This window comes from Aeromonas sp. MTB, assembly GCF_056632455.1.
This window is the reverse complement of record NZ_CP147026.1, coordinates 122,672-180,342: the sequence shown is the minus strand read 5'-3', so window position 1 is coordinate 180,342 and position 57,671 is coordinate 122,672. Positions and strand designations below refer to the sequence as shown.

The 57,671-nt window shown below is 60.2% G+C and carries 50 protein-coding genes and 1 tRNA gene (2 of these 51 running past the window's edge); 21 read left to right on the top strand and 30 right to left on the bottom strand.

All coding sequences use genetic code 11. The annotated features are described in order from the left end of the window. The 3 genes from WBR25_RS00810 to WBR25_RS00800 form a co-directional block, all read right to left on the bottom strand. On the bottom strand, positions 1–650 hold the 5' portion of the coding sequence (locus tag WBR25_RS00810; RefSeq protein WP_042054235.1) for a malic enzyme-like NAD(P)-binding protein. The gene continues 592 nt to the left of window position 1, outside the view; 650 of the gene's 1,242 nt are visible here — the first part of the coding sequence; the start codon lies at positions 648–650; its stop codon lies beyond the left edge, outside the window. A 254-nt stretch (positions 651–904) separates the two neighbouring features. Then, entirely contained in the window at positions 905–2,131 is a 1,227-nt protein-coding gene (locus tag WBR25_RS00805) for an aromatic amino acid transporter (RefSeq protein ID WP_005355439.1), read from the bottom strand. A 169-nt stretch (positions 2,132–2,300) separates the two neighbouring features. Beyond that, positions 2,301–3,734 (bottom strand): DUF2867 domain-containing protein, encoded by a 1,434-nt coding sequence (locus WBR25_RS00800; protein WP_199427781.1) that lies wholly within the window; start codon positions 3,732–3,734, stop codon positions 2,301–2,303. Positions 3,735–4,020: 286 nt separating this feature from the next. Between WBR25_RS00800 and WBR25_RS00795 the strand changes: the two genes are divergently transcribed. Next, complete coding sequence (locus WBR25_RS00795; protein WP_479749266.1) at positions 4,021–5,112, top strand: hypothetical protein; 1,092 nt, start codon at positions 4,021–4,023, stop codon at positions 5,110–5,112. 67 nt (positions 5,113–5,179) lie between these two features. Here the strand turns inward: WBR25_RS00795 and priA are convergent, their stop codons facing one another. After that, a complete protein-coding gene (gene priA / locus WBR25_RS00790) occupies positions 5,180–7,387 on the bottom strand; it encodes a primosomal protein N' (protein WP_479749265.1) in 2,208 nt (735 codons plus the stop codon). Positions 7,388–7,534: 147 nt separating this feature from the next. Here priA and rpmE point away from each other — a divergent pair, with 147 nt between their 5' ends. Beyond that, complete coding sequence (rpmE, locus tag WBR25_RS00785; protein ID WP_005340673.1) at positions 7,535–7,750, top strand: 50S ribosomal protein L31; 216 nt, start codon at positions 7,535–7,537, stop codon at positions 7,748–7,750. Positions 7,751–7,850: 100 nt separating this feature from the next. Here rpmE and WBR25_RS00780 read toward each other — a convergent pair whose 3' ends face one another. Both WBR25_RS00780 and WBR25_RS00775 read right to left on the bottom strand, forming a co-directional pair. Beyond that, a complete protein-coding gene (locus tag WBR25_RS00780) occupies positions 7,851–8,501 on the bottom strand; it encodes a chromophore lyase CpcT/CpeT (protein ID WP_069527634.1) in 651 nt (216 codons plus the stop codon). 122 nt (positions 8,502–8,623) lie between these two features. Continuing rightward, a complete protein-coding gene (locus WBR25_RS00775) occupies positions 8,624–10,477 on the bottom strand; it encodes a methyl-accepting chemotaxis protein (protein WP_479749264.1) in 1,854 nt (617 codons plus the stop codon). A 146-nt stretch (positions 10,478–10,623) separates the two neighbouring features. On the opposite strand from WBR25_RS00775, the gene rraA reads away from it, so the two are divergent. Then, positions 10,624–11,109: a ribonuclease E activity regulator RraA gene (gene rraA, locus WBR25_RS00770; protein ID WP_005340678.1), complete on the top strand. Its 486-nt coding sequence runs from the start codon at positions 10,624–10,626 to the stop codon at positions 11,107–11,109. Between the two features lie 270 nt (positions 11,110–11,379). On the opposite strand, the gene WBR25_RS00765 is transcribed toward rraA, so the two are convergent. The 3 genes from WBR25_RS00765 to WBR25_RS00755 form a co-directional block, all read right to left on the bottom strand. Continuing rightward, entirely contained in the window at positions 11,380–12,054 is a 675-nt protein-coding gene (locus WBR25_RS00765; RefSeq protein ID WP_115521501.1) for a 7-cyano-7-deazaguanine/7-aminomethyl-7-deazaguanine transporter, read from the bottom strand. A 159-nt stretch (positions 12,055–12,213) separates the two neighbouring features. Next, a complete protein-coding gene (locus WBR25_RS00760) occupies positions 12,214–12,501 on the bottom strand; it encodes a DUF3630 family protein (RefSeq protein ID WP_479749263.1) in 288 nt (95 codons plus the stop codon). Between the two features lie 10 nt (positions 12,502–12,511). After that, positions 12,512–13,939: a protein adenylyltransferase SelO gene (locus WBR25_RS00755; RefSeq protein WP_479749262.1), complete on the bottom strand. Its 1,428-nt coding sequence runs from the start codon at positions 13,937–13,939 to the stop codon at positions 12,512–12,514. A gap of 105 nt (positions 13,940–14,044) precedes the next feature. Between WBR25_RS00755 and WBR25_RS00750 the strand changes: the two genes are divergently transcribed. Further along, on the top strand, positions 14,045–14,347 hold the full coding sequence (locus tag WBR25_RS00750) for a c-type cytochrome (RefSeq protein WP_005340687.1): 303 nt from the start codon (positions 14,045–14,047) through the stop codon (positions 14,345–14,347). Positions 14,348–14,414: 67 nt separating this feature from the next. Here WBR25_RS00750 and recQ read toward each other — a convergent pair whose 3' ends face one another. After that, entirely contained in the window at positions 14,415–16,250 is a 1,836-nt protein-coding gene (recQ, locus tag WBR25_RS00745; protein ID WP_149151905.1) for an ATP-dependent DNA helicase RecQ, read from the bottom strand. A 133-nt stretch (positions 16,251–16,383) separates the two neighbouring features. Here recQ and WBR25_RS00740 point away from each other — a divergent pair, with 133 nt between their 5' ends. Together WBR25_RS00740 and WBR25_RS00735 are read left to right on the top strand one after the other, a co-directional pair. Beyond that, on the top strand, positions 16,384–16,848 hold the full coding sequence (locus WBR25_RS00740) for a thioesterase family protein (protein ID WP_042054246.1): 465 nt from the start codon (positions 16,384–16,386) through the stop codon (positions 16,846–16,848). Positions 16,849–16,972: 124 nt separating this feature from the next. Continuing rightward, complete coding sequence (locus WBR25_RS00735) at positions 16,973–17,500, top strand: AbiTii domain-containing protein (RefSeq protein ID WP_005356927.1); 528 nt, start codon at positions 16,973–16,975, stop codon at positions 17,498–17,500. Between the two features lie 210 nt (positions 17,501–17,710). On the opposite strand, the gene WBR25_RS00730 is transcribed toward WBR25_RS00735, so the two are convergent. The 10 genes from WBR25_RS00730 to WBR25_RS00685 all read right to left on the bottom strand — a co-directional run bounded on the left by WBR25_RS00730 (position 17,711) and on the right by WBR25_RS00685 (position 29,307). Then, on the bottom strand, positions 17,711–19,864 hold the full coding sequence (locus WBR25_RS00730; RefSeq protein WP_479749261.1) for a nuclease-related domain-containing protein: 2,154 nt from the start codon (positions 19,862–19,864) through the stop codon (positions 17,711–17,713). A 262-nt stretch (positions 19,865–20,126) separates the two neighbouring features. Then, positions 20,127–20,203: transfer RNA gene (locus tag WBR25_RS00725), tRNA-Pro, on the bottom strand. A gap of 155 nt (positions 20,204–20,358) precedes the next feature. Beyond that, positions 20,359–21,063, bottom strand: coding sequence for an MOSC domain-containing protein (locus tag WBR25_RS00720; protein WP_103250827.1), 705 nt, complete (start codon positions 21,061–21,063; stop codon positions 20,359–20,361). Between the two features lie 45 nt (positions 21,064–21,108). Then, the gene (locus WBR25_RS00715; RefSeq protein WP_005355472.1) at positions 21,109–21,954 is read right to left on the bottom strand and encodes an ABC transporter permease subunit; all 846 of its coding nucleotides are present in this window, start codon (positions 21,952–21,954) and stop codon (positions 21,109–21,111) included. Then, entirely contained in the window at positions 21,951–22,856 is a 906-nt protein-coding gene (locus tag WBR25_RS00710) for an ABC transporter permease subunit (protein ID WP_005340703.1), read from the bottom strand. Before WBR25_RS00710 ends, WBR25_RS00715 begins: the two co-directional genes overlap by 4 nt. Continuing rightward, complete coding sequence (gene potA, locus WBR25_RS00705) at positions 22,853–24,007, bottom strand: polyamine ABC transporter ATP-binding protein (protein ID WP_005340704.1); 1,155 nt, start codon at positions 24,005–24,007, stop codon at positions 22,853–22,855. The genes WBR25_RS00710 and potA overlap by 4 nt, the downstream gene beginning before the upstream one ends. Positions 24,008–24,085: 78 nt before the next feature. Next, a complete protein-coding gene (locus WBR25_RS00700) occupies positions 24,086–25,171 on the bottom strand; it encodes a polyamine ABC transporter substrate-binding protein (protein ID WP_005355476.1) in 1,086 nt (361 codons plus the stop codon). A gap of 118 nt (positions 25,172–25,289) precedes the next feature. Next, complete coding sequence (locus tag WBR25_RS00695) at positions 25,290–26,387, bottom strand: extracellular solute-binding protein (RefSeq protein WP_005340709.1); 1,098 nt, start codon at positions 26,385–26,387, stop codon at positions 25,290–25,292. Positions 26,388–26,440: 53 nt separating this feature from the next. Beyond that, positions 26,441–27,802, bottom strand: coding sequence for an aspartate aminotransferase family protein (locus tag WBR25_RS00690; protein WP_005355478.1), 1,362 nt, complete (start codon positions 27,800–27,802; stop codon positions 26,441–26,443). 173 nt (positions 27,803–27,975) lie between these two features. Then, on the bottom strand, positions 27,976–29,307 hold the full coding sequence (locus WBR25_RS00685) for a glutamine synthetase family protein (RefSeq protein ID WP_479749260.1): 1,332 nt from the start codon (positions 29,305–29,307) through the stop codon (positions 27,976–27,978). Positions 29,308–29,787: 480 nt separating this feature from the next. Here WBR25_RS00685 and WBR25_RS00680 point away from each other — a divergent pair, with 480 nt between their 5' ends. From WBR25_RS00680 to malZ, 9 genes are all read left to right on the top strand, one after another. Then, positions 29,788–30,174, top strand: coding sequence for a TraR/DksA family transcriptional regulator (locus tag WBR25_RS00680; RefSeq protein ID WP_005356952.1), 387 nt, complete (start codon positions 29,788–29,790; stop codon positions 30,172–30,174). A 147-nt stretch (positions 30,175–30,321) separates the two neighbouring features. Further along, positions 30,322–31,179: a type 2 periplasmic-binding domain-containing protein gene (locus tag WBR25_RS00675; protein WP_042081792.1), complete on the top strand. Its 858-nt coding sequence runs from the start codon at positions 30,322–30,324 to the stop codon at positions 31,177–31,179. 62 nt (positions 31,180–31,241) lie between these two features. After that, positions 31,242–31,688 carry an Mpo1 family 2-hydroxy fatty acid dioxygenase gene (locus WBR25_RS00670; RefSeq protein ID WP_479749259.1) on the top strand — a complete coding sequence of 149 codons (447 nt, stop codon included), beginning with the start codon at positions 31,242–31,244 and terminating at the stop codon, positions 31,686–31,688. A gap of 26 nt (positions 31,689–31,714) precedes the next feature. Then, positions 31,715–32,209, top strand: coding sequence for a CreA family protein (locus WBR25_RS00665; protein WP_042054253.1), 495 nt, complete (start codon positions 31,715–31,717; stop codon positions 32,207–32,209). 74 nt (positions 32,210–32,283) lie between these two features. Next, positions 32,284–33,273 (top strand): 2-hydroxyacid dehydrogenase, encoded by a 990-nt coding sequence (locus tag WBR25_RS00660; protein WP_005340720.1) that lies wholly within the window; start codon positions 32,284–32,286, stop codon positions 33,271–33,273. A gap of 92 nt (positions 33,274–33,365) precedes the next feature. Next, on the top strand, positions 33,366–34,727 hold the full coding sequence (yegD, locus tag WBR25_RS00655; protein ID WP_064339148.1) for a molecular chaperone: 1,362 nt from the start codon (positions 33,366–33,368) through the stop codon (positions 34,725–34,727). Between the two features lie 165 nt (positions 34,728–34,892). Then, a complete protein-coding gene (locus WBR25_RS00650; RefSeq protein ID WP_201990881.1) occupies positions 34,893–35,309 on the top strand; it encodes an META domain-containing protein in 417 nt (138 codons plus the stop codon). 88 nt (positions 35,310–35,397) lie between these two features. Then, positions 35,398–36,228, top strand: a complete 831-nt coding sequence (locus tag WBR25_RS00645) for an HDOD domain-containing protein (protein WP_075116200.1) — start codon at positions 35,398–35,400, stop codon at positions 36,226–36,228. 5 nt (positions 36,229–36,233) lie between these two features. Beyond that, a complete protein-coding gene (gene malZ / locus WBR25_RS00640) occupies positions 36,234–38,063 on the top strand; it encodes a maltodextrin glucosidase (protein ID WP_144715689.1) in 1,830 nt (609 codons plus the stop codon). A gap of 99 nt (positions 38,064–38,162) precedes the next feature. On the opposite strand, the gene WBR25_RS00635 is transcribed toward malZ, so the two are convergent. Next, positions 38,163–38,696, bottom strand: coding sequence for an ATP--cob(I)alamin adenosyltransferase (locus WBR25_RS00635; protein WP_479749258.1), 534 nt, complete (start codon positions 38,694–38,696; stop codon positions 38,163–38,165). An 89-nt stretch (positions 38,697–38,785) separates the two neighbouring features. Beyond that, on the bottom strand, positions 38,786–39,928 hold the full coding sequence (locus WBR25_RS00630) for a DUF5610 domain-containing protein (RefSeq protein ID WP_479749257.1): 1,143 nt from the start codon (positions 39,926–39,928) through the stop codon (positions 38,786–38,788). A 170-nt stretch (positions 39,929–40,098) separates the two neighbouring features. Here WBR25_RS00630 and trmA point away from each other — a divergent pair, with 170 nt between their 5' ends. Next, a complete protein-coding gene (trmA, locus tag WBR25_RS00625) occupies positions 40,099–41,232 on the top strand; it encodes a tRNA (uridine(54)-C5)-methyltransferase TrmA (RefSeq protein WP_479749256.1) in 1,134 nt (377 codons plus the stop codon). A 67-nt stretch (positions 41,233–41,299) separates the two neighbouring features. Here the strand turns inward: trmA and WBR25_RS00620 are convergent, their stop codons facing one another. From WBR25_RS00620 to WBR25_RS00595, 6 genes are all read right to left on the bottom strand, one after another. Next, positions 41,300–43,033, bottom strand: a complete 1,734-nt coding sequence (locus tag WBR25_RS00620) for a methyl-accepting chemotaxis protein (RefSeq protein WP_479749255.1) — start codon at positions 43,031–43,033, stop codon at positions 41,300–41,302. Between the two features lie 51 nt (positions 43,034–43,084). Further along, a complete protein-coding gene (gene mglC / locus WBR25_RS00615; protein WP_005342585.1) occupies positions 43,085–44,095 on the bottom strand; it encodes a galactose/methyl galactoside ABC transporter permease MglC in 1,011 nt (336 codons plus the stop codon). A gap of 16 nt (positions 44,096–44,111) precedes the next feature. Continuing rightward, on the bottom strand, positions 44,112–45,632 hold the full coding sequence (gene mglA / locus WBR25_RS00610; RefSeq protein WP_245132753.1) for a galactose/methyl galactoside ABC transporter ATP-binding protein MglA: 1,521 nt from the start codon (positions 45,630–45,632) through the stop codon (positions 44,112–44,114). Positions 45,633–45,685: 53 nt separating this feature from the next. Then, the gene (gene mglB / locus WBR25_RS00605; protein WP_005340747.1) at positions 45,686–46,672 is read right to left on the bottom strand and encodes a galactose/glucose ABC transporter substrate-binding protein MglB; all 987 of its coding nucleotides are present in this window, start codon (positions 46,670–46,672) and stop codon (positions 45,686–45,688) included. Between the two features lie 276 nt (positions 46,673–46,948). Continuing rightward, entirely contained in the window at positions 46,949–50,008 is a 3,060-nt protein-coding gene (locus WBR25_RS00600; protein ID WP_479749254.1) for a beta-galactosidase, read from the bottom strand. A gap of 189 nt (positions 50,009–50,197) precedes the next feature. After that, positions 50,198–51,205 (bottom strand): substrate-binding domain-containing protein, encoded by a 1,008-nt coding sequence (locus WBR25_RS00595; RefSeq protein ID WP_005356970.1) that lies wholly within the window; start codon positions 51,203–51,205, stop codon positions 50,198–50,200. A 201-nt stretch (positions 51,206–51,406) separates the two neighbouring features. On the opposite strand from WBR25_RS00595, the gene galE reads away from it, so the two are divergent. The 5 genes from galE (at position 51,407) to bacA (ending at position 56,601) form a co-directional block, all read left to right on the top strand. Continuing rightward, positions 51,407–52,420 carry a UDP-glucose 4-epimerase GalE gene (gene galE / locus WBR25_RS00590; RefSeq protein ID WP_479749253.1) on the top strand — a complete coding sequence of 338 codons (1,014 nt, stop codon included), beginning with the start codon at positions 51,407–51,409 and terminating at the stop codon, positions 52,418–52,420. 60 nt (positions 52,421–52,480) lie between these two features. Next, the gene (locus WBR25_RS00585) at positions 52,481–53,539 is read left to right on the top strand and encodes a UDP-glucose--hexose-1-phosphate uridylyltransferase (RefSeq protein ID WP_479749839.1); all 1,059 of its coding nucleotides are present in this window, start codon (positions 52,481–52,483) and stop codon (positions 53,537–53,539) included. Further along, positions 53,536–54,684 (top strand): galactokinase, encoded by a 1,149-nt coding sequence (galK, locus tag WBR25_RS00580; protein WP_479749252.1) that lies wholly within the window; start codon positions 53,536–53,538, stop codon positions 54,682–54,684. Before WBR25_RS00585 ends, galK begins: the two co-directional genes overlap by 4 nt. Continuing rightward, positions 54,681–55,670, top strand: coding sequence for a galactose-1-epimerase (gene galM, locus WBR25_RS00575; RefSeq protein WP_479749251.1), 990 nt, complete (start codon positions 54,681–54,683; stop codon positions 55,668–55,670). Before galK ends, galM begins: the two co-directional genes overlap by 4 nt. Positions 55,671–55,785: 115 nt before the next feature. Beyond that, positions 55,786–56,601 carry an undecaprenyl-diphosphate phosphatase gene (bacA, locus tag WBR25_RS00570; protein WP_479749250.1) on the top strand — a complete coding sequence of 272 codons (816 nt, stop codon included), beginning with the start codon at positions 55,786–55,788 and terminating at the stop codon, positions 56,599–56,601. Positions 56,602–56,667: 66 nt separating this feature from the next. Here bacA and WBR25_RS00565 read toward each other — a convergent pair whose 3' ends face one another. Then, complete coding sequence (locus WBR25_RS00565; RefSeq protein WP_479749249.1) at positions 56,668–57,369, bottom strand: ChrR family anti-sigma-E factor; 702 nt, start codon at positions 57,367–57,369, stop codon at positions 56,668–56,670. Further along, positions 57,362–57,671 carry the 3' portion of a sigma-70 family RNA polymerase sigma factor gene (locus WBR25_RS00560; RefSeq protein ID WP_005355542.1) on the bottom strand. The gene runs 260 nt beyond the window's last position, so 310 of the gene's 570 nt are visible here — the last part of the coding sequence; the start codon falls outside the window, past its right edge; the stop codon is at positions 57,362–57,364. The genes WBR25_RS00565 and WBR25_RS00560 overlap by 8 nt, the downstream gene beginning before the upstream one ends.

Genomic DNA, 57,671 nt, shown 5'->3' with positions numbered 1-57,671 from the left:
ATGAAGATGTTGTGCGCTCTGGCGCCACACTTGATCAGCAGATCCATGCAGGCGGTCGCGGCAGCCCCCGCCCCCATGCAGACGATGCGGCTGTCACTGATCTGCTTGCCCTGCACTTCCAGCGCGTTGAGCAGACCGGCTGCGGTGACGATGGCGGTACCGTGCTGGTCATCGTGGAACACCGGAATGTCGCAGCGCGCGATCAGCGCCTCTTCAATCTCGAAACACTCAGGCGCCTTGATATCTTCCAGATTGATGCCACCGAAGGTATCGGCGATGGCCGCCACCGTGTCGATGAACTGCTGGCTGGTCTCGTGCTTCACCTCGATGTCGATGGCGTCGATGCCGGCGAAGCGCTTGAACAGCAGAGCCTTGCCCTCCATCACCGGCTTGGAGGCGAGCGGCCCCAGATTGCCCAGACCCAGAATGGCGGTGCCGTTGGAGATGACGGCCACCAGATTGCCCTTGCCGGTATAGCGATAGGCATCGGCCGGGTTGGCAGCGATCTCGCGCACCGGCTCGGCAACACCCGGGCTGTAAGCCAGCGCCAGATCACGGGCGGTTTCGGCAGGCTTGGTCAGGGCGATGGCAATTTTGCCCGGTACAGGCAGGGCGTGGTAATCGAGTGCTTCTTGACGCAGATCGGACATGGGGGACCCCGATGTGGTTGGTGCAAATGAGGTGCCGACAGGGGGCACACAGAAGGGCGGGGATCATAAAAGAAAGCGGTGGGCATGCCCAGCAGATCATGCTACCGCCAGCCAGATCAGACCAGTTATTTCAGCGCCTTACCCCACCCACACATACCACTTTAGTTATAGATCCTGCTGTATGGGGTAAAAATGGTGCAAAAAGGGCGGCAAGTTGGCCTTGCCGCCCTTTCTGTCAGAGCTGTAGACCTGACTCAGTTGCCCAGATAGACCGGCAACAGATTTGCCATCGACAGGAAGTGGAACAGCGCGGTCGCCAATCCGAACAGGATCAGCAGCCAGGCCATCAGCTTGCCGCCGGGGGTGACGAAATGGGGGGTCACTTCGCCCCGCTCGGCCCGCGCCCGGGTGCGCAGCACCAGCAATGCCGGGATGATGCAGGTCCAGATGGTGGCGGCGGCACCGGCATAGCCGATGGCCAGCAGGAAGCCGAACGGGAAGAGCAGGGAGAGCACCAACGGCGGCAGGAAGGTGACCGCCCAGGTCTTGCAGCGACCGGCGCGGCTGTTGTCGAACTTGAACAGATCAGCCAGATAGTCGAACACCCCGAGCCCCACCCCGATAAAGGAGGAGAGAATGGCCGCCATGGAGAAGCCGTTGATGGCGCTGGCCACCTTCTCCGATTCGATCACCCCTGAAAGCGCGGAGAGCAGCACACTCACGTCACCCCCCTTGGCAATCACGGGAGCAAAATCCTGACGGGGCAGGTTGCCGAAGATCCCCAACAGCCAGAGTACGTAGAGCGCCAGCGCGATCAGGGTTCCCCCCAGAATGGCCCATCTGGCCTGCTGCTCGTTCTGGTAGTAGGCACGCAGGGAGGCAACAGAGTGGTGATAACCAAACGAGGTGAGCGCCACCGGCAGCATCGCCATGGCATAGGGGGCGTAGCGACTCTCGCTGCCCGCCAGATCGAGCAGGGTCGGCAGCTTGATACTGCCGAGCAGCCCGGCCACCCCGAGGGCGAAACTGAGGATCATGAAGGCGATCAGTACCACCGAAATACGGTCAACAGCGCGAGTCGAGTGCCACACCACCGCAGAGAAGAGCGCCACGAACAGCACGGACGCGAGCTTGCTGTCGATCCCCAGAATGCCCTGCAGGATGGCACCGGAGGAGGTGATATAGGCGTAGAGCAGAATGCCGCCAACAAAGTAGACCGAGAGGTTGTTGAGGAGATTGAGCTTCTCCCCCAGCAGCTCGCGAGTCACGGTATTGAAGGAGACCCGCATGTCGTGGTGCTGGAAGGATTCCAGCAGCATCCAGCCGGAGAGGGTCATCATCACCATGGTGACGGTCAGCGCCAGCACCGACCAGAGGGTCCAGGCCCCCGCCCCCGAACTCGGCAGACCGAGCATGCCAGCTCCCACGCAGACGCTGGCAATGATGCAGGCGCCCCCCAAAATTGACGGTTTTTTCTTCATAATCCCTTCTTTTTCTGACTGATTATCTATCCGCGGTAAACAAGACCGCGGCATGATGCCAGCCTTTGCCATGAGACGCCTACCACTATCTGCCATAACCGGGCATGGCCGCCGCATAAAAAGTGCCCCGAACGGGGCACTCTATCAGCGGGGATGGTGTGAAGAGGGGTTAATCCATCACCGGGATACCTGCCCTCGCCTCAGCCTGACGGGCGATGGCCTCGGTCATCCCCTGAAAAATGAAGAGGTGGAACGGCAACATGGCGAGCCAGTAGGCCAACCCCCAGGCGCCCTGCGGGTGCCAGTGAGCTGTGACCCGGATGCGGGTCAGGCCAGATTCCTCCGGCAGGATGTTGAACTCCAGCCGCCCGACGCCCGGGGCCTTCATGTTGAACAAGAGATCGAGCCTGCGCCCCTCATCCACCCCGAGGATCTGCCAAGAGTCGAGCATGTCACCCTTCACGAAGCGATCCGGATTGGTGCGACCACGAGTGCGGGCCGGGCCGCCGATCAGATGATCCATCCATTCGCGCACCACCCACAGCTGGTTCATGTAGAAGTAGCGCTGCTCACCCCCCAGCTGCTGCAACACCTGCCACACCACCTCGGGCGAGGCGAGGCAGATGGCATCGCCGCTGGCGGTGCGGTCGTAGAAACCATATTCGGGATGGCGCCAGCGCAGGCCGAGCGGCGTCTCCTGCCCCTGCTGCTCGGCACCCAGCTTCTGCTCCAGCGCCAGACTCTCCGCCAGCGCCTCGTCGAAGCTGAGCAAGGTCTGTGGCAGCAGGGCACGCAGCGGGCCGTCATCGGCCGGAATATCGTGCTTGAGACCGCCCACCAGCGCCTTGGCCACCGGCTGCGGCACCGAGGTGACAAACTGCAGCCACCAGGCGGAGAGACGCGGACTCAAAAACGGGATGGGAATGATAGGGCAACGCTTGCCGATATGGGCGGCGAACTTCTGCAACTGCTGTTGATAGCTGAGCAGTTCTGGGCCGACCGCATTGAAGATGCGGCCATCCACCTCGTCGGCTTCCACCAGCCCACCCAGATAGTGCAGCAAGTTGGAAAGCGCAATCGGCGGCGTACGCGAGCGCACCCATTTGGGTGTCACCATCAGCGGCAGGTTGAACACCAGATCCCGCATCACCTCGAACGCCGCCGAGCCGGGCCCGACAATGATGCCGGCACGCAGCTCCACCGTAGGCACACCGGATTCGCGAAACAGCTCGCCACAGTGGCGGCGGGAGTTGAGATGGCGACTGTTGCAATGCTCCGGCTGGATTGCCCCGAGATAGATGATGCGGCGCACCCCGGCGGCGCGGGCGGCGGCAGCAAAGTTCTTCACCCCCTGCTGCTCCAGCCGGTGAAAATCGGCCCCCGCCCCCATGGCATGCACCAGATAGAAAACGGTATCTATGCCCGCCAGCGCAGGCAGCAAAGTGATGGGCTTGAGGCTGTCGGCGAGGCGAAACTCGACTCCCTCAGGCAAGCGGCAGGGACGGCGCGCCCCGGCAATCACCTTGTAGCCCAGGGTTTGCAGGTGGGGCACCAGATAGGAGCCTATATAGCCCGCCGCTCCCATCACCAGACAATTACGCATGAGTGAAGCCCTCAACATCATTGATGCAAGGGGCGCCAGACAGGAATCCACCATAGCCCGCCACGTCCATCACCAGACAATTTCTCATGTAATTCTCCCTATCCTCACCGATGCCGCTTGTCAGCCAGAGTGCGCCGCGTTACCTGAAAATGTTCAACTACAGCGCCACCATCCAGTCTCTTGCCATCCTGCCACGCCACCACCTTGCAACCTAGTACTAACCACCTCCCTGATTAGTCCGATTTGGTGTTAAGCCCTGCTCACTAACCGGTCGATAACTGACCAGATGTATAGCGCCGAGGGCGAATGTATGCGCATCGATCACTACGACCTCCAGGGGGAGGTGCAATACCGGCAACAACAGGCCCAGAGCCGCAAGGTGCGCAACCTCGGGCCAGTGCCACCCGCCGTCAATCCACCGGAGGGCAACAACACGGCAGTGGCCGGCGAACGCAGCAGCACCCTGACCATCACCAGCGCCCTGACGCTGCAAACCGCAAGGCAATCCGCCGCCAGTCAGCAAGCAGCAACACCTCCCGCCCCGCCCGCAGCGGACGTCGGCAAAGAGCAGGATGGTATTCCCGACGATGGACTGGATAACCGCCAGCGGCTGATCAAGCTGATGATCGAGGCGATGCTGGGCCACGAAATCGAGCTGCCCAAGCCGATCAAACCCTCCGAAGAAGGAGGCGATGGAGTGACCCAAGGAGACGCCGCTGCTCAAACCGCCGAGCCGGATCAACTGGTGGAGGTGACTGACACCCTGCTGCAACAGGAGCAGCTCAACGTGGTGGCATCGGCCAGCGTAGCGACTCGGGATGGTCAGACTATTCAGCTCGATCTCGGCTTTGTGCTCGACTGGCGCCAGCTGGAGGTGAGCCAGCGGCGCACCACCCTCAATGCCCTCAAAGATCCGCTGGTGCTCAGTCTGGATGGCAAGATTGCCGATCTGACCGAGGCACGGGTCACTTTCGATATTGATCAGGATGGCAAAGAGGATAGCCTGCCGGGCTTGAGTGAAGGGAGCGGCTTTGTGGCGCTGGATCGCAATGGCAACGGCACCATAGACGATGGGGGCGAGCTGTTTGGTGCTCGCTCCGGCAATGGCTTCGGCGAGTTGGCCACCCTGGATGAGGATGGCAACGGGGTGCTGGATGAGGGGGATAGCCAGTTTTCAGCCCTGCAGTTCTGGCATCCGGAGCACGCACCTATCGCGCTGGTCGAACTGGGGATCGGCGCCATCCTGCTGCGCCCCCTCGACACCCCCTTCACCCATCTGGGGGAGAGCGGCAATCAGGGGGTGCTGCGCCAATCCGGCCTCTATCTCACCGAACAGGGTAAAGGAGGCTGGGTGCAGCAGATCGATCTGCGGGTCTGAGCCTTTAAACGGAATCAGCAGCCCGGTCGCTGACGATAACTGCCAGCGACCGGCGCCGGTGCCACCATCAACTCAGCTCGGTGGGGTCGATATCCAGACTCCAGCGCACCCTTTTGGTCTCGGGCCAGCCTTCCAGCTCCTTCACCGCCCAATCCAGCAGTTGGGCCAGCGGTGCCCGGTTCGGCCCCTGCACCAGCAACTGCATCCGGAACTTGCCCGCCTTGCGCTCCATGAAGCCGCTGATGGGCCCCAGCACCTGAACATGGGGATAGCGGGCGCTGCGCAGGGTATCGGCGAGGCGGGAGAGGAACAGCTGCACCTCGTCACGGCCGTTGGCCTCGGCGCGGAACAGCCCCTGATAGCTGAAGGGCGGCAGCCCCAACAGGCGGCGCTCTTTCAACGCCGTATCGGCGAAGTGGCCGTAACCATTCTGGGTCAGATCCTGCAGCAGGGCGTGCTCCGGATGATGGCTCTGCAGCACTACCAGCCCGGGCTTGCTGGCACGACCGGCACGGCCCGCCACCTGGGTGTAGAGCTGGGCCAGCTTCTCGGCGGCGCGAAAATCGGCGCTGAACAGGGCACCATCCACATCCAGCAGACCCACTAGCGTCACGTCCGGAAAGTGGTGGCCCTTGGCCAGCATCTGGGTGCCGATCAGGATCTTGTACTTGCCCTCCTTGATGTCGCCGAGATGGGTCTCCAGCTCCCCCTTGCGGCGGGTGTTGTCCCGATCGATGCGCACCACCGGATATTGAGGGAAAACCGTGGTGAGCAGCTGTTCCAGCTGTTCGGTGCCCACTCCCGATCCGATCAGCTCGTTGCTGCCACACTCGGGGCAGTGGTGGGGCAAGGGGCGCACGCTGTCGCAATGATGGCAGTGCAGCCGTCGTCCGGCCTGATGCCAGGTGTACCAGGCATCGCAACGCTCACAGGCGGCGCTCCAGCCGCACTGGTGGCAAATCAGAGCCGGGGCATAGCCACGGCGGTTGAGAAACAGCATCACCTGGTTGCCCGCCGCCAGATGCTCCGCCATCAACTGCTCCAGCTGGGGGGAGAGCCCCGCCTGCAGCCGCACGTTCTTGATATCCAGAATCACCTGCCGGGCGGTCTGGGCATTGCCGGCACGGCGAGTCAGGGTAAGGTGGTGATACTTGCCGGTGCGGGCGTTGTGCAGCGTCTCCAGCGACGGGGTAGCCGAGCCAAGCAGGATGGGGATACCGGCACGATGAGCCCGCATCACCGCCAGATCCCGCGCGTGGTAGCGAAAACCGTCCTGCTGCTTGAAGGAGCCGTCGTGCTCCTCGTCGATGATGATGATGCCGAGGTTGTGAAACGGGGTGAACACCGCAGAGCGGGTGCCGATCAGGATGGCGGCGCCGCCGTCGCGACAGGCGAGCCAGGCATCGAGCCGCTCCCGATCGTTCATGGCCGAGTTCATCGCCACCACCGGCACATTGAAGCGGCGCCGGAAGCGGTTGATGGTCTGCGGGGTGAGACCGATCTCCGGTACCATCACCAGCGCCTGCTTGCCCGCCTTGAGCAGCGGCTCGAGGATGCTCAGGTAAACCTCGGTCTTGCCGGAGCCGGTGATGCCGTCCAGCAGGAAGGCACCGAACTTGTCGCTCTGGCTGGTAACGGCAGAAACGGCCAGCGCCTGCTCGCCGTTGAGGCGCAGCCCCTCCCCCGGTTCAAAACGGGTAGCCCAATCGCCGTCGTGGCTCGGCTCCAGCGAACGCTTCTCCAGCAGCCCCTTCTTCTCCAGCGCGGTGAGAGCGGCGCTCTGGATCTCCTCCTGTTTGAGGGCGGAAGGGGTCTGCGGCCCCTTGCGCAGCAAGGCGAGCGCTTGCTGCTGCTTGGCAGCCCGCTTGAGCTCGTTAAGGTCGATGGCCATGCCAGCCTCGGTGGCAAACCAGAATTCCAGTTCACGATAGGCGGCAGGCTCCCCCTTGCGCACCAGCACTGGCAGGGCGTGAGGCAGCACTTCCCCCAGCGGATGCTGGTAGTAGCTGGCGCTCCAGTTCATCAGCGCCAGAATATCCGGCCCCAGCACCGGTGCCGTGTCCAATACCCGTTTGATGGGCTTAAGCTTGTTGCGGGGCACCTGGCTGTCGGCCGGATGATCCACCACCAGCCCGACCAGGGTCTGGGGACCGAAAGGGATCTCGACCCGGCAACCGGGGGCAGGTAACGGCAGGGGAGAGAGATAGTCGAAGTGACGGCGTAACGGTACCGGGACAGCGACACGAACCAGATCCAGCGTTTGGGAAGAATTCACCAGGGGTTGCCTATTTTTTCTGCGAAGCCACTTGCCTGATCTCAGGCATTTCCTATATTATTCGCAGCCTTTGAAACTGTGTTCAACAATCGTGTGGTGTCCGACAAGAGATCGGATGGCGACACGGCCTATTAATTGAGGTTGTCCATGAAAGCTGGTATCCATCCTGACTACGTAGCCATCACCGCCAAGTGCTCTTGCGGTAACGTCATCAACACTTTCTCTACCATCGGTAAAGATCTGAACCTGGACGTGTGCTCCGAGTGCCACCCGTTCTACACCGGCAAGCAGAAAGAAGTTTCTAGCGGCGGCCGCGTAGACAAGTTCAACAAGCGTTTCGGTGCGATGACCACCAAGAAGTAATTTTACTTCTGAAGAATTCTGAAAAAGGCGCCCAATGGGCGCCTTTTTTACGATCCCTGTTTTTCATCCTTCATGTTCCCGCAGCCAGACGCACTCTCCCCTACTGGCCAAATCCTTTGGAACGACGCAAATAGACATACCCCTCACCAGGGCTGCCCCAGCGCGGGCTCCCTGCGTTGTCATAGGCGCGATCCAGCAATCTGACGCTATCGGGGCCAATCCAGATATGCTGCACCAGCGTCGTGGCACCACCAAAATCGGTGGAGCAATGGCCCACCCGGGTATGACCGGCATATTCGCCGGAGGGGGTGCGTGTCAGCCAGATCTCGCAACCGTGGCGCAAGGAGAGCTGCTGCGGGGTCAGACTGTCGAGCAGGGCGGGATCATGCCAGGCACCGGCAAAATCAGTGGCACGGGGCATGGTCAGCTCTGCCATCAGGATCCGCCCGTCAGGGGCGGGTGAGAAGCGATAGATGCGCTGGCGGAAAGGACGGATGGAGCGCATGCTCAGATACTGCTCAGCATAGACCCAGCGATAGCCCTGATAGCCGGGCCAGATCTCCATCAGGCGCAGCTCGGCACTGGTAAAGCGGCTGTCGTAACTGGCCTGCTCCCGGCTCGTAAAGGCCCCGTTGAACCAGCTGAGCAGCGGCTCCATACCGGGCTTGAGTGGGGTAGCCTGGGGCGCCGACCCTGCCAACACCAGACAGGAACAGAGCAGCCCGAATACGGCCACCAGCAACTTTGCCATCGAATCCTTCCGAATCATCATAGTGGCGGCGATTATATGAGCGAATTACCCCAATAACAGCCATTACGATCAAATCATTGCCACTCTGGTGCAAAAACCTCACAAGGATGCCAGTCCGCTCACTAAACCCGATATTTTGCCACCGCCTTGTTGAGCAGCTGGGCCTGCTCGTTGAGGCCCTCGCTGGATCTCGCATTTTCCTCCGCCATGATGCTCGACTCCTGGGCGATGTCGCGGATGTTGTTGACGTTGCGGTTCACCTCGTTGGCCACCAGACTCTGCTGTTCGATGGCGGCGGCAATCTGGGTGCTCATGTCCATGATGTTGGTAACATCCTGAGTGATCTGTCCCAGCAACTCCCCTGCGGTACTTGCCTGATCCGAGCTGCGGTTGCCCTGCTCGCGGCAGGTTGCCATCACCTCGACGATGCTGCCGGTCTGTTTCTGCAGCGAGCTGATGATGCCGGCGATCTCCTGGGTTGATTTCTGGGTACGGATGGCCAGATTGCGCACCTCATCGGCAACCACCGCAAAACCACGTCCCTGATCCCCTGCCCGAGCTGCTTCGATGGCTGCGTTGAGGGCCAGCAGGTTGGTCTGCTCGGCAATGCCGCGGATCACGTCGAGCACGGAGCCGATGGTCTCGCTCTCTTTTTGCAGCTGGCTTACCTCGCGGGATGAACTCTCCAGATTGCCCGCCAGCGAGCGGATCTGCTCGACAGTATTCTCGACCGCAGTCCGCCCCTCCATCGCCTTGTTGTTGGTCGCCTGCGCATTGTTGGCCGCCTGCTCGGTGTTGCGGGCGATCTCTTCGATGGTGGAGCCCATCTCGGTGGACGCGGTCGCCACCATATCAGTCTCCTGCAGCTGGCGCGCCGCCCCTTCACTGGTGCGCTTGACGTTGGCCGAGAGGTGATCCGCCGCTTCGGTCAGGGTGTGCACGCTCTGCTTCACATCGCCGATCAGATCGCGAAACCCGCCCAGCATTACGTCGAGATTGCCTGCCAGCTGGGCCATTTCATCTGCCCCGCGCAGTTCTATCTTCAAGCGCAGGTCATTATCCTGACGAATGCGGTTGACGGTGTCATTCACCTGAGTAATGGGACGGTCGATGCTGCGCCCCAGCAGCACGCTCATGATGCCGATCAGCACCACAATCACCCCGCCACAGACCAGCATCAGGCTGTTGAGGCGAGTGCTCTGCCGCTCCAGCTCAGCGACAATGTGTTGATCGACGGCGGCAAACCCCTGTTCGGTCTGATGCACCAGATCCCGCATCTGGTTGCGCAGCCCCTCATCCTCTTTCAGCCCCAGTACCTGCATCCCCTGCACCAGCGCCACAAAGTCCTGCCGGTACTGCTTGCTGGCCTGCTCCAGCTTGCCGCGACCCGCCTCCGGCAAGGTGGCAAGGCTATCCTGAAAACTCTTGTGCAAGGTTTCAAAACGCTCCAGATACTGGATATCGGAGCGAAGCATGAAGTCTTTCTCCGCCCGTCTCAGCTGCAACATGGTGATGAGCAACCCCTGCTGATCCAGCTGCTTGAGCCCATTCTCCACCTCATGCACCGCCGTTCGCAGCTTGCCATAGAGCCCCTCCTCCGGCCCCAGACCAATCTTCTGCTGCTGGGCCACCAGATCGTTGAAGGCTTTGCCATAGCCGCTGATCTGCTGATCCAGTCTGGTCAGCTCCCCCTCGACAGCCGCCAGATTGTCATCGGTCGCCAGCTCCCGGTTGTGCTGGTGAAAGTCAGACAGCCCCTGATTGAAGCGCTCGACGAAGGTCATATCCTTGCGGATCAGAAAATCCTTCTCGGCCCGCCGCAGGTTGAGCATGGCGATCTCCAGCTGGTCGATATTACGCTGAGCTTCGGTCAGGTGACGGTGCACCTGGCTGGAGTAGATAAACAGGCCGCTCAGTACCAGCATGGCAACGGCAACCAGCACGGTATTCAGGATCAACTTATGACGGATAAGCACGATGAACCTCTCGCAAACAGACAGTGAACTGCATTGAGCTTATGCAGAAAAGCGGCGACAGGTGATCTGTGCAAGGAATATTCATTGAAATGCCACACCCACTCCTTATACTGGTTGCACCTGTTTCCAGCCGTGGATTTGACACTATGGAATACAATACTTCTGAACTGTGCGACATCTATCAGGACATGGTGGATGTGCTTGAACCCATGCTCTGCTCCTTCGGCGGCCGCGCCTCTTTCGGCGGCGTCATCACCACCGTCAAATGCTTCGAATCGAATGGTCTTATCCGTGAACTCGTCAAAGAGAACGGACTGGGACGCGTCTTACTGATCGATGGCGGTGGCTCCATGCGCCGTGCCCTGATCGACAGCGACATCGCCACCACGGCGGCCGAGAATGATTGGGAAGGGATTGTCTGCTACGGCTGCGTCCGCGAAGTCGATATTCTGGAAGATCTGGATATCGGCATTCAGGCACTGGCAGCCATTCCGGTCGGTGCCGACAGCAAGGATGTAGGGGAGACCGATCTGCCGGTCAACTTCGGTGGCGTGACCTTCCTGCCTGATGACCACCTCTACGCCGATACCACAGGGGTGATCCTCTCCCCCGAGGCACTCGATATCGAGTAAGCCACAGATAGCGTGACGACGGGAGCCTTGGCTCCCGTTTTTTATGCCTGCAACTTGCTGAAAAATGACAAAAAAAGAGGGCCAGATAAACTGGCCCTTAACTGGAAGCAATGTGAGCAATGTCGTGCCTTCACAAGAAGTCCATCACGTTGGAACGAATGAAGTCTTTCCCGGAAAACAAGTTAACAATAATCATTCTCATTTAACTAGGCAAGCGCTATTTGCAGAAAGTGCAAAAAAATTGACCACCGCGAAGGGTGGTCAATCTGGTCAGGCTTGCCGGGTGGCCGTGTGCAGGCTGGATAATCCGGCCTCGCCCACCAGCTTACGGCTGAGGTAGCGCAACAAGACACCGTAGAGTGGCACGAATAAACCAAGGCTTATCAGCAACTTGAATACGTAATCAACGGTTGCGATCTCGACCCAGTGCTCTGCCATGAAAGGATCTGTGGTGCGCCAGAAGGCCACACTGAAGAAAGCGATGGTATCAACCAGATTACCGAACAGGGTGGAGGCCGCAGGTGCAATCCACCACTGCTTGAGCAGACGCAGGCGGTTGAACACCACCACATCCATGAACTGCCCTACCAGATAGGCCATAAAGCTGGCCAGCGCGATACGCGCCACGAACAGGTTGAACTCGGCCAGATGACCAACGCCCTGGAAGCTCCCTTCGAAGAAGAGCACGGAGAGCGCATAGGAGACCGCCAGCGCAGGCAGCATCACGGTCTGGATTATCTTGCGCGCCAGACCGGCACCGAAGATCCGCACCGTCAGGTCAGTGGCGAGGAAGATAAACGGGAAGCTGAACGCACCCCAGGTGGTGTGGAAGCCAAACACGGTGATCGGCAGCTGCACCAGATAGTTGCTGCTGGCAATGATCAGGATGTGGAACAACGACAGGCGAACGAGCGCCGTTTGGTACTGCGCAGGGGTCAGATTCATCTTGTGACCTTTTTGGTTAATGGGGTTAGGGAACCCATATCGCCACCATTGGCGATAATCGAGGGGCGAGATTATACGCCCCCAAACCGATAGTTCAATCTTTATGCGATTATGCTTGTCCAGATTGGCCAGCCGCAGAGCAGGCTTTGTGGGCGATAGTCACGCCTTGTGCTGTCTGGCGAGCCAGAGCAGTGCCTCCCGATCCACCGGGCGCACCGCCTCCAGCCAGCAGCCGCTGTAGTGTTCGTACTCCAGCCGAAACTGGCTCCCTTCAAACTCCAGCAACCAGCTATGGCGGTCGGCCCCCGCATCCTGATCGAGCGGCTGCAGCTCCCACTCTCGCAGCAAGGCCTGCGCCAACAGCGGAAAAGTGTCCCAGTCGAGTGCCGGACAATCCAGCGTCACCACGCCAGCTTCGCTATCTACCTGTTTGATTTGCCAACTCATTCCCTGTCTCTCAGCTACTGCAGGAGAGCTCACCACCGCAATACCATGCCGGAGTCGGGGTGGCGAGATCCTCATATTCGGGTTGTTCATCAAAGGGGCGCTGCAAGGCGGCGAACAGCCGCTCGAACGGCTGCATATCCCCTGCGTCGGCGGCGTCGATCACCTGCTGGGCCAGCGCATTGCGCAGCACATACTTGGGATTGATGGCATCCATCTGCGCCTTGCGCACGACATCCTCGCTGCCTTCGCGCATTAGCCGCGCCCGATAGCGCTCCAGCCACGCCTGCCAAACACCTGGTCCAGACAACAGAGCCAGCAGAGACGCAGGCCACACCCCCTCTTGCATCACCTCACCGAGACGGCGCAGGAACAGGTGGTAATCCACTTTGTTAGCCGCCAGCAACCGGAACAACTCACGGAACAACGCCGGGTCATCCTCCTCCCACACCGCCAGTCCGAGTTTGGCCCGCATCAGTTCGGAGTAGTGCAGCATCAGTTGCTGCTCGTACTGGGCCAACGCTGCAGCCAGCGCATCACCGTCTACATGGCCAGCCAGCGCCTGCGCCAGTTTTTGCAGATTCCAGTAACCGACCGCAGGCTGCTGATCCAGCGCGTAGCGGCCCGCCGGATCCGAGTGGTTGCAGACAAAGTCCGGCACGTAGGCATCGATAAAGCCGTAGGGGCCGTAATCCAGCGTTAGGCCGAGCAGCGACATGTTGTCGGTGTTCATCACCCCGTGACAGAAGCCCGCCGCCTGCCATTTGGCAATCAGCCGCGCGGTGCGGCGCACCACTTCGGCAAACAGTTCGGCACCACTCTCCTGTTCGGGGAAGTGGTGGCGCAGCAGATAGTCGATGAGTGGCGGGATCTTCTCCCCCTGCCCGCTCCAGGCGAAATACTCGATATGACCGAAGCGCAGATGGCTGGGGGCGGTGCGCAGTACGGTCGCCCCGGTCTCCACCTGCTCGCGATAAACGGGCTCCTGACTCCCCACCAATACCAGCGCCCGCGTGGTCGGGATGCCGAGGGCATGGAGCGCCTCGGAGGCGAGATACTCGCGAATGCTGGAGCGCAGCACGGCGCGACCGTCACCAAAACGGGAGAACGGCGTCTTCCCTGCCCCCTTCAGGTGGAGATCCCAGCGCTGGCCATCAGGTGCCAGCTGCTCACCCAGCAGCAGCGCGCGACCATCCCCAAGCCGCGGGCTATAACCCCCGAACTGATGGCCTGCATAGACCTGAGCTACCGGCTGCATACCGGGCAGCACTTTTCCCTCGCCACAACAGGCGATCCAGTCAGCCTCGCTGACGCCTCCCAATCCCAGCTCATCCAGCAAAGTCCGGTTGAGATGAAGCAACCGGGGTTGCTGCAGCGTCTGGGGGACCACGGGTTCACAGGCCCAGGGCAGCTCGGTCGCAAAAGTGTTGATCAACTTCATGGTTGTGCCATTCGTCCCTGCGTATGCTCGTGTCACTCTTTATACTGCCGTCAGCCATGCTTGCGCTAACTGGCGACCATCATTTTTCAATTCAAGGAGAAGAAGATGCAAAAATGGGTATATGCCCTGCCCTTGCTGGCACTGGCGTGGGGTCATCAGGCCAAGGCTGCAGATATCGAGGCAGGCAAAGCCAAGGCGGCGGTCTGTGCTGCCTGTCACGGGGTGGAAGGCAAGGCGATGATCCCCAACTATCCCCATCTGGCGGGTCAGAATGCCGCCTATCTGGTGAAACAGTTGAAAGCGTTCAAGGATGGCACTCGCAAAGAGCCCTTGATGGACCCCTTCATGGCACCGCTGACCGATGCGGATATCGACAATCTGGCCGCCTTCTACGCCAGCCTGAAATAACCTCGCGTCTGACCCCAGGTTCTTCCGAACCGCGCTTACCGTGGTCGATTAGGCTGCCTAATCGACCCTAACGACGACAGTAGTCGATGATCAGATCCATAAAGGCTTCGCCAAAGCGCTCCAGCTTGCGGTGCCCGACACCGTTGATAGCCAGCATCTCGTCTTCGGTCATCGGCATCAGCTGAGCCATCTCCACCAGGGTCGCATCGTTGAACACCACGTAGGGCGGCACCTCTTCATCCTCGGCAATCTGCTTGCGCAGGCCGCGCAGCTCCTTGAACAACCGTTTGTCGTAGTTGGCGTTGTCGAGCAGGCCATTGCGCTTCTCCTTGCGGCTGGAGATAGGCTGCAAGCGGGGTACCGCCAGTTCCAGCGTCACCTCGCCACGCAGTACCGGACGGGCCGCTTCGGTCAACTGCAGCACCAGATTGCGAGTGATGTTCTGGGTCAGCAGCCCCTTGTGGATCAGCTGGCGGATCACGCTCATCCAGTATTCGTGGCTCTGATCCTTGCCGATGCCATAGGTCGACAGCTTGTCATGGCCGTGATCCTTGATGCGCTGGTTGAGGGAACCGCGCAGCACCTCCACCACATAACCCACCCCGAAATTCTGCCCCACCCGCCAGACGCAGGAGAGCGCCTTCTGGGCATCTTCGGTGCCGTCATAACTTTTGGGCGGATCGAGGCAGATATCGCAGTTGCCGCACGGCTTGTCGTTGTACTCGCCGAAGTAGTTGAGCAGCACCTGGCGACGGCAGGTCTGCGCTTCGGCAAACGCGGCCATCACGTTGAGCTTGTACTGCTCCACCTGCAGCTGCTGCGGGTTCTCGATGTTGTCGAGCAGGCGGCGCACCCGGCCGATATCGGCGGGATCGTAGAGCAGCAGCGCCTCGGCGGGGGTGCCATCGCGACCGGCGCGGCCGGTCTCCTGATAGTAGGATTCGATGTTCTTCGGAATGTCGTAGTGCACCACGAAGCGCACGTTGGGCTTGTCGATGCCCATACCGAACGCCACCGTTGCCACCACTATCTCGATATCATCCTTGAGGAAAGCATCCTGGGTCTGCTGACGCTGCTCGAGCGGCAGCCCCGCATGATAGGGCGCGGCCTTGCAGCCGTGGCGGGATAACCGCTCGGCCACCTCCTCCACCCGGTTGCGACTGGAGCAGTAGACGATGCCGCAGTTGCCCTTCTGGCTCTGCACGTAACGCAGCAGCTGCTCGGCCGCCTTGAACTTCTCCACCAGGCTGTAGCGGATATTGGGGCGATCGAAGCTGGCAGTGTGAATAAAGGGATCGTTGAGCTCCAAACGGTGCAGCATGTCGCTGCGGGTCGCCTCGTCGGCAGTGGCGGTCAGTGCTACCACCGGCACCTGCGGGAACCACTGCTTGAGTCGCCCCAGCGCCGCATACTCAGGCCGGAAATCGTGGCCCCACTGGGAGACACAGTGCGCCTCGTCGATGGCGAACAGCCCGAGCGGCAGCTCGGCCAGCCGATCCATAAACTCGTGCTGCAACAGTCGTTCGGGGGAGACATAGACCAGCTTGATCTCGCCGCGGCGCATGGCGGCGAAGTTCTGGATCATCTCCTCCCGACTGAGGGCCGAGTTGATGTAGACCGCCGCTACACCGTTGGCGCGCAGGCTGTCGACCTGATCCTTCATCAGCGAAATAAGGGGAGAGACCACCACACCGAGCCCGGGCCGCAGCAGTGCCGGGATCTGATAGCAGAGCGACTTGCCGCCGCCAGTGGGCTTGAGCACCAGTGCATCGCGCCCCGCGACGATCTGCTCGATGATTTCGAGCTGACCCGGCCGAAACTGCTGATAGCCGAAGACCGCCTGCAGCAGGGCAAGCGGACTCTCTGGCTGAGGATCTGGCAGGGTTTCGGCAATCGCGGTCATGGGCTCTCCTTTGGGGTCGCCATTCTAAAGCAGCCGCCGCCCACAATAAACCTGCCATTGCGACTGTTAAGGAACTGTTGCAGACTGGCTGGAGTTTTTACTCGGCTTTGATGACAAGGATTGGGATCAGAGAATGAAACAGATGCTCAAGAAGATGGCGCTCAGTGGCATTGCCAACCTGTTTGCCGAGAAGATGCCTTTCAACAAGCTGATCGGCATGCAGGTGACCCACTACGACTTCGACAAGGTGGAACTGCGCATCAAGATGGACGACAAGCTGATCGGCAACCCCTTCCACAACATCCTGCACGGCGGTGTCACCGCCACGCTGCTGGATGTGGCGGGCGGCATGATCGTCGCCGCCTCCTGCATCGACGAGCTGGAGGAGTTCTCCCCCAGTTATCTCAAGGAGCGCTTCGCCCGCCTCGGCACTATCGATCTGCGGGTGGACTACCTGCGCCCGGGGCGCGGCAACGAGTTTATCGCCACCGCCCACATCATCCGGGCGGGCAGCAAGGTGGCCGTCGCCCGGATGGAGCTGCACAACGAAGAGGGCACCCACATCGCCTTCGGCACTGGTACCTATCTGGTGGGTTGAACCAAGTTAGTGCATAAAAACCACGCGGCTAATCCACTTTTAATCATTAGATTCCTTACCCCCTCTGGCCGAACAAGGTCCATACTGATAGTCGGGATTGTGTGCAGAGGGAGGATTGCAGGCGATGAGTGCGAAACTGGCCATCAAACCATCCAGAGCCTTGTTGACACAGCTCGAGTCCATGCTTGACGAGGTGCAGACACCCGAGTGTCGCCACTGGTTGGAACAGGAGCTTGAGGGGTATTCTCTCTCCTCACCCTTGCCTTGGTATCGCATCGTTCCCTGTCGGCAACGCGGTCACTTTCTGGATCTGAAAACGGGAAAATATTTGACCTGTCACATCAACAGTCAAACGCTATGCCAACGCGATCTGGCCCAAATTCAGTTCATTTATGCCCGTGAACCCGCCGCCCACTATTTGCTGCAACGCAATTCCGGTATTGAACCCTGGCCAGAACAGCTGCTGGAAGATTATCAGGAGCAGTTGATCCCCGGCCATCTATGCCTGCAAGCCTGGCATGAGCCCGTGATTTCATTACGTGCACAACTGATGGAGGGAATAGAACATTTCATTAGTGAGTACCCCAAGCACGCGGCCTTGCTGCCTCAACACAGTTTCAAGGCTTTGCGGCATCAGCACTGGCATATCTGAGTAAGCGCCTGGCGCGCAAGGAGGGCACCATAGACAAGACCCATAGCGAGATTGCCACAATCTAGAGTGCCGGAGTCAGGATCAGACTCCACCGATGGGCCACCGAGCGGTGGCCCTTTTAATGCACACGGCTACTGCTTTATTGCCAAGCAGATAGCCAAAATGTGGCGCCCCACACCTTATGAATTCCGCAAACCTACTTGTCACGTTCTACAGCACATCACTCCAGACCCCATCGGACTCGATCAACCTAACAAGAGCTTGCGCACTGAATCCGTCGGCATACAGAGTCTCTACCTCATTCCCAGCCTCAGCCTCATCCATCTCTTCAAACTCCCGCAGATAATGCGGTTCATCGCGCAAAGCGATCTCCATGATCTCGCGGGAGACGACGTGGAACCCATCGACAACCTCACCATCAAATTCAATCGACGTATCCACAACCCAGGCATGCAGGGCTGGCAGAGGATTAACATCACTCAGCAATAGAGCTGAACGCAACCCTTGGTCATTTTGCAGTGCTTGAAGCACAACCGGTTGCTTGCGCTTTAACTGCCTCGCCGCCTTGCGCAGGGTATTGGTTCGATGCAGCCAGACTTCATGGCGAGTTGAACGAATGAAGCCAGACTTGACCTCCAGCAGCAACGCAACCCCATCCAAGTGACAGATCAGGTCCACTTCACCAGCATCGCGCTCATCACTCAGTGGCGGTTGGTAGCCCACCACGACGTGGAATCCCCTCTGCCTTAGCGCTTCGGCAAGGGTATGTTCAATACGCTCCGTTTCGCTGCGCAAAGCTGGCCTGCGTTGTTCAACACGACGCAGGTTATTCACCGCAGCGGTCAGATTGTTCTGTTGACCGGCAACCCAGGGGAACTGAAAACTGTAGCGGCCAATCTTGTAGAACGGCCGCTCGTACAGTCGTGGTGACGGTATGCTTGGCGCTTGCCTTATCTGCGCGGATAGAGCCTGCAGATCACTGGTCCAGAACTTCAGGATGGCTTCGGCCGCCTCGGGGTCGCCCTTGGGATGCTCAGGGCTGACGGTCCAACCACAAATACGACGGATCTTATCTTTCGGTTCCGACCAGGTGATGGGAAAGCGGTTCTCACCATGCACAAGTCCTTCAAAAGCCAATTGACCCAGAGCCTTCACTGCTACACCTGAGTCATCCATATAGCGCAGAAAAGGCTGAAGAAATGCCTGCTCGAAGAACACGGTTGTCAGCTCACTGGCTAATATCGCGTGGTGCAGGGCTACCTCAGCTCCATCGTTCGGTCTGACCCGCTCACCCAACCCGAAAATGGTCTGCAGGTAGAGCTGACTGCGAATGGCTTTTATGTAAGCAAGCTGATTCGCTTCGTGGTTTTCCGGCCTCCCTATGATTGCGCCAGCCATATCGGACGCTGCGAATTGCTCAATCGCGCGGTACATCCAGTAGTGCCAAAGCAACCTGCTTTTTCTCTCAGTACGCTGCCAGCGCTGTGAGCCCAAATCAGTTTTATTGAAGATGACCGGTTGTCCCGGCTTGAGCTGGTAAGCGCAATCACTGTCAAAACAGAACCAATTGATGGAATTCTCGTAATCGATTCGCTCGCGCATAGCGGCAATAAGCAGGGCAACCGATTCGAGGTAGGCAACACACTCTCGCCCCACACCTGACTGTGGAAAAAGGAGTGGCGACAAATGACGCTTGAGAGATCGGCCGAGAACCTCCTCTGTCAGTTGAAAATCACGCTCGGAACAATTCAACAGTTTGCGCGCGATAATCCGATCATAGACATCCCAATCTTCCGCCCTGCTGTCTCTATCCTTAGCGGCACCAAGTTGCCCATAAGCTGTCACGCTCAAATAGGAAAGTAGCTCTAATAGCGTAAGCGACTTCAGGTGGGACTCAGCCAGTGCGATGGCTTTATCGAATGGTTCGAGTTGCTCAAGCAAGCGATCACAGACGCCGAAAAATACGCACCAATCCTTGCTGACGAGATTGTCCCGAAGATGCTGCCAGAGCGGTGAATCGCTGCGTGTAAACAGCTTCGAGTAACGAATCGCCCAACGCAATACATCTGGATGACGAGCGGACAGATGATCCAGCAGCGCAGTGCTAATAGCATCCTCAAAATGCAAAATACGTCCCAGTGCCAAGCTTGCCAGTTGAGCACTTTCAAGATTGACTGGCTCCCACCAAAAGGATGCGGCAGCCAGTCCGGCAGCACGATTGCGAGTTGTGTATTTGCCGCTCGGACGTTGATCCAGAAAGTCGTGAAGGCACTCATCAAGTGCGGCGAATGGGGCAAGCTGCTGTGCATATCCAGCAAAACGAGTCTGGTAAAACTCCTGGCATTGCCGTTCCTGGCCTTGCATATCTGGTCATCCTTTTCCTGCCGTCGAACCTTGATATTCAAAGAGATTGAAATCAGCAGCTCATTTGAGGCCCGCAACGAGTCGGACAATCTGTATGGAAGGAAATAGTTAACACGTTTCCAAGAAGGGGGAAACAACGGATGAGGAGTCAATAGGTATCGATTGCAGATGTGGTAAACAGGACAGAAAATCAAAATGCCCCACAGAACTGGAGGGCCGGAAATGCACAAGGGCCTAGCCGAAGCTAAGCCCTTATTGAATTTGGTCGGTGTGAGAGGATTCGAACCTCCGACCCCTTCGTCCCGAACGAAGTGCGCTACCAAGCTGCGCTACACACCGATGTCTGCGGGACGGGAATTTACCGAAAGCCCCGACCCGACACAAGCCTTTTTTGCGTTTGACAGGAAAAAAAGTGCCGTTCGCTCAACTATTCAGCACTCTTTTCACCCATTTACCGGGCTGCAGCCAGCTGGTGACATTCCGGCAACCAGCCGTCAGGCCAGGCGCAGGGATGCGGGCCCCAGCAGACGGCGCTGCCAGTCAGCCACAGTGCCATGCTCCAGCCAGTCGGCTGCATGCTGGCGCCAGTTGGGTGAGAGGGCCGGATTCTCCAGCAACAGCAGCAGGTCAGTCTCGTTGCGCACCTGATTGAAGAGAATGTCCGCCGTGCGCTTCACCGTCAGTTCGGGATAGGGTCTGTCTGCCAGCTCCATGGCCGACTCCGGCGACACCATCCCCTCCTCCAGCACCCGCAGCAGCCAGCCACAACGGCCATTTAGCTGCATCACCTGGGACATCTGGCCATAGCCAAAGCGCTGGTTGAGCTTGAAGCAGGGGGATCTTGGCTGACTTATCTGGATCAGCGCGTCGCCGAGTCGATAGACATCGCCAATGCAGGCTTGCGCCTCGGTCAGCCCGAGACCGGAGAGGTTCTCGCCAAAGGCGGCAGGTTGCCAGGCTGTACGTGGCGCAGGCAAGCTCAGCGCGGTTTGCCAAGTCTGCCACCAGAGATAGTGATCGGCCGGATAGTAGTGGAGCGCCCGATCCGGGCCACCGTGGTGGCGCAGGTCACACTGCTCATCCCCTTCCAGACCGGCAAAGGTACAGCGAACTGGTGCAGAGATCGGTTGCTTGTGAATGGCACTGGTGAGGCCGGGCACCAGCTCGGTGCCACGACCGCTAAAAAGGGAGATCCGCATACTCATCCTCCAGATTGACGAGAGTAGGCGGATCTTATCATGGCGTCAGACCACGGCCTGCATCTGGGTGGTCATGGCTATCTCGGCGCGACGGCGCTTCTCCGCCCTGGCCATCAGATACCAGCTGCCGAAGGTAAAGAGCGATACCGACAGCAGGATCAGGCTGGCTACAGCGTTGATCTCGGGTTTCACCCCGAGCCGTACCGCCGAGAAGACCTCCATCGGCAAGGTAGTGGAGCCCGGGCCGGAGACGAAGCTTGCCAGCACCAGATCATCCAGCGACAGGGCAAACGACATCATGCCGCCTGCCGCCAGCGAGGGGGCAATCATCGGGATGGTGATCAGGAAGAACACCTTCCACGGCTTGGCGCCAAGATCCATCGCCGCCTCCTCGATGGAGAGATCCAGCTCCCGCAACCGCGCCGACACCACGATCGCCACGTAGGCGGTACAGAAGGTGGTGTGCGCGATCCAGATGGTCAGCATGCCCCGCTCGGCGGGCCAGCCCACCAGCTGGGCCATCGCCACGAACAGCAGCAGCAGCGAGAGACCGGTGATCACCTCGGGCATCACCAGCGGCGCCGTCACCATGCCGCCGAACAGGGTGCGACCACGGAAGTGGGGAATTCGGGTCAGCACGAAGGCTGCCACCGTCCCCAGCGCCACCGCGGCGATCGCGGTGTAGAAGGCGATCTCCAGCGAACGGAACACAGACCCGATCAGCTGCTTGTTGTCGAGCAGGCCGAAGTACCACTTGAGCGACCACCCGCCCCACACCGTCACCAGCTTGGAGGCGTTGAAGGAGTAGATCACCATGATGATCATGGGCAGGTAGATAAACAGCAGCCCCAGCCAGAGCATCAGTTTGGCAAAACCGAAACGCTTCATCATGCCTTGCCCTCCAGCTCTTTGGCCTGGTTACGGTTGAAGAGGATGATCGGAATAATCAGCACCGCCAGCATCACTACCGCCAGCGCAGAGGCAACCGGCCAGTCGCGGTTGTTGAAGAACTCCTGCCACAGCACCTTGCCGATCATCAGGGTCTCCGGGCCGCCCAGCATTTCCGGAATAACGAACTCCCCCACCACCGGAATAAACACCAGCATGCAGCCGGCGATAATGCCGTTTTTGGAGAGCGGCACCGTGATCTGCCAGAACCGGGTCAGGTTGCGCGCCCCCAAGTCGGAGGCCGCCTCCAGCAGGCTCTGGTCATGCTTGACCAGATTGGCGTAGAGCGGCAGCACCATGAAGGGCAGGTAGGAGTAAACGATGCCGATATAGACCGCCAGGTTGGTGTTGAGGATCTGCAGCGGCTCGTCGATCACCCCGATCCCCAGCAAAACGCTGTTGAGCAGACCATTGTTACTGAGGATCCCCATCCATGCGTAGACCCGGATCAGAATGGCGGTCCAGGTCGGCATCATGATCAGCAGCAGCAAAACGGTCTGGGTCTCCTTGTTGGCCCGGGCGATGGAGTAGGCCATCGGATAGCCAATCAGCAGGCAGAGCAAAGTGCTGACGAAGGCCATCTTGAGGGAGCCCAGATAGGCCGCGATATAGAGCTCATCCTCCTGCAGCAGCAGGTAGTTGCCCATGTTGAGCAGTATGGTGAGCTGATTGTCGGCCCAGCTCACCACGTCGGTGTAGGGCGGGATCGCCACATCCGCTTCCGCAAAACTGATCTTCACCACGATGACGAAGGGCAGCAGGAAGAAGAGGAACAGCCAGAAGAAGGGGATGCCGATCACCAGTCGGCGCCCCCCGACCCGCTTCAGTCGTTGCAAGAACTTCATGATTGCAGCACCACGCCGCTGTCATCTTCCCAGTAGAGGAACACCTGGTCATCCCAGGTTGGCCGCTTGCCGTGGCGTTCGGCATTGGCGATGAAAGCCTGAACGATTTTGCCCGAGGGCAGCTGGATGTGATAAACCGAGTGACCGCCCAGATAGGCGATGTCATAGACCTCACCCTTGGTCCAGTTGAAGTCCGGGTGCTCGATCTCCTCCGGTTTTTGCAGACTCATCAGCAGTTTTTCCGGCCGCAGGGCATAGGTCACCTTCTTGTTCTCGGCGCGGGAGCTGATGCCGTGGCCCACATAGATGGGCTGTTCCAAGTCGGCGCAAGCGATGGTGGCGTGGTCCTGCTCATCCTCCACCAGCAGGCCGTCAAACAGGTTGACGTTGCCGATGAACTCGCACACCAGCCGACTGGCCGGAGTCTCGTAGATATCCATCGGGCTGCCGATCTGCTCGATGCAGCCGAGGTGCATGATGGCGATCCGCTCCGCCATGGTCATGGCCTCTTCCTGATCGTGGGTCACCATGACGCAGGTAACCCCGACCCGCTCGATGATCTCCACCAGCTCCAGCTGCATCTTGGAACGCAGCTTCTTGTCGAGCGCCCCCATGGGTTCATCCAGCAGCAACAGTTTGGGACGCTTGGCCAGCGAGCGAGCCAACGCCACCCGCTGACGCTGGCCACCGGAGAGCTGATGCGGTTTGCGACGGGCATACTGGGTCATCTGTACCAGCTTGAGCATCTCCTCCACCCGGGCATCGATCTCGGCCTTGGGCAGGCCATCCTGCTTGAGGCCAAAGGCGATGTTCTGGGCCACCGTCATATGGGGGAACAGGGCGTAGGACTGGAACATCATGTTGATGGGGCGTTCATAGGGGGGCATGTCGGTGATGTCGACCCCGTCGAGGAACAGCCGACCCTCGGTCGGGCGCTCGAAACCGGCCAGCATCCGCAGCAGGGTCGATTTGCCGGAACCGGACCCGCCGAGCAGGGCGAAAATCTCCCCCTTGTGAATATTGAGAGATACGTTATCGACCGCCAGCGTTTCGTCGAACTGCTTGCTTACCCGATCAATTTTCACCAGCACTTCTTTGCGCTGCTGACTGCCCTCGAGGGCTTTCTTGTAGGCACTGGAGGCTATCGCCATTACCAAACTCCCCAACGTGATACCGGCCTTGCGGCCGATCCATAAAAGCGATTTGGCGCCCCCGAACGGGCACCAAGGTTAGGTACCGGACTTGATCTTGGTCCAACTCCGGGTGATTAAACGCTGTACCGAGCGGGGATGTGCTTCCTGCACATAGAGTCGCTCCAGCACGGCCTGAGGGGGATAAACCTCCTCATTGTTGCGCACCGCCTCATCCATAAACTCGCCCGCCCTTGAGTTGGGATTCGCGTAGCCCACATAGTCGCTGACCTTGGCGATCACTTCGGGCTGCAGGACGTAGTTGATGAGAGCGTGCGCCTCTTTGACATTGGTGGCATCGGACGGGATCGCCATCATGTCGAACCAGAGATTGCCCCCCTCTTTCGGAATGCTGTAGGCAATTTTCACCCCCTTGCCAGCTTCATCGGCGCGGGCAGCGGCTTGCAGGATGTCGCCGGAAAAACCGGCCGCCACGCAGATGTCGCCATTGGCGAGATCGCCGATGTATTTGGAGGAGTGGAAGTAGGCCACATAGGGCCGCACCTTGAGCAGCAGCGCCTCGGCCTGCTTGATATCCCCCGTCGCATGACTGTTGGGATCGAGCCCGAGGTAGTTGAGGGCAGCAGGGATCATCTCGTCGGCAGAGTCGAGGAAAGCGACGCCGCAGCGAGAGAGTTTCGCCATGTTTTCCGGTTCGAAGATAGTGGCCCAGGAGTCAATCTTGTCGACCCCCAGCACCGCCTTGATTTTGTCGACGTTGTAGCCGATGCCGTTGGTCCCCCACAGATAGGGCACCGCGTACTGATGACCCGGATCTACCTTGTCGAGCTGCTTGAGCAGCACGGGATCCAGGTTGGCCAGATTGGGCAGCAGGGATTTATCCAGTTTCTGGAAGGCTCCCGCCTTGATCTGCTTGGCCAGGAAATTATTGGAGGGCACCACCAAATCGTAACCGGTCCGCCCCGTCAGCAACTTGCCTTCCAGGGTCTCGTTGGAGTCAAACACGTCATAGACGGTCTTGATCCCGGTCGCCTGCTGGAAATCGCTGAGGGTGGTCTCACCGATATAGTCAGACCAGTTGTAGAAGTGCAGCACAGGGGCAGCCTGGGCCACATTCGCCAATCCCATGGTCAGCGCTATGGTTAGCAATCTGGTTGTATTCACGGTGTCAGTTCTCCTGTTCAGTGGTTGACCGTCTGCGCATCCATTCGCGCGGCCCATCCGGATGGATGGCATCACTACCCTCCCGGCCGAACTGCGGACCGGGAGGGGCATTCGTTACTTACTTGCCGGACTTGATCTTGGTCCAGCTGCGGGTCATCAGACGCTGCACCTTGGCCGGCAGATCCGGGAAGGTGTAAATCTTCTGCAGGGTCGCCGCATCGGGGTAGATACCCGGATCGGTGCGGATCGCCTCATCCACCAGCGGGGTCGCCGCCTTGTTGCCGTTCGGGAACTGCACCACGTTGGTGATGTTGGCGATCACCTCGGGCTTCATCAGGTAGTTGATGAAGGTGTGGGCCGCCTCGACGTTCTTGGCATCCGCCGGAATGGCGATCATGTCAAAGAAGCTGCCTGCCCCCTCTTTCGGAATGGTGTAGGTGAGCGCGACGCCATTCTTGGCCTCGGCTGCCCGCGCCTTGGACTGCTGCAAGTCACCGGAGTAACCGACCGCGACGCAGAGGTTGCCATTGGCCAGATCCGAGATGTACTTGGAGGAGTGGAAATAGGCGGTATAGGGACGGATGGAGAGGAACAGCTCCTCAGCCTTCTTCAGCTCGGCCGGTTTCTGGCTATCCGGTTTGAAGCCCAGATATTGCAGGGCAGCCGGCAGCATTTCGGTCGGTGAATCGAGGAAGGAGACGCCACACTCTTTCAACTTGGCCATGTTCTCCGGCTTGAACACCAGATCCCAAGAGTTGACCGGGGCATCGGCCCCCAGCACTGCCTTCACCTTCTCGGCGTTGTAGGCATAGCCGATGGTGCCCCACAGATAGGGGATGGAGTACTGGTTGCCCGGATCGCTCGGCTCGAGCGCCTTGAGCAGGTCGACATCCATGTTTTGCCAGTTGGAGAGCTTGGACTTGTCCAGTTTCTGGAACACGCCCGCCTTGATCTGCTTGGCCAGGAAGGGGTTGGATGGCACCACGATGTCGTAGCCCGAACTACCCGCCAGCAACTTGGCTTCCAGTACCTCGTTACTGTCGAACACGTCATAAACCACCTTGATCCCCGTCTCCTTCTGGAAGTTATCCAGGGTATCCGGCGCTATGTAGTCGCTCCAGTTGTAGACGTGCAGCACCTTCTCTTCAGCCATTGCTCCGGCACTTGCCATGACCAGAGCCACAGAGGCAGCGATCACTCCTGTTTTGAAAGACATCATCCTTGTCTCCTAAGCAAATTGTATGCGCATGCCAACCTGCCCGACCCGCCTCAACCCTTCAGCTTTGCGGCTGTCAGATCCAGACTGCGCCTGGCCAGATCGACCAATTCATCAACCTGTTCCTCGGTGATGACCAAGGGGGGCGATATGATCATGGTATCGCCTACCGCCCTCATCACCAAGCCATTGTTAAAGCAGAACTCCCGGCAAGTCATCCCCGCATTTGCCTGAGCCGGAAAACGCCGGTTGGTCTGCTTGTCCTCAACGATTTCCAGCGCGGCGACCAATCCTTTGCCTCGGGTTTCTCCCACCAGAGGATGATCGGCCAGCTCCGCCCAGCGGCGCTGCAAATAGGGGCCGATAGTATCATGCACTCGCTTAACTATGCTCTCTTTCTGCATAAGCTGGATATTGGCCACCGCCACGGCGCAGGAGACCGGATGACCCGAGTAGGTGAAGCCGTGGTTGAACTCGCCCCCCTCCTCCACCAGCCCCTTGGCAACCCGGTCGCTCACCATTACGGCGCCGAGCGGCAGATAACCGGAGGTGATCCCTTTGGCCAGACACATCAGATCCGGCTTGATGCCAAACCCTTCGCTGGCAAACCAGTGGCCGGTGCGGCCAAAGCCGCAGATCACCTCGTCGGCGATCAGCAGGATGCCGTAGTGATCGCAGATGCGCTGGATCTCCGGCCAGTAGCTGTCAGGCGGAATGATGACGCCGCCCGCCCCCTGGATCGGCTCGCCGATAAAGGCAGCCACCTTGTCCACCCCCAGCTCCAGAATCTTCTGCTCCAGCTGACGGGCCCGCTCCAGCCCGAACTCGTGGGCGCTCATCCCCTGCCCCTCACCGAAGTGGTAGGGCTGATCGATGTGCACTATGCCGGGAATGGGCAGACCACCCTGGGCATGCATCCCCTTCATGCCACCCAGACTCGCCCCCGCCACGGTGGATCCGTGATAGGCGTTGTGGCGACTGATGATCACCTGTTTGTCAGGCAGCCCCTTGCTGGCCCAGTAGTGGCGCACCATCCGCAGCACGGTATCGTTGCACTCGGAGCCGGAGCCGGTGAAGAAGACGTGGTTGAGATGGGCTGGCGTCACCTCGGCCAGCAGGGTCGCCAGCTCGATCACCGGCGGGTGAGCGGTCTGGAAGAAGAGGTTGTAGTAGGGCAACTGCTGCATCTGGCGGGTAGCGGCATCCACCAGCTCCTGGCGGCCATAGCCCATATTGACGCACCACAGGCCCGCCATGCCGTCGAGAATGCGTTTGCCCTCGGAATCTTCCAGATAGACACCGCTGGCTTTGGTAATGATGCGCGAGCCCTTCTTGTTCAGGGCCTGAAAGTCGGTAAAGGGGTGCAGGTGGTGGCTGGCATCCAGTTGTTGCCACTCACGGGTTGTCTGCTGCATTTGTTGCTCCTCGGTTCCTTCGATTTAGCAAGATTCAGTCGTTAATCAGTTCAGGTGGCAGCGCTCTTTCGGCCACAACTACTCACAGGTGGCTGCCGCCACCTGACTCACGTTCCGGTCTCTTCGATACAGGGACCGGGGAGGCCGACTCCGGCCTCCCCGTTACAGGGGGATCAAACGTTCAGCAGCAGGAACTCCCGCTCCCAGCGGCTGATCACCCCGAAGTAGGTCTCGTACTCTTTGCGTTTGACCGCGACGAAGGCGCGGGTGAAGCGCTCACCCAGCATCTCCTTGATGGGCTCGCACTGTTCGAGATGGCTGAGTGCCTCCTCCAGCGAGCGGGGCAGGCTGTAGGGCAGGTCATAGGCGCTCGACTTCATCTCCGGCAGCGGCTCCAGCTTCTCCATCATGCCGAGATAGCCACAGGCCAGAGTGGCGGCCAGCGCCAGATAGGGGTTGGCATCGGCACCGGCGAAGCGGTTCTCCACCCGCCGTGCGCTCGGGTCGGAGAAGGGCACCCGCAGGCCGCAGGTGCGGTTCTCGACACCCCACTGGACGTTGCGCGGCGCGCTCTCGCCAAAGGTGAGGCGGCGGTAGGAGTTGACGTTGGGGGCCAGAAGGGCGGTCACCGCCGGGGTGTATTTCTGCAAACCGGCAATGAAGTGCATGAACTGTTCGCTGTTGCCGCCATTCGGAGTGCCGAACAGGTTGTGGCCGTTCACATCTTCCAGACTCTGGTGGATGTGCATGGCCGACCCCGGTTCGTCGCTCATCGGCTTGGCCATAAAGGTGGCATAGATGCCGTGGCGGTGAGCTGCCTCACGCATGGTACGCTTGAACAGGAACACCTGATCCGCCAGATCGATGGCATCACCATGCAGGAAGTTGATCTCCATCTGGGCGGCGCCCGACTCGTGGATCAGGGTGTCCACTTCCAGTTCCTGCGCCTCACAGTAGTCATACATGTCTTCAAAGATGGGGTCGAACTCGTTGACCGCATCGATGCTGAACGACTGGCGGGCGGTCTCCGGGCGGCCGTTGCGACCCACCGGCGGCACCAGCGGATAATCGGGGTCTTCGTTACGGGTGACCAGATAGAATTCCAGCTCGGGCGCCACCACCGGCTTCCAGCCCTGCTTCTCGTAAGATGACAGAACCCGACGCAGCACGGAGCGCGGCGCGATGTCGATCAGCTTGCCGTTGACGTCGAAACAGTCGTGGATCACCTGGGCAGTGGGCTCCAGCGCCCAGGGGACAAAACGGATGGTGTTGGGGTCGGGATAGAGCTGCATGTCCCGCTCCAGCGGGTCGATCATGCTGTCGTCATCCGGATATTCGCCGGTCACCGTCTGGGTGAAAATCACCTCGGGCAGACGCATGCCCCCTTCACGCAAAAACTTGTTGGCTGGGATGATCTTGCCCCGGGCGTTGCCGGTGAAATCCGGGAACAGGCACTCCACTTCCGTGATGCGATTGCTCTCCATCCAGCCTTTGATACTGTCCATGTTAAACCCCGACTTTACGGTTGCCATTGGCAAGGGTGTCTAATATATGGAACACCCTTGTTATAAAATTGTAATCAACATCACCATAAAAGCCCGCCATCAAGGGCAATGTCAAGCGGGCGTGTTTAAAAAACTATAAATAACGGCGCATATAATGACCAAGGCGGCACCAAATACTAAACACTCAAATCCGTACGAAGCCCACCCTTCTCATCGTCGCAAAGGCGATGCCAACAGAGGGTGAAGCAGGCGCCAGATCCCGACCAATCCCCCGCAGGAACGGACCATTTTTTTGCAAGGGCGCACAATCCTTATCCTATTTGCTTTGCTTGGCTGCATTTTTTTGGTACAAGGCCCGCCCTGATTTGCACTCTCTTGCATGAAACAGGTGCAAATCGGGATACAAGGGCTTGGTCTGTAGGCAGACAGCCCCCATAAACAGGGATAATTGGGTTAGTAAACTGACTGGTAGTTAATCGTATGTGTGATTTCATGACTGAAGACCAACTGGCCTTTTACAAGGGGCAGATCGAGCGACAGATCGTCGAGCTCGAAGAGCGCCTGAACTCCCAGGCCAGCCAGGCCATCGCCACCGACACCAACGAGATGGCTGATGAAATTGACCGTGCCAGTATCGAGGAAGCCCGCCGTCTGGAGCTGAACCGCATCGAACACGACAAGCTGCACCTGCGCAAGCTGCGGGGCGCATTGAAGCGCATCAGTGAAGGGGATTTTGGTTACTGCGAATCTTGCGGTGACGAGATCTCCCTCAAGCGGCTGCATGCCCGTCCGGAATCCCGTTTCTGCGTCGAATGCCAGAGCACCAAGGAATTTAACGATACCCACGTGTTCCGTCGCGTCGCCTGATTCTTCGAAGAACCGTCACCATTCTGGTGCAACAGACGCCAGCAAGGCAGGGCACCGCGCTCAAACCTTGCACAACGCCTCGCAGCAAGATGGTGACAAGTTCTGTTAGACTCCGGACACCTTCCGGAATCTACAGGAGAACAGAGAGTGAAATGGCTCATCAAGCTGTGTTTGTGCCTGCCACTGCTGGCACAAGCACAGGTTCTGACGGTCAAGGTCCCCAGCCGTCCCGTCAACAATCTTGACCAGGAGTACCAGTACAAGCTGCTGGAACTGGCCCTGACCCGCTCCGGGCAACCCTTTCGCATCCAGCCTGTCGAACTCGACCTCAACCAGTTCACCCTCCAGCAGCAGCTGAGCAAGGGCAAGACCATCAACGTCTTCTGGATGGGCACCTCCAGCGCACTCGAATCCTCCCTGATTGCCGTCCCCATTCCGCTGTTTCGCGGGCTGGAAGGATTGCGACTGTCCTTCATCCACGCAGATGCCCAAGAGAAGTTCAACCAGATCAATACCCTGGCCGACCTCAAACAGCTGAAAGCGGCGCAAGGGGTCGGTTGGGCCGATAACAAAATTCTAGAAAATGCCGGTATCCCGACCTTCTCCGGCCGATACAGCAGCCTGTTTCGCCTTATCAACGACGGCGACAAGATCGACTTCTTCCCGCGCGCCCTGGTGGAGATCTTCGCCGAGCGCAGCGAGCTGGTGGCGCAGTATCCCAACCTCGCTATCGAGCAGCATCTGCTGATCCGCTACCCCTTCGCCCAGTTCTTCTTCGTCAGCCCCGAATACCCCAAGCTGGCCAAGGCGATTCAGACCGGGCTGGAGCGGGCCTATGCCGATGGCAGTTTTATGAAGTTCTTCAATGACAACCCCAAGATCCGCGAAGCGCTCGCCAGCGCCAACCTCGATCAGCGGGTCACCATCGCCCTGCCCAATCCGGACATGACCCCGTTGCTAAAATCCATTCCGGCCCAATATTGGGAGTATCCACCGCAGGGATAAGCATCCCGAGCGCCTGACAATGAGGGTCGGGCAGCGAGAACACAGTGCGCCAGGGAGGTGTCATGAAGGGAATCCAGGAGTGGTTTGCGCAGTACGGCCAGAGTCATCGCCATCCGGTCAACGTCGCCATCCACAAGCTGGCGGTGCCGGGCATCTATCTCTGCTCGCTGGCGCTACTCTGGTGTCTGCCACACGGGCCCTTGCCAGAGCCCCTCAACTGGGCGGCAGTGGCAGCCATTCCGGTGCTGCTGTTCTATCTGCAGCTGTCGTTTTCGCTGTTCGCGTGGATGGCCGGGCTGACCGCCCTGGGACTGTGGATCTGCCACCAGTGGCAGGGGCCGCTGTTGTGGCCCGCCGTGGCAGCGTTCGTGCTGCTCTGGATAGCCCAGTTTGTCGGCCACAAGATCGAGGGCAAGCGCCCCTCCTTCCTCGCCGACCTGCAATTTCTGCTGATAGGCCCCGCCTGGGTGCTTGCCAGCCTCTATCGTCGCCTGGGCATTCCCTATTGAGGAGTGCCGGGCCAACAGGAGAGACCATGACACATAACCACACGCGACATAATGCCCTGCGCCGCGCCCTGCCCCTGCTGCTGGGGGCCCTGTTTGCTGACCCGGCGCTGGCCGACAAGGCCGACCCGGTCGGTGAAGTGAGCACCGCCTTCAAGCTGTTTGGCCCCAACCACAAGATCCTGGTGGAGGCGTTCGACGACCCGCGCATCGACGGCGTCGCCTGCTATCTGGCGCGCCCCAAGACCGGTGGTGTAAAAGGCGGGCTGGGACTGGCGGAAGATCCCTCCCACGCCTCCCTGTCGTGCCACCAGATCGGCCCCATCACCCTGCCCGAAAAGCTGAAGGCGGGAGAAGAGGTGTTCGATGTCAGCACCTCGCTGGTGTTCAAGGAGCAGAAAGTGGTGCGTTTTTACGACAAGAAACGCAATGCACTGGTTTACCTGACCTACAGCACCAAACTGGTGGATGGTTCGTACAAGAGTGCAGTCAGCGCCGTTCCCATTATGCCGTGGGGACAATAACCAGCCGGTTTGTCCGGTGATAGCTGACCCATTTTGTTGTAATTTGACGACACACACGCTGCGGAGCACATACCATGAAAGTCGCCGTATTCAGTACCAAGAGCTATGACAAAGAGCATTTCAACCAGGCCAACAGCCAGTACGGCTTCGATCTGGAGTTTTTCGATGTGCGGCTGGAGGCCAAAACGGCCCGACTGGCTCACGGCTTCCCGGTGGTGTGTCTGTTCGTCAATGACGATGCCGACCGCGAAGTATTGACCGAACTGGCTGCCAACGGCACCCAGGTGATTGCCCTGCGCTGCGCCGGTTACAACAACGTGGATCTGGCCGCTGCCAAAGAGCTGGGGCTGAAAGTGGTGCGAGTGCCCGCCTACTCCCCCGAGGCGACCGCCGAGCATGCTGTCGGCATGATGATGTGCCTCAACCGCCGCATCCATAAGGCTTATCAGCGCACCCGCGATGCCAACTTCTCGCTGGAAGGGCTGGTCGGCTTCAACATGCATGGCAAGACCGTTGGCGTCATCGGTACCGGCAAGATCGGTCTGGCCGCCCTGCGCATCCTCAAGGGCTTCGGGGTTCGCCTGCTGGTCAACGATCCTTACCAGAATCCGGCAGCCATCGAGCTGGGTGCCGAGTACGTGGATCTCGATACCCTGTTCCGCCAATCCGACATCATCAGCCTGCACTGCCCGCTGTTTAAAGAGAACTACCACCTGTTGAACAAGGAGGCATTTGCCAAGATGAAGGACGGGGTGATGATCATCAACACCAGCCGTGGCGGCCTGCTCGACTCCAACGCCGCCATCGAGGCGCTCAAGACCTCCCGTATCGGCGCGCTGGGGCTGGATGTCTACGAAGAGGAAGAGGATCTCTTCTTCTCCGACAAGTCCAACGAGGTGATCACCGATGACGTGTTCCGCCGCCTGTCTGCCTGCCACAACGTGCTGTTCACCGGCCATCAGGCGTTCCTGACCCGCGAGGCGCTGCACGCCATCGCCGATACCACTCTTGGCAATATCCGCGCCATCGAGAGCCAGGGCCGCTGCGACAACGAAGTGGAATAAGGGCTCGCCCTCTCTTCATCACGCGCCGGGTTGTGAGACCCGGCGCCTTCGGGTAGGCTAGCCCCCCTTTTTTATTCAGGAGTCTGGCGCCCATGTTTATCGGATTTGATTACGGCACCTCCAACTGTGCCGTGGCCGTGATGGAACAAGGTAGCCCCAGGCTGCTGAATCTTGGTGCATCCCGCTATCTCCCCTCCACCCTGCATGCCCCCCACCGGGATGCTATCGCCGGTCTGTTGGCCGAAGGGCTGGCCCCCGCCCAGCAGGCGGAGTACCTCAAGCTGCGTGGCCCCGTGGTCACCCGTGCCCAGATGGTTCGCCGCCAGATGCGCGAAGAGGGACTGATCGACGAGCTGAGCTTTGGCGGTGCCGCGCTGGAGCGCTATCTGGAAGAGCCGGACGACGGCTACTACATCAAGTCGCCGAAATCCTTCCTCGGCGCCTATGGCCTCAAGGCCCCCCAGATCGCCCTGTTTGAAGATATCGTCTGCGCCATGATGCTCCACGTTCGCCAGCAGGCGGAACAGCAGCTCGGAGCCCCGATCCGCCAGGCGGTGATCGGCCGTCCGGTCAACTTCCAGGGTCTGGCAGGGGAAGAGAGCAACCAGCAAGCTATTGCCATCCTGACCGAGGCGGCCCGTCTGGCCGGTTTCGAGCAGGTGGAGTTCCTCTATGAGCCGGTGGCCGCCGGGTTTGAATTCGAGGCGCGCCTCACCGAAGACGCCGTGGTACTGGTGGTGGATATCGGCGGCGGTACCACCGACTGCTCCATGCTGCGGATGGGCCCCAGCTACCGCGATCAGCTGGATCGCAGCGGCGATCTGCTCGGCCACAGCGGCCAGCGGATCGGCGGCAACGACTTCGATATCCGCCTGACGGTGGAGGGGATGATGCCGCTGCTCGGCATGCACGAGACCCTCAAGACCGGCAAGCCGCTGCCCCACCCGCTGTTCTGGGATGCGGCCGCCATCAACGACGTCAGCGCCCAGAGCCGCTTCTACAGCCTCGACACCGCCCGCCAGCTGCAGGATCTGCAGCTCGACAGCCAGCCCGGTAGCAAGCTGGGGCGTCTGGCCAGCCTGCGGGCCCACAAGCTGAGCCACCAGCTGGTGTGGCGTGCCGAGCAGGGCAAGATCGCCCTCTCGGAGCAGGAGCTCAATCGCCAGTCGCTGGCCGAGCTGGAAAAAGGGCTGGAAGCGGAGCTGACCCGCGAACAGCTGGCCAACGCTTCGGCCCTGCTGCTAGAGAAGATTGGCGAGCTGATGGACGAAGCGATTGCCGCCGCCGGTGTGCAGCCGGATCGCATCTTTGTCACCGGTGGTAGCGCCCGCTCACCGCTGATCGCCAGCTTTATCCGCCAGAAGCTCCCCTCCATCCCGCTTGAGGGTGGCGATGACTTCGGCTCGGTGGCCGCGGGTCTTGCCCGTTATGCCGAGCGGCTGTTCGCCAACTGAGCCCTGAGATAGCGTAAATCGATGGCAACATCACCAGGGTGTTGCCATTAAGCGACAGTCGCGCGGGACAAGGGGCGACAGAAGCGGTCGGTCGTCCCCTCTCCCGCCCTGCTCCCGAGTGCCCAAAAAGGGTATTCTTGACGCTCCCCCAACCGGAGCCCCCTCATGCCCAGATTGCCCTTTTTGCTGATCCCCCTGTTACTGCTCGCTGGCTGCAGCTCGACCGTCTTTGTTCAGCAAGATCTGCAACACCACCACTGGGTACTGAGCAAACTGGATGGCGAACCGATCAAGGCCCCCCGCGACAATCCCCCCGATTTCGAGATCGGCGAGCACTTCACCGTCAACGGCATCGCCGGTTGCAACCGCTACTTCGGTCAGGGCCATCTGGAAGATGACAAGCTGTGGGTCACCAGTCTGGGCAGCACCGAAATGGCCTGTATGCCGCCGCTGGACACCATAGAGCAGGCCGTACTGACCACCCTTACCGAGGGGGCGACCTTGAGCGGCACCAGTCAGAACCTGATCCTGCAGGGCAAACAGCACCGTTTGGAATACACCTTGCGCGACTGGGTGTTCTAGCGCTCACAAAGCCGCATCACAAACAGGAACATGTTGTCCGGCTGTGGCACAATATGAGGCAGAGTTCGCAACGGAGGCTGCCTCAGCCATGTCGATGGATCGCCTGTTTGACAAGATCAAACAACTCCCCACTATTCCCAAGCTGCTGCACGAGTTGATGCAGAGCTTCAACGACGAGAATGCCCGCATCGACGAGATTGCGGCCAAGATCGCCATGGATCAGGTGATCAGCGTCAAGGTGCTGCGGATGGCCAACTCGGCCGCCCTGCGCCGGGGCAATGAAGTGACCTCCATCGAACAGGCGGTGATCCGGCTCGGCTTCAACCGGCTGCGCTCCGTGGTGGTCGCTTCCGGCATCATCGGCACCTTCAAGGCCCCGCCCAGCTTCGACAAGAACAAGTTCTGGACCGAGACCTTCCAAGTCGCCACCATAGCCCGAACCTTGGCACAGGAGGCCAAGGTGATGGATCCCGAGACCGCCTTTACCTGCGCTCTGATCCACAACATCGGCGAGCTGCTTATTCAAAGCACCTTGCCGGAAGAGGCCGAGCTCATCAACATGGCGATCCAGAACGGCAGCAGCCGAGTCGAGGCCCAGCGGGAGATGCTGGGCTACGACTATGCCCAGCTCGGCGCCGAGCTGGCGCGGCGCTGGAACCTCTCCGAGGCCTTCGTCGATGCTATCTCCCAACAGCTTGACCCGCTCTCCCACGATCCGGTCAGCAAGGAGGCGGTGCTGATCCGCCTCGCCGTGTTTATCTCCTTCGCCTGGAACGCGGGCGTGCCTGCCCAGGCCATCATCGCACGCTTCCCCAAACCGCTCGCCGACCAGTTGGGACTGGATCCCAAGTCGCTGGCAGGCCAGCTCGAAACACTGCATGAACAGGGTAATGCCCTCGCCGATCTTCTGACTCAATAAGCATCATGACCCATCCGTTTCTGTTTCATCCCCAGGTGGCGCCCTGGTTCAAAGAGAGCGCCGACGCACTGCAATTGACCCTCTTTAGCGAGCTGGATGCGCCGATCCGCGAGGTATGGCTGCGCCACGAGCCGGATAACGAGGAGTACCTGATCCCGATGACGGCAGTCTCCACCCGCGATCGGCTGCAGGTATGGCAGGCGACCCTGCCGCTCATCAAGGGACAGGATATCCACCTCTACAGCTTCAAGTGCCTCACCGACGAGGAGCAGTGGTGGCTGCACGGGGCGGGCGTCAGCGCGTCCATGCCGCCACGGGAGCAACATTTTCGCTTCAACAGCCTGCACCAGCCACCGGCCTGGGTGCAGGATCAGGTGTTCTACCAGATCTTCCCCGACCGTTTCTGCAACGGCGATCCGTCGCTGAGCGTCAAGCATCACGAGTACGAGTACCGTGGCAAAGCGGTGATCAGCAAGGCGTGGGGCGAGCCGGTCAGTCGCCACGAAGAGGGCCACGGCGCCTGCGAATTTTACGGCGGCGATCTGGCAGGCATCGATGCCAAGCTCCACTACCTGCAATCTCTCGGGGTGACGGCGCTCTACCTCAACCCCATCTTCGATTCGCCGAGCAACCACAAGTACGACACCCAGGACTACTTCAAGGTGGACGCCCACCTCGGCAGCAACGAGCAGTTCGCCGAGCTGACCCGCAACCTGCACCAGCGCGGCATGAAGATCATCCTCGATGCGGTGGTCAACCACACCTCTACCGAGCACCCCTGGTTCTGCCCGCCACTGGGAGCCCAGAGCAACCCGGACTCCCCGTGGCGCAGCTTCTACACCTTTGACAAAGAAGGGGATTACGTCAGCTGGAAGGGCATTCGCAGCCTGCCCAAGCTCGACTTCTCCTGCGAGAAGGTACAAGACGCCGTCTATCGGGCCGACGACGCCATCCTCCGTTACTGGATGCGTGCCCCCTACCAGATCGATGGCTGGCGCTTTGACGTCATCCACATGCTGGGTGAGCGCGGCACCGCCGAGGGCAACAGTGGTCACGTGCGCGCCATTCGCGGGGCGGTGAAGCAGGAGAACCCGGACGCCTACGTGCTGGGTGAGCACTTCTTCGAGGCGAGCCAGTGGCTGCAAGGGGATCAGGAGGATGGTGCCATGAACTACTATGGCTTCGCCCACCCGGTCCGCGCCTTCCTGGCGGGGCAGGATATCGCCTACCACCCCATCAAGATCAGCGCCGAAGAGCTGGATCGCTGGCTCAAGCTGGCGCGGGCCCACATCCCGTTCAAGAACCAGCTGGCCCAGTTCAACCTGCTGGACAGCCACGACACCGCTCGTTTCCTCCATCTGCTGGGAGAGGACAAACAGCGGATGCAGCTGGCCGCTACCCTGCTGCTCACCTATATCGGTGTACCCTCCATCTACTACGGCGATGAAGTGGGGCTATCCGGCGGCAACGACCCGGACTGCCGCCGCTGCTTCCCGTGGGATACCACAGACTGGGATCATGTGCTGCACGACCACTATCGTCGGCTGATCCAGATCCGCCGCCAACGCCCCTCTCTGCGCCGTGGCGATATCCAGACCCTCTATGCCGGCCCCCACAGCTATGTGTTTGCCCGCACCCTGCAGAGCGATCAGGTGGTGGTGGCCTGCAACCGCCACCCGAGCGAGCCGCGCACCATCAGCCTGCCCCTGTGGCAGACCGCGAGCCCGGCCAGCCGCTTCACCGACGCCTTCAACGGCGAGAAGTTTGAAGTGGTGCAGGGCGAGGTGCAGCTCACCATCCCTGCCAACTCGGCCCGGGTGCTGATCTCCAGCTGAGCGGGCAACTGACGCGCTGAAAAGCAAAACCGGAGCCCAAGGCTCCGGTTTTTTATTCCGTTCAATCCACCATGGCGTTTGGCTCTTTGCCTGTCGCCATCAGTAGTTGATGCTGACGTAGGGCACTTCCGGCACCTGCCAGCACTGCTTGAGGTAGACGGTGAGCACGAAGAAGAAGTTGGCCAACAGGTTGACGAAGCGATAGAGAATGGGATCGAAGGCCACCCCGCTCTCTTCCAGCCGGACCAGCAGCCGCACCACCTTCTTGCTGCCGCAGCGGCACAGATGGAGGGTGGGAATGGGCTGTGGCCCCTGTGGCAACACGAAACCGGTGACGCTGCCGCGACTCGCCTCGTTGTAGTGGTCGTAACGGGCCTTGAGCCACTCAAGGTCTGCATCGAAGATCCCCAGCTTGCCGCGTACCGAGCCGTTTAGGTTGTAGATAAGCCGCTGCAACGCCGCGAGGTCCGCCAGCATGGGCTCGGTATCGGCATCCGGCGCAAGGTGTGACAGCACGGCCCCGACCTGACAGCAGAGCTCGTCGGTGGCGATTTCAAAATCACATTTGAGCGAGGTTTCGAAGATAAAGGGGTAGCAGAGCTCGCGCTTGTCTCTTGGCTTCTTGGGGTTCATGGGGCAACCGGATTGGAGAAAAGGCCAGTTTGCCAGCCCCGGGAAGGGCTGGCAAACGGCAGCTAATTACTTGCGTTACGCGCTGTGGCTCAGGCGTTCTTACTGGCGGGCTCGGTGGATGGCTGGAACTGGTTGATCATCCGCAGCGCCTCCAGCATCCGCTGGTTGAAGCTGGTGAAGCGATCGGCCTGTGCAGGTTCCCCTTCCCCTCTCGCCGCCAACACGGCCGGGGTCAGCGCCTGTTGTTGGGATGGTGGCAGCAGGCTATCCGCCTGTTTCTGCACCTGATCCAGCTTCGGCAGATAGTCGGCAAACGGCTTGATCAGATCCTGCAGGGAGTGCGCCCCCTGATAGGTCTGGCTCAGCTTGACGCTCTGCTTGAGCTTGAGGGAGTAGGAGGCCAACTGGCTGTCATCCAGTTTCAGCTCGCCCGCCTTGTCCAGCAGATCCTCGAAGTTGCCGGAGAAGAAGCTCCCCGCCAGCTCGTCGATCCCTTTGACCAACTTGCCGATGGACTCCATCTCGTCGCTGCTGAGATCCCCCTCCAGCGAGAAGCTGAAGCTCTGGCTCGACTTGAGGCTGAACTGGCTGCCGCTCTCGCTGCTCTGGGACTTGGTCTGCCAGCTGTCGTTGAATCGCAGCACTACCTTGTCGCCATCCTTGGTCTGGATCTCCAGATACCCCTGCTGGCGGCTGGCCATCTCGGCCTGTCCCATGTCGGTCGGGGAAACCTTGCCGAAAAACTCCTTCTCGAACTCCTCGAGCCCTTTCTGGATCAGCTTGTAGCTCTGATCGATACCGGTTTTGATATCCTCGTTGTCAGTCGCCCACTTGCCGAGCTGCTTCTTCGCCTCGTCAAAGCCCTTGTCGACCCCCTTGCGGGCCTGCTCCATCATCCCGGTCAGGTCGTCGTCGGATTTGCCATCGGCTCGCGCGGCACCAAGCCGCCCGGTCACGAACTGCAGCACGTTATCCGCCACCGACTGGAAGTCAAACAGGGTCTCAGGGGTGATCTCTTCGGGCTCTTTCACCTTCGGCGCCTGATAGCCCTGGCCGTTGATCTCCAGCGAGAACTGCAACGCCTGCTGGATCAGCACCTGCGCCCATTTGGGCGGCTTGTGCAAGGAGACCTCCTCCTCGCTCTTGACCTGTTTCTGCTCCGCCGGTTGGGGCGATTTGGGAGAAACACCCACTCCCTTGGGTTGGGCTGCGCCCACGCCTTCGATCTGCATAATGTGTCCTCCCACCATGCCTGTAGATCAGCTATCGGCCTGACTGAACACTTCTTGACCACAAAATGCTGGACAATCTGCCGCTGGCTTTTAAAATCGGGCCCCTTTGGGTGGCCTGTTGCCTTCCCCCGATTTCGACCCGGCCCGGCCGGTGTGCATGTGAGGTATTTATGACCCAATCCCAACAGCCTTCCGCGAACGCTCCGGCGCCTAGAACCGCGGCCGACTATCAGGCCCAACTCGACGAAAAGCGCGCTCGCCTCACCGAGCTGTTTGCCGGCTTCACCCTCCCGGTGCTGGAAGTGCACAGCTCACCGGCGGAGTACTACCGGATGCGCGCCGAATTTCGCATCTGGCACGAAGGGGATGACCTCTTCCACTGCATGTATGCCCCGGCGACCAAAGAGATCATCAAGATAGACCACTTCCCTACCGCCAGCCGCCTCATCAACCAGTTGATGCCGCTGCTGCTGGAGGGGCTGCGCCCAAACCCGGTGCTGCGCCGCAAGCTGTTCCAGATCGACTACCTCTCCACCCAGTCCGGCCAGATCATTGTCAGCCTGCTCTATCACCGCAAGCTGGAGGCTGAATGGCAACAAGCCGCCGAAGCGCTGCAGGCCGATCTGCGCGCCAAGGGGTTCGAGCTACAGCTGATTGGCCGCGCCCACAAGCAGAAGATCTGTCTGGGGGATGACTTCGTCATCGAACAGCTAAACGTGGCGGGTCGCCAGCTCATCTACAAGCAGGTGGAGAACAGCTTCACCCAGCCCAACGCCGCCATCAACGAGCAGATGCTGGCCTGGGCGCTGGATGTGACCAAGGGGAGCGAAGGGGACCTGCTGGAGCTCTATTGCGGCAACGGCAACTTCTCCATCGCGCTGGCGCAGAACTTCCGCAAGGTGCTGGCCACCGAAATCGCCAAGCCGAGCGTCGACTCCGCCCAGTTCAACATCGCCGCCAACGGCGTCGACAACCTGATCATCCTGCGCATGTCAGCCGAGGAGTTCACCATGGCGATGCGTGGCGAGCGGGAGTTCAACCGCCTCAAGGGGGTCGACCTCAAGAGCTACCAGTGCAACACCATCTTCGTTGACCCGCCCCGCGCCGGTCTCGACGATGCCACCGTCAAGCTGGTGCAGGAGTACGACAACATCCTCTACATCTCCTGCAACCCAGAAACCCTGCAGGCCAACATGGCAGTGTTGGGCGAAACCCACGAGATCGCCCGTTTCGCCCTGTTCGACCAGTTCCCCTGGACCCATCACATGGAAGCCGGGGTCTATCTGCGCCGCAAGGCCGGTTGATTCAGGCAGACGGAAAAACAACAACAGGGCCGGATGGCCCTGTTTTGTTATTGACTGAACACCGGCCTCACTCCAGCCGGAAGTGACCCACGATCTCCCGCAGCCGGTCGTAGGTCTGTTGCATCGCCGCGGAGCTGGCGACCGTCGCTTCGCCATTGTGGGTCAGCTGGCGGATCACCTCGGCGATGGCGCTCATGTTGCGATTGATCTCTTCGGCCACCGCGCTCTGCTGCTCCGCCGCCGTGGCGATATGGCTGATGAGATCGTTGATCTCCACAACTTCCCCTGCCATCAGATCCAGCGACTCGTTGACCCTGGTGGTGTTCTCGGCAGCCCCCTGACAGCTCTGCTTGGTGTTGCCCATGGCATCCACCACGGTGCGGGTGCCCCGCTGCAGACTGGCCAGCATGGTCTGGATCTCGGCTGTGCTCTGCTGGGTGCGGGCCGCGAGGGAACGCACCTCGTCCGCCACCACCGCAAAGCCACGCCCCTGTTCACCAGCGCGGGCCGCCTCGATGGCGGCGTTGAGGGCCAGCAGGTTGGTCTGTTCGGCAATGCTGCCGATCACCCCCAGCACAGAGCCAATCTGCTGCACATCCTGCTGCATCGCCTCGATGGAGCGGGCAGTGGCTTCCACTTCGTCCACCAGCGCCATCACGCTGGCCATGGCCTGATCCACCACCTGACGGGACTGGCTCGCCAGTTGCTGGCTCTGGCCGGTGAGCCGGGCGGTGCTGGCCGCACTCTCGGAGACGGAGACCGCGGTGCGGCTCATCTCGTTGATGGCGGTCACCACCTGCTCGGTCTCGCGTACATGATCCGCCAGCAGGGACTGGGCGGCGCCGGTCTGGCTGGCCAACCCCTCGATGCCGCTGTTGAGCTGGCCGCTCGCCTGCCGCACCTCCCCCATCATCTCCTGCAACCGCTCGATAAAGCGGTTGATGCCGGCCGAGATCTGGCCCAGATCATCCTTGCTGGTTACCGTCAACCGGCGGGTGAGATCGCCGCTGCCGCGAGAGAGCTCCAGCACCAGATCCCGCAGCGAGAGGATGGGGCGATAGGCCACGTTGAGCGCCAGCATTGCCAGCACCATCACCACGATCGCCACGCCGCACAGCGCCATGATGATCTGGCCGTTGAGGGCCCGGGTCATGGCACGGATGTAATCGAGGTCGATGTAGCCGGTCAGCGTCCAGCTGCTGCCACGAATATCCAGCTGGTTGGGGCGCGCTTCGCTCTCCCCCTGCGGCTTGCTGTCATAGAGGCTGTTGCCCTGACTGTCGGCCAGCGAGAAGTAGCGGCCATCGCCACTCATCTTCTCCAGCAGGCTCTTGAACTCGCTCATGTCGAGGTAGTAGAGATAGGCGGAATCGGCGCCGCGCGGCACCAGAATGGTGATGACCGGCTTGCCATCCACCTGTTGCAGCGGGCTGACGGTGATCTGGTTGTTGGCGGCGGGGATCAGCTTGCGCAGGGCATCGACCTTGGCGTTGTCGTTGATGACCCCGCTCACGTCGAAGGCCATGTCGCCGATCACCTTGACGATGTTGTGAAAGCCGGTCTCTTGCAGGGTCTTCTTGACGTTGGTCACCCCGAAGTTGAGGTTGGCGGCCAACAGGATCTTCTGATTGATGTCGCTGGCCAGCTTCTCTTTGACCAGAGTGATCTGCTCGTTGATGTTGTGGGTTGCCTGAGTGCGAATGTAGCCACTGATGAAGTGATTCACGCTGAGTCCGGCGGTGCCGATGGTGACCAGAATGGCCAGGAGCAGCAAGAGGTAAATCTTGACCTTGAATGGCATGGGTTCCCTCCAGAAGAGAGGGCTGGCAACGCCAACCCTCCCTGCCAATCGTTATTTCTTCTTGGCGTACTTCATGGAGTCCAGGGCCACCGCCAGAATGATGATGCCGCCCTTGATGATGAACTGCCAGTAAGGGCTGACGCCGATATAGGTCAAGCCATAGTTGATCAGGGTGAAGATAAGTACGCCGGTAATCACACCCGCGACCGTTCCCACCCCGCCGGCAAACGACACGCCGCCCACCACGCACGCCGCGATGGCATCCAGCTCGTACATGAAGCCGAGGTTGTTGGTGGCGCTACCGATCCGGCCCGCTTCCAGCATGCCGCCGAAGGCGTAGAAGACCCCTGCCAGCGCATAGATCATCACCAGATTGACTGCCACGTTGACGCCGGAGACCTTGGCAGCCTCAGGGTTACCGCCGATGGCGAAGATGTTTTTGCCAAAGCGGGTCTTGTTCCACAGCACCCAGACGAACACGCTGGCGATGGCCGCATAGAAGGTGAGATACGAGAGCTTGAATCCTCCTATCCGGATAAACCCTTGGGCGAAGCTGGAGAAGCGAGGGTCAAACCCGGCCACCGGCGAAGCACCCACCGAGTCAAAGTAGAGGGAGTTGATACCGTAGACGATGATCATGGTGCCCAGGGTGGTAATGAACGGGGTAACGTTCAGGTAGGCCACGATCAGACCGTTGACCAGACCAATCAGCGCCCCCACCACACACACCAGCAGGATCACCGCAGGAATGGGCACCTCCCCCAGCGTCGGGAACACCTTGTTGACGTTGGTCAGCGCCTGCAACATGGTTGCCGCTATGAGTGCCGCCAGACCGACCTGACGACCGGCCGAGAGATCCGTCCCCTGAGTGATGATGATACCCGCCACCCCCAGCGCTATGATGACCCGCACCGAGGACTGGGTCAGGATGTTGCTGAAGTTGGTGAGGCTCAGGAAGGAGGGCTCCTGGATCACGATGACCATGAGCAACACCAGCAGCACCAGATAGATGGCGTTTTCCTTGAGCGCCTGCATCAGATTGAAATTTTTAGCCGACTCCATAAATGTCTTCCTGTCTCTAGAGGTACAGAGATGCCAGGCGCAGTATCTCGCTCTGGTCAGTTTCTTTGGTATTGACGATCCCGGCGACCCGGCCATTGCTCATCACCATGATGCGGTCGGTGATCCCCAGCAATTCCGGCATCTCTGACGAGATGATGATGATCCCCTTGTCCTTCTTCGCCAGCTCCAGAATGAGCTGATAGATCTCGAACTTGGCCCCGACGTCGATGCCGCGGGTGGGCTCGTCGAGCATCAGGATCTCCGGCTGGGTCAGCAGCCAGCGACCGATGATCACCTTCTGCTGGTTGCCCCCGGAGAGGGAACCGATCTGGGTCTGCTGGGTCGGCGTCTTGACCCGCATGGAGTCGATCACCCACTGGGTATCGCTCTTCATCTTGTTGTCGCTGAGCAGCCCCATGGAGCCCTTGTAGTTGTCCATGTTGGCGATCAGGGAGTTGAAGGCGATATCGAGACGGGAGTAGATACCGGTGGAGCGGCGCTCCTCGGTCACCAGCGCAAAGCCGTTGCGTATCGCTTCGTGAGCGTTGTGGTTGGCCACCTCTTTGCCGTGCAGCTTGATGCTGCCCTGGCTGCGATCGCGAATGCCGAACAGGGTCTCAACGATATCGGTGCGCTTGGCCCCCACCAGTCCGGCGATGCCGAGGATCTCCCCCTTGTGCAGGTTGAAGGTCACATCCTGAATGGAGGGCTGGTTCTTCGCCGTCAGGTGTTCGATCTCGAGGATCACCTCTTTCGGCTGGTTGGTTTTTTCAGGGAAGCGCTGGGTCAGTTCACGGCCGACCATCATCCCGATGATCTGATCCATGGTCATGCCCTTGAGCGGCTGGGTTGCCACCCACTGGCCATCCCGCAATATGGTGATCTCGTCACAGAGCTGGAAGATCTCCTCCATCTTGTGAGAGATGTAGACGATGCCGCACCCCTTCTCCTTTAACTTGTTGATGATCTTGAAGAGGTGATTCACCTCTTTCTCGGTCAGCGAGGAGGTGGGTTCGTCCATGATGACGATCTTGGCATCGTAGGAGAACGCCTTGGCGATCTCGATCATCTGCATCTGGGAGACCGACAGGGTCGCGACCTTCACTTTGGGGTCGATGTCGATATCCAGCTCATCGAAGATGCGCTTGGTGTCGTCATACATCTTGCCGTGGTCGATAAACCACCCCTTGGTGGGGTAGCGGCCGAGCCACATGTTGTCCATCACGGTACGCTGCAGCACCAGGTTGAGCTCCTGATGCACCATGGAGACGCCATTTTCCAGCGCCTCTTTCGAGGAGGTGAAGTTGATCTCCTGCCCCTTGAAGAAGATCTTGCCCTGATCCTTCTCGTAAATGCCGAACAGGCACTTGAGCAGTGTGGATTTTCCCGCTCCGTTCTCGCCCATCAACGCATGCACAGAATGAGGACGGACCCGTAAATTGACATTATCGAGTGCCTTGACGCCGGGAAAGCTCTTACTGACGTCAATCATCTCCAACAGCCATTCTGATTGTTGCTGTGTTGTCATATCAGCCATCACATCTGGTTGAAAAAAGGGCAAGGGGATCTCCCTTGCCCTGGAGGAGGGAATTACTCGAATTGGGACAGGTTGTCTTTATCCACACCGACGTAGGCAACACGTACTACCTTGTCGACGATATTCCACTTGGTGCCTTCACCGGCCGGTTTGCCTTCAGCCAGGTTCTTGGTCAGCTCGAAGGTGGCTTTGGCCTGGTTGGCCGCATCGTTCAGCACGGTACCCGCCATGGCACCGCTCTTGACCATGGCCAGCGCTTCCGGCAGCGCATCGACGCCGAATACCGGAATGGCAGTCTTGCCCTGGGCTTTCAGTGACTCGACTGCACCCATTGCCATGCCGTCGTTGTTGGCGATGACCACTTCGATCTTGTTGGCGTTGGGGCCGGAGATCCAGGCGTCCATCTTGTCTTTCGCCATAGCGGTATCCCACATACCGGTATCCATGTGCAATTGCTCGGTCTTGACGCCGCCATCGTTCAAGGTCTTGACCACGTAGGAGGTGCGCGCTTCGGCATCCGGGTGGCCCGGCTCCCCTTTCAGCAGCACGAACTGGATCACGCCATCCTTGTTCAGATCCCACTCCGGATGGGCTTTCCAGTGTTTGGCAATCAGCTGACCCTGGATGATCCCTGACTCCTTGGAGTCGGTGCCCACGTAGTAGGCCTTGTCGTAGCTGGCCAGATCGGTAGCGCTCGGCTCCTTGTTGTAGAAGACCACCGGGATATCTTCGCCACGGGCTTTCTCAATCACCACCGGGGCCGCAGCCGGGTCTACCAGGTTGATGGCCAGCGCCTTCACCCCTTTGGCCAGCAGCACATCGATCTGGTCGTTCTGCTTGGACTGGTCGTTCTGGGAGTCGTTCATCAGCAGTTCCACCCCCGGAGTGGCTGCCGCCTCCTTCTCGATGGCCTTGCGCACGACCGCCATGAAGTTGTCGTCGTATTTGTAGACGGTTACCCCGATACGAGTGTCAGCCTGGGCATTGGCTCCAGCCATCATGCCCATCAGCAGGGCGGCAACTGTGGTCAGTTTTTTCATTATGTGTGCTCCGATGTGTCTATCTGTGTTGTAGGGTGGCGAGCAATTGAGCAAGCGCCAATCAATGTAATCAGTTTGTTGTCATTTCTTCTGTGATCATGACGACAAAATGAAAACGTTTACACTCTGTTACATTGAAACTTTATATTTATTTTTCAAATACATATAAATAAAAATCAGATTTGAGACTCAATCTTTCCCACAGCATTGAGGCTAGTCGTTACTGGTCTGTTGTCAAAATGGCGCACTGGCTAGACAGTCGCTTCAATAGCTGGATTAGCGGAGAGTGCAGCCCCAACGGTAACGACGCTCGAGCAGTTGATACTCGGGACGCACGCTCTGGCTCCAGGAGTCATCCCCGCCCACCCCCATATGGGCGCCATCGAGACAGACCCACAGCCCCTCTTCGGCCACCAGATCGCTCTGGTGACGAGCAGCGGCCAGCTGTTGCTGACTGAAGCGGCTGGCACTGAAATGGAAGGTGCCGCTCACCGTCGTGCTACCCAGCTGCAGCTGACGAGTATCGCAGCGCAAGCCGTTGTCACTCGGGAAAACATAAGGGGTGTGCATGGCCTCCAGCGGCAAACTCCAGCGCCCCAGATCGGCGCCCAGCAGGCGGTCCGGATAGTTCTCGTGAGGGCCGCGTCCCAGCCATTCGGCTCGCGCCGGTACCTCGGCCAGATGAAGCAGCAGACCGATCCGCGGCAGCGACGGCAGCACCTGTGCCAGCTCGGTTTCTATCTCCAGGCTCATGGCGCCATCGTCGGTAAAGCGGTGATGCCAGTGACTCACCAGCAGCAGCTCATCGCGGTGGAAGTAGCCATGGCTGACCCGGATATCCCCTCCGGCGACCGCGATCCCCAGACAGCAGTGCTGCCACTGACCGAGACCACAGCCCTGCCAGCGAGCAATCCAGGAGTGGGGGTCGGCGTGATCCGCTTCGCTGGTGCCAATGTCGTTGTCGAGCGGTGCGCGATAGAAGTGATCCATGATCGGCGCCAGCAACTGCTCCTGCCCCGATTTTTGCCAACTGGTGATGCGGCCGCTCTGCTTGTCGAGCCACCACTGGCTGTTTGAGGCAGTGATCCGCCAGCCATCCGGCTGCTCGCTCAGGGTAGCGGCAGCGACCGGCGCTGGCAGGGCAAGGGGAGTCGGCAGGGTGAACTGCTGACGGGCGACCTTGTGATCTGCCTGCGACCAGAGGGTGGCCTGGGGCTGAACGATGGCCAGATCGAGCCAGGCCAGTGAGCCTGCCGCAAAGGCGGGCAGTGTCTCGCTCAGGGTCAACTCGACCACCCCTTGCGGCGCCAGCATGAGGGAAACCTCCCCCTGCTGCTGCACATGGCCGTTCTCGCACAGCTGCCAGCAAAGCCGCTCGTTGTCGGTGGAGCGAAACAGGTATTCACTCTCGATCCGCACCCGCAGCGGGGTATGTTCAAGCAGGGTAAAGCGGAACGGTTGCTGGGCCCGCTTCGCCTCGAACAGGGCTGGATGGGGAGTGCGATCTGGGAACAGCAGGCCGTTGCAGCAGAACTGGCGATCGTTTTGCACATCACCGAAGTCGCCACCATAGCCCCAGTAGTGGCGGCCATCGGCGGTGTATTTGTCGAGCCCCTGATCGACCCAATCCCAGACAAACCCGCCTTGCAGGCGTGGATGATCGCGAAACGCCTGCCAGTAGTGGGCGTAGCCCCCCAGGCTGTTGCCCATGGCGTGGGCATATTCGCAGAGGATCAGCGGACGGTGCTCGCCGGGCAGGCCGATCCACTTGGCCAGCGCCCACTTGGGCACCGCCGGGAAGGGCTGATCCTGATGGGTTCTGGCATACATGGGGCAGATGATGTCGGTCGCCGGAGTATCGGCCCCGCCCCCCTCGTACTGCACCGGACGGCTCGGGTCGCTGCGCTTGATCCAGCCATACATGGCATCGTGGGCCGGGCCGTAACCCGACTCGTTGCCGAGCGACCAGATGATGATGGAGGGGTGGTTGAAATCCCGCGCCACCATGCGGGTCGCCCGCTCCAGAAAGGCGTTGCTCCAGGCGGGATCCCGCGCCAGCCGCCCCATGGGGGTCATGCCGTGGGTCTCCAGATTCGCCTCGTCCACCATATAGAGACCGAGCCGATCGCAGAGGCGATAGAAATCGGGGTGGTTGGGATAGTGGGAGCAGCGCACCGCATTGAAGTTGTGCCGCTTCATCAGCAGTAGATCCCGCTCCATGGTGGCGCGATCAATGGCATAACCCTTGGCGGGATGGTGTTCATGACGGTTGGCACCACGAATAAGCAGCGGCTGACCGTTGACCCGCAGCAGGCCACCACGGATCTCCACCACCCGAAAGCCCACATCGCACGCCTCGCTCTCGATGGCCTGGCCCTGCTCGTCCAGTAACGTCAGGGTAAGGCGATAGAGATGGGGCGTCTCGGCGCTCCACTTGCGCGGCGCAGCCACGTCGAGCCACAGCTCGGCACGATCGTCATACGCCCCTTTCTCATCAATGGCTTGGGTGCCTATCGGCTGGCGCAGGGTCGCGACCCGCTCGCCGCCGTCATAGAGATTGGCCTCAACCGACAGACCGGCCCCATTGGCCACCTGCAGGGCAATCTTGAGACGGCCATCCCGATAGCAGGCATCCAGCTCGGGGGTCACCCGCATATCCATCAGATGGCGGGACGGCTTGTGCAGCAGGCTGACGGAGCGGAAGATCCCCGACAGCCACCACATATCCTGATCTTCCAGATAGGAGCCGTCGGACCAGCGCAGTACCAGCACCGCCAACCGGTTGCGACCGCTCTGCAGATAAGGAGTCAGATCGAATTCGGCGGGCAGCCGGCTGTCCTGGGAGTAACCGACCCAGCGGCCGTTGCAGAAGAGGTAGAAGGCGCTGCTCACCCCGTCGAAGATGATCCGGCTCTGGCCACTGGCCAGCCAGTCGGTAGGAAGTTCGAACTCGCGGGAGTAGCAACCGGTGGGGTTCTCTGCTGGCACTCGGGGCGGATCGCAAGGAAAGGGGTACTTGATATTGGTATAGATGGGGCCATCGGTGGGCGGCCGCGCGGCCGGATAGGCGGCATCCAGCTGCCAGTTGCCCGGCACTGTAATGGGGCAAGCATCCACCAGATCCTGCGCCAGCCAGCTCTCGGGCACCAATTCGGGAGCGGCAAAGAAGGAGAAGCGCCACTCGCCATCGAGCAAGAGACGAGAGGAAGAGGCCAGATCACCCCTGGCATCCGTTTCGCTGCGCCAGCTGAACATGGGGGTATGGGCTGCCAGCCGGTTTACCGACGTAATGGCCTGAGTCTGCCAATCCTGACGCGCCACTATCTCCCTGAGCATTCACTCTCTCCCTGCTGATTGGAAAACGTATTCAGTCTAGAGAAGTATGACGCAGGGAACGGCGATCTAGCTCACACAGATGTAAACGATTACACTGATTTTGTTAAGTAAAGCGGAGTAAAAATGATTAAAAATAGGTAAAACAATAACTGTGCAAGAAATGGCCCCGAACAGGGCCGCAAAAGGGGGCTATCCGGCCCGAACCGGTGCCACCGAGTGGCGATTGATCAGGGTGGGGGTATAGATCCGGCTCTGGGTCGCGTCACTCTCCCCCGCCGCCAGCTGAATGGCCAGCTTGGCCGCCTGGGCCGCCATCAGCTCAATGGGATAGCGCATGGTGGAGAGCTTGGGCCTCAGGTATCTGGCATAGATGATGTCATCGAAGCCCACTACCGAGACCTCCTCCGGCACTCGCAGGCCGTTGTCCGCCAGCACAGAGATGGCGCCAGCCGCCATGGCATCGTTATAGGCCACCACGGCGGTCACCTTGAGCCCCTTGGCCAGCAGGTTGAGCATGGCGCGCTCGCCCCCCTCCTCGTTCGGCGTGCCGCTCTCGATAAGCTCGGGATCGGCTGCCAGACCGGCTTCCATCAGTCCATCCTGATAACCCTGCAGGCGCAAGGTGGCATCCTCAATGGCGTGATCCGAGCTGATAAAGGCGATATGGCGGTGACCCAGTTCGATCAGGTGGCGAGTTGCCGTGGCCGCACCAAGCCGATTGTTGAGAGCGATGCAGCGTCCCTTGAGGGCCGGAATATCGCGGTTGATCAGCACCATACCGGGCACCCGCATGGCGTAATCGTAAAGTTCCTCGTCGCTCAGCGCCTTGCTGTGCACCACCAGCGCCTCACAGCGCTTGCCGATCAGCAGCTCGATCGCTTCACGCTCCTGACGCGCCTTGTGAAAACCGTTACCCATCAGCAGGTGAAGGTTCTGCTCGACGGCCACGCCGGAGACCCCCTTCACCAGTGCACCGAAGAAGGGATCGGCTACATCACCGACCACCACCCCCATGGTGTCGCAAGTCTGGCTGACCAGTGCCCGCGCGTTGGCGTTGGGGGTATAGCCCAGTTCGGCCATGGCCTTCTGCACCACTTCGCGAGACGCGGCGCTGGCCTTGGGGGAGTTGTTCATCACCCGTGAAACCGTTGCCACCGACACATTGGCCAAACGGGCGACGTCCTTGATGGTGCTCATACTGTTTTCACTTATTTCACTGTGCAATAGAGCGCCATTATACCCAGCAAACCCATTGAAAACAGAGGTGAAACGCATATCTGCCGTCAGGATGACCACAGAAACAGTGTAATCGTTTACACTGTTTTGCAAGCAAGCTCACAGTTTGGTCGCCACACCCTCGGCTAGACTGCTTCCAGACACTTTTCAGTGGAGAGCAAGATGAACGTTCTGGTCACCGGCGGTTGCGGATATATCGGCAGCCACACCTGTCTGGCCCTGCAAGCGGCAGGTATGAACCCCGTGGTGGTCGACAACCTCGGCAACAGCAAGCGCAGCGTATTGACTCGAGTCGCAGCTATCAGCGGCCAGCAACCCCTGTTCTATCAAGGGGATATTCGCGATGCGGCCCTGCTGGACCGGATCTTCGCCGAACAGCAGATCGACGCAGTGATCCACTTTGCCGCCCTCAAGGCGGTCGGTGAGTCGACTCGCATTCCACTGGATTACTACGAGAACAACCTCGGCGGCACCCTCACCCTGCTGCAGGCGATGAAACGGGCCGGGGTGCACAATCTGGTGTTCAGCTCTTCGGCCACCGTCTACGGCGATCCGGCCAGCCTGCCAATCCGCGAGGATTTCCCCCGCAGCGCTACCAACCCCTACGGGCGATCCAAGCTGATCATCGAGGAGATCCTCGAAGATCTGCAGTTGGCCGAGCCCCACTGGAGCATGACCCTGCTGCGCTATTTCAATCCGGTCGGCGCCCACGAGTCGGGCACCATGGGGGAAGATCCCCAAGGCATTCCCAACAATCTGATGCCCTATATCACTCAGGTCGCCATCGGCCGTCGCGACTGCCTGTCGGTTTTTGGAAACGATTACCCAACTGTGGATGGCACCGGTGTACGCGACTACATCCACGTGATGGATCTCGCCGAGGGGCACGTCAAGGCGCTGCAACACTGCGCCGGCAAGGGTGGCGTGCACACCTACAACCTGGGCACAGGTCAGGGCCAGAGCGTGTTGCAGCTGGTCGCCGCTTTTTCTGCTGCCTGTGGCAAGCCACTGCCATTTCGCATCGAACCGCGTCGCCCGGGCGATATCGCCGCCTGCTGGGCCGATCCGGCCAAGGCCGAGCGCGAACTGGGCTGGCGGGCGACCCGCAACATCGACGCCATGTGCGCCGATAGCTGGCGCTGGCAATCCGCCAATCCGAACGGTTACGAGGAGTAGGCCTGCCTGCTCCCCGGTAATAAACGACTCTATTTTTCAATACCTTACTCAGGAGAGATGATGTTCAACCCCGTCGATCATCCCCATCGCCGCTTCAACCCGCTGACCGGCCAGTATGTGCTGGTCTCCCCCCACCGGGCCAAACGCCCCTGGCAGGGACAGGTGGAGAAGGTGAGTCAGGCCCCCAAACAGGCCCACGATCCCGACTGTTTCCTCTGCGCAGGCAACACCCGGGTCACTGGCGACATCAACCCCGACTACAAGGGCACCTTCGTCTTTACCAACGACTTCGCCGCCCTGATGCAGGATACTCCGGCCGCCGATAGTGCCAGCGATCCCCTGTTGAAGCTGGAAGCCGCCCGCGGCACCAGCCGGGTGATCTGCTTCTCGCCGGACCACGGCAAGACCCTGCCCGAGCTGCCGCTGCCCGCCATCGAGGGGGTGATCACCACCTGGATGGATCAGGTCGCCGAGTTGTCTGCCCAGTGGGAATGGGTGCAGGTCTTTGAAAACAAAGGGGCCGTCATGGGCTGCTCCAACCCGCACCCCCACGGCCAGATCTGGGGCAGCGACTTCCTGCCCAACGAGATCGCCCGCGAAGAGCAGCACCAGCGCGACTGGCTGGCCGAGCATGGCCGCCCCATGCTGCTGGAGTATGTAGAGCGGGAGCAGGCGGATCGCTCACGCATCGTGGTGGAGACCGAGCACTGGCTCGCAGTGGTCCCCTTCTGGGCCGCCTGGCCGTTCGAAACCCTGCTGCTGCCCAAGGCGCACGTCCCCTCCATGCTCAACCTGACCAAGACCCAGCAACAGGATCTGGCAGTGGCGCTCAAGGAGCTCACCAGCCGCTACGACAACCTGTTCGAGTGCAGCTTCCCCTACTCCATGGGCTGGCACTTTGCACCGCCCAAGTCGGAGTGCCCCGAGGCGTGGCAACTGCATGCCCACTTCTATCCGCCGCTGCTGCGCTCCGCCACCGTGCGCAAATTTATGGTCGGCTTCGAGATGCTGGCCGAAACCCAGCGCGACCTGACTCCGGAGCAGGCCGCCGAACGGCTACGCGCTCTCAGCCCCGTTCACTACACCCAGACCAGCCACACCAATGAGGAGGCCCTATGACCCCCAGCCAACGCGTCAGCACCGTTTTTGCCGAGCAATTTGCCAAAGCGCCCGATCTGCTGGTGCGCGCCCCCGGCCGCGTCAACCTCATCGGTGAACATACCGACTACAACGACGGCTTCGTGCTGCCCTGCGCCATCGACTACGAGACCTGCGTTGCCATCGGCCTGCGCGATGACCGACAAGTGCAGGTGATCGCCGCCGACTACGACAACCAGCGCGACCAGTTCGACCTCGACCAGCCTATCGAGCACCACCCCAGCCAACGCTGGAGCGACTACATCCGCGGCGTGGTGAAGTATCTGCAGGAGCGCGGTTATGCCCTGCGCGGCCTCAATCTGGTGGTCTCCGGCAACGTGCCGCAGGGGGCGGGGCTCTCCTCCTCTGCCTCGCTGGAAGTGGCCATCGGTCAGGCCTTCAAGGAGGCGCTGGGGCTCGACATCAGCCAGGCCGAGATAGCCCTCAACGGTCAGCAGGCGGAGAACAAGTTCGTCGGCTGCAACTGCGGCATCATGGATCAGATGATCTCCGCCAGCGGCAAAACAGACCACGCCCTGCTGCTCGACTGCCGCTCGATGGAGACCCGCCTCATCCCCATGCCGGCGGATCTGGCGGTGCTGATCGTCAACTCCAATGTGCGCCGCGGTCTGGTGGACAGCGAATACAACACCCGTCGCCAGCAGTGCGAAGCGGCCGCCCGTCACTACGGGGTCAAGGCGCTGCGCGACCTCGATCTGGCCGGACTGGAAGCGCGCAAGGCCGGGCTGGATGATGCTTGCTATCGTCGTGCCCGCCACATCGTTGGGGAAAATGCCCGCACTCTGGCGGCCGCCGATGCGCTGGCGAGCCACGATCTGACCCGTCTCGGCGAGCTGATGGCCCAGTCGCACGCCGCCATGCGCGATGACTTCGAGATCACAGTGCCCGCCATCGACGGTCTGGTGGAGATCATCAAGGCCAGGATCGGCACAGATGGTGGCGTGCGGATGACCGGTGGCGGCTTCGGCGGCTGCGTGGTCGCCCTGCTGCGCCCCGAGAAGGTGGCCGAGGTGATTGCCTCCGTCGAGGCGGAGTATCCGGCCATCTCGGGCCTCAAGGCCGACTGCTACGTCTGCTCTGCCAGCGCCGGTGCAGGCAAGCTATGAGCAGCGCCATGACCCCGTTCGAGCTGGAAAATGAAGAGGGGCTGCGCCTGCGCGGCCTCGACTTCGGCGCCACCCTCACCTCCCTCACCCTGCTGGTGGCGGGCAAACGGCGTGAAGTGCTGCTGGGCTGTGCCGACGACGCCTATCCCACCCAGCAGGTGTGGCTGGGTGCGGTGGCCGGGCGTTTCGCCAACCGCATCGGCGGTGCCGAGCTGGTGCGTGATGGACAGCGCTGGCCGCTGAATGCCAATCAGGCACCCAACTGTCTGCACGGCGGGCAGGCTGGCTTTCATCGCCAGCGCTGGCAAATCAGGGAGCTGGAGGCGGATCGGGTCAAGCTGGCGTTGCTCTCCCGGGCGGGGGATCAGGGCTTTCCCGGCAATCTGCGGGTCACCCTGGAGTACCGGCTGGAGCAGAGCGATCTGGTGGTGGATTTCATCACCAGCACGGATGCCGTTACGCCGGTCAGCCTCACCAGCCACGCCTACTTCAATCTCGATGGGCAAACCGATGGCGACGATGTCCGTGACCACCTCATCAGCATCAATGCCGATCACTTCCTGCCGACCGACCCGAGCGGTTTGCCGATCGCCATCACTCCGGTGGAGGGGCCGTTCGATCTGCGCCGCGAGCGCCTTGTCGGACAGGATTGGCTGAGCCATCCCCAGCAGCAACAGGCCAAGGGGTACGATCACGCCTTTGTGCTCAACGGCCCGACATCAGAATGGGCCGCTCGGATAGTCTCTGGCGACAAGCAGCTGGCGATGGAGGTCTATACCAACCAGCCCTCGCTGCAGTTCTATACCGGCAACTGGCTGGCCAATACCCCGAACCGTAGCGGCCAGTCGCACCGGGATCACGACGGGTTCTGTCTTGAGGCGCAACAGCTGCCGGACAGCCCCAATCGCCCCGAGCTGGGCAACCCCTGGCTGCTGCCTGGCGAGCGTTATCACCACCAGACCCGCTACCGCTTTATCCGCGACTAACTTAAAGAATTCATGATTTTTACATAGCCTCAGCAGTCACAATCGAGCAAGATATGCCGCCCCGAGACCCTTTCGGGGCGTTTTTACATCAACGAAGTTAAGGATTGTTTGTTCGATGACTGACACTTATAGCCTGCTGGTCGCCTTTATTCTGGGCGTCGTCGAGGGGCTGACCGAGTTCCTCCCCGTCTCCTCCACCGGCCACATGATTATCGTCGGCCATCTGCTGGGCTTTGAAGGGCCCAAGGCTGCCACTTTCGAAGTGGTGATCCAGCTGGGCTCCATCCTCGCCGTGGTCGCCGTCTTCTGGCGCCGCCTATTTGGCCTGATTGGCATTCACTTCGGCCAGAAGCCGTCCCGGGATCACGCGACCCTGTCGCTGGTGCATGTCATCCTCGGCATGATGCCCGCCATCGTGGTCGGTCTGGCCATCCACAGCTGGATCAAGGCTAACCTGTTTGGTCCACAGACCGTCATGTACGCGCTGGTCGCGGGGGGCATCCTGCTCATCATCGCCGAGAAGTTCCGCCCGGCCGTCACAGCAGAAACTCTGGATGACATCAGCTACAAGCAGGCGTTCGGCATCGGTCTGTTCCAGTGTCTCGCCCTGTGGCCCGGCTTCTCCCGCTCCGGCGCCACCATCAGTGGTGGCATGCTGATGGGGATCAGCCGTCACGCCGCCGCCGAGTTCTCCTTCATCATGGCGGTGCCCATGATGGTGGCGGCCAGCGGGCTTGATCTCTACAAGAGCCGCGATTTCCTCTCGATGGCCGACTTCCCGATGTTTGCAGTGGGCTTTATCACCGCCTTCGTGGTAGCGATGTTTGCGATCAAGACCTTCCTGACATTGATCCGCCGCATCGACTTCATCCCGTTCGCCATCTACCGCTTTATCATGGCATTCGCCGTCTATCTGGTGTTTGTCGCCTGACCGGCAGCCTGCAATGAAATGAGAAAAGGGACCAACTTGGTCCCTTTTTCTATGGCGTCATGGTGCTCAGTAGAGGTGCTGGCTGATGCCATTCAGCAGCCGCGACAGCCCCTTGGTGAACTGCACCGGCGCATCCTGTACCGTGTAGCAGAGGCAGCCATCGGGCGTATGAGGGCTGTGGGAGTGGCTGGCATCACGCCAGATGAAATCACCCGCCTTGTAAAGGGTATCGCCATCCTGAATATTGCCAGCCAGCAGCAGGGTCAGCTCATAGCCCTGATGGGTGTGCTCGGGGATGCGGCCGCCCGCTTCGATATGGAGCAAACTGGCGCGCGCCCCCATCTCGTCCAGCGGCAGACTCTGCTGACGAATGGCTCCGATATGGCGCCACTTGGGCGAACGATAGCGGGCCAGCACCCGTGGCAAACGGTAGGCGCGACCGGCCACCTCCAGCTCGCCGTGCTGCGTTCGGGGCTGGTCATGTGTTGGCTCGGAGAGGGGCTCTGCCAGCGGCTGCGCCAGAATATCCGCCAGCATGGCGTCGAATCCGGCATCCAGCGCTACTTCATCTTCATCGCGGGAGTCCAGCTCGGGCTCTGCTGGCGAGGCAAGATATTGTTGCGCCAGCTCCTCTTCGAATGTCTTCAGTCGGGCAGCACAATCGGGGCAGAGTTCGCAGTGGGCGGAGAGCCCTACCGCCAGCGGCAGAGGGAGCTCGTCGGCGGCGAAGGCACGCAGCATAGGGTCGGTCGGATGGGCTTTAATCATGGCCTTGCTCCACTTGCTCTTTCAATTTCTGTAACGCCAGTCTAAGGCGGGACTTGATGGTGCCGAGCGGCACGCCGAGTCGCTCCGCCAGCTCCTGCTGGGAGAACTCCTGCAGATAGATGCCGCGCACCACCTGCTGTTGCGGCTCCGGCAGGGTGCCCAGATAGTGGGCCATCTGACGGGTCAGCACCGCATCCTCCCCGCCGCTCAGGTGCTCCTCTTCGGCCTGAAACTCCAGCACCGGCCACAGCTCCTCGGCACAGAGATCCTCCTTGCTGGCGCGACGACGGCGCAGCATGTCG

Excerpts from the sequence above, each read along its gene's own strand:
- WBR25_RS00600 (WP_479749254.1), bottom strand. The coding sequence starts at position 50,008 with ATGCTCAGGGAGATAGTGGCGCGTCAGGATTGGCAGACTCAGGCCATT.
- WBR25_RS00670 (WP_479749259.1), top strand. The coding sequence starts at position 31,242 with ATGAAGGGAATCCAGGAGTGGTTTGCGCAGTACGGCCAGAGTCATCGC.
- WBR25_RS00630 (WP_479749257.1), bottom strand. The coding sequence starts at position 39,928 with ATGCAGATCGAAGGCGTGGGCGCAGCCCAACCCAAGGGAGTGGGTGTT.
- WBR25_RS00690 (WP_005355478.1), bottom strand. The coding sequence starts at position 27,802 with ATGCAGCAGACAACCCGTGAGTGGCAACAACTGGATGCCAGCCACCAC.
- WBR25_RS00650 (WP_201990881.1), top strand. The coding sequence starts at position 34,893 with ATGCCCAGATTGCCCTTTTTGCTGATCCCCCTGTTACTGCTCGCTGGC.
- mglB (WP_005340747.1), bottom strand. The coding sequence starts at position 46,672 with ATGAAAAAACTGACCACAGTTGCCGCCCTGCTGATGGGCATGATGGCT.
- trmA (WP_479749256.1), top strand. The coding sequence starts at position 40,099 with ATGACCCAATCCCAACAGCCTTCCGCGAACGCTCCGGCGCCTAGAACC.
- WBR25_RS00760 (WP_479749263.1), bottom strand. The coding sequence starts at position 12,501 with ATGAGTTGGCAAATCAAACAGGTAGATAGCGAAGCTGGCGTGGTGACG.
- malZ (WP_144715689.1), top strand. The coding sequence starts at position 36,234 with ATGACCCATCCGTTTCTGTTTCATCCCCAGGTGGCGCCCTGGTTCAAA.
- WBR25_RS00585 (WP_479749839.1), top strand. The coding sequence starts at position 52,481 with ATGTTCAACCCCGTCGATCATCCCCATCGCCGCTTCAACCCGCTGACC.
- WBR25_RS00795 (WP_479749266.1), top strand. The coding sequence starts at position 4,021 with ATGTATAGCGCCGAGGGCGAATGTATGCGCATCGATCACTACGACCTC.
- WBR25_RS00665 (WP_042054253.1), top strand. The coding sequence starts at position 31,715 with ATGACACATAACCACACGCGACATAATGCCCTGCGCCGCGCCCTGCCC.
- potA (WP_005340704.1), bottom strand. The coding sequence starts at position 24,007 with ATGGCGATAGCCTCCAGTGCCTACAAGAAAGCCCTCGAGGGCAGTCAG.
- WBR25_RS00695 (WP_005340709.1), bottom strand. The coding sequence starts at position 26,387 with ATGTCTTTCAAAACAGGAGTGATCGCTGCCTCTGTGGCTCTGGTCATG.
- WBR25_RS00620 (WP_479749255.1), bottom strand. The coding sequence starts at position 43,033 with ATGCCATTCAAGGTCAAGATTTACCTCTTGCTGCTCCTGGCCATTCTG.
- mglC (WP_005342585.1), bottom strand. The coding sequence starts at position 44,095 with ATGGAGTCGGCTAAAAATTTCAATCTGATGCAGGCGCTCAAGGAAAAC.
- WBR25_RS00635 (WP_479749258.1), bottom strand. The coding sequence starts at position 38,696 with ATGAACCCCAAGAAGCCAAGAGACAAGCGCGAGCTCTGCTACCCCTTT.
- WBR25_RS00805 (WP_005355439.1), bottom strand. The coding sequence starts at position 2,131 with ATGAAGAAAAAACCGTCAATTTTGGGGGGCGCCTGCATCATTGCCAGC.
- WBR25_RS00720 (WP_103250827.1), bottom strand. The coding sequence starts at position 21,063 with ATGCGGATCTCCCTTTTTAGCGGTCGTGGCACCGAGCTGGTGCCCGGC.
- WBR25_RS00685 (WP_479749260.1), bottom strand. The coding sequence starts at position 29,307 with ATGGACAGTATCAAAGGCTGGATGGAGAGCAATCGCATCACGGAAGTG.
- WBR25_RS00800 (WP_199427781.1), bottom strand. The coding sequence starts at position 3,734 with ATGCGTAATTGTCTGGTGATGGGAGCGGCGGGCTATATAGGCTCCTAT.
- WBR25_RS00645 (WP_075116200.1), top strand. The coding sequence starts at position 35,398 with ATGTCGATGGATCGCCTGTTTGACAAGATCAAACAACTCCCCACTATT.
- WBR25_RS00565 (WP_479749249.1), bottom strand. The coding sequence starts at position 57,369 with ATGATTAAAGCCCATCCGACCGACCCTATGCTGCGTGCCTTCGCCGCC.
- WBR25_RS00730 (WP_479749261.1), bottom strand. The coding sequence starts at position 19,864 with ATGCAAGGCCAGGAACGGCAATGCCAGGAGTTTTACCAGACTCGTTTT.
- WBR25_RS00660 (WP_005340720.1), top strand. The coding sequence starts at position 32,284 with ATGAAAGTCGCCGTATTCAGTACCAAGAGCTATGACAAAGAGCATTTC.
- galK (WP_479749252.1), top strand. The coding sequence starts at position 53,536 with ATGACCCCCAGCCAACGCGTCAGCACCGTTTTTGCCGAGCAATTTGCC.
- WBR25_RS00740 (WP_042054246.1), top strand. The coding sequence starts at position 16,384 with ATGAAACAGATGCTCAAGAAGATGGCGCTCAGTGGCATTGCCAACCTG.
- recQ (WP_149151905.1), bottom strand. The coding sequence starts at position 16,250 with ATGACCGCGATTGCCGAAACCCTGCCAGATCCTCAGCCAGAGAGTCCG.
- WBR25_RS00765 (WP_115521501.1), bottom strand. The coding sequence starts at position 12,054 with ATGAATCTGACCCCTGCGCAGTACCAAACGGCGCTCGTTCGCCTGTCG.
- WBR25_RS00595 (WP_005356970.1), bottom strand. The coding sequence starts at position 51,205 with ATGAGCACCATCAAGGACGTCGCCCGTTTGGCCAATGTGTCGGTGGCA.
- galM (WP_479749251.1), top strand. The coding sequence starts at position 54,681 with ATGAGCAGCGCCATGACCCCGTTCGAGCTGGAAAATGAAGAGGGGCTG.
- WBR25_RS00735 (WP_005356927.1), top strand. The coding sequence starts at position 16,973 with ATGAGTGCGAAACTGGCCATCAAACCATCCAGAGCCTTGTTGACACAG.
- WBR25_RS00680 (WP_005356952.1), top strand. The coding sequence starts at position 29,788 with ATGTGTGATTTCATGACTGAAGACCAACTGGCCTTTTACAAGGGGCAG.
- WBR25_RS00710 (WP_005340703.1), bottom strand. The coding sequence starts at position 22,856 with ATGAAGTTCTTGCAACGACTGAAGCGGGTCGGGGGGCGCCGACTGGTG.
- WBR25_RS00750 (WP_005340687.1), top strand. The coding sequence starts at position 14,045 with ATGCAAAAATGGGTATATGCCCTGCCCTTGCTGGCACTGGCGTGGGGT.
- galE (WP_479749253.1), top strand. The coding sequence starts at position 51,407 with ATGAACGTTCTGGTCACCGGCGGTTGCGGATATATCGGCAGCCACACC.
- WBR25_RS00780 (WP_069527634.1), bottom strand. The coding sequence starts at position 8,501 with ATGGCAAAGTTGCTGGTGGCCGTATTCGGGCTGCTCTGTTCCTGTCTG.
- WBR25_RS00715 (WP_005355472.1), bottom strand. The coding sequence starts at position 21,954 with ATGATGAAGCGTTTCGGTTTTGCCAAACTGATGCTCTGGCTGGGGCTG.
- rpmE (WP_005340673.1), top strand. The coding sequence starts at position 7,535 with ATGAAAGCTGGTATCCATCCTGACTACGTAGCCATCACCGCCAAGTGC.
- yegD (WP_064339148.1), top strand. The coding sequence starts at position 33,366 with ATGTTTATCGGATTTGATTACGGCACCTCCAACTGTGCCGTGGCCGTG.
- rraA (WP_005340678.1), top strand. The coding sequence starts at position 10,624 with ATGGAATACAATACTTCTGAACTGTGCGACATCTATCAGGACATGGTG.
- WBR25_RS00755 (WP_479749262.1), bottom strand. The coding sequence starts at position 13,939 with ATGAAGTTGATCAACACTTTTGCGACCGAGCTGCCCTGGGCCTGTGAA.
- mglA (WP_245132753.1), bottom strand. The coding sequence starts at position 45,632 with ATGGCTGATATGACAACACAGCAACAATCAGAATGGCTGTTGGAGATG.
- bacA (WP_479749250.1), top strand. The coding sequence starts at position 55,786 with ATGACTGACACTTATAGCCTGCTGGTCGCCTTTATTCTGGGCGTCGTC.